This window comes from Bacteroides timonensis, assembly GCF_000513195.1.
GTDB lineage: Bacteria > Bacteroidota > Bacteroidia > Bacteroidales > Bacteroidaceae > Bacteroides > Bacteroides timonensis.
Window position 1 is genome coordinate 1 of sequence record NZ_CBVI010000087.1, and the last position, 57,671, is coordinate 57,671.

Here is a 57,671-nt window from a genome sequence, read left to right on the forward strand (position 1 = left end):
CTTATGAACGGGCGATTTCTCTTCAATCATATATTTTTCTTGTTGCAATGCAAATTCTTGGCAGAAATCATCTGCCAAACAATATATTTCTGTAACTTTAGCCTCTGAGAACATAGCGGTAATTGTTTTAAATGTTATAATTTGACACTATAAATTTAATACTTTTATCGCTATTCTCCTAATAATCAGACTAATATTTTACTATCTTATATCGAACTCACGTTATTTAAAGATTGAACATTAGTTTTATTCCTTCTTCCAGAGTATGTGGTTGGTATCCCAGTTCTCTGCGTGCTTTTTCAATGCTTAATCCGCTGAAACGGGGACGGGGAGTTGTTTCTCCCATTTGCTTGGTAGTGACTGGCAGAATTAATGAATAATCCAGATTCAACGTATCTGCTACACGATAAGCAATATCGGCTATAGTCAGACATTCCGAGCCACAGATGTGATAAATGCCATTATTGGGATGATTTATCAGTTTCTCTATTCCTTGAGAAACATCGCCTACATAGGTTGGCGTGCGCCACTGGTCGGAAACCACCCGTATTTCTTCATTATTTCTTAAACGATTGGCTACCAATTGCAGAATATTCCCGTGTTGCCCCGGCAGGGCGGCACCATAGACCACTACCACACGTGCGATGGCATAATTGCTACAGAGCTCAGCTACCCGTTTTTCACCTTTCAGTTTGGTTGCCCCATAATAGTTGACGGGATCAGGAGTATCTTCTTCTGTATAAAGCTGCCCTGTATCTCCATTAAATACAAAGTCAGTAGATAGATGTATAAAGCGTGCAGCGGATGCTTCGCATCGGAATGCCAATTGTCCCACAGCATTGACATTGATACTGTCTGCCTCCTCACGGTGTGCTTCGCAATAATCAGGAACGGATAATGCGGACGTGTTGATCACTATATTCGGGCGTACTTCCCGGAACAATGCGCTTTGTTCCCCCATCTGGCAGATGTCTGCACTGATGAAACGATAATTCCCGGAATCGGGAGCAATGTCGTCATGCAGAGAACAACCTGTTACTATATACTCGTCATTGCGTGACAAATCATTCAATATCCGGCGTCCTGTGAAGCCATTGGCACCTATTACCAATACTTTTTTCTTCATATTCATATTATTTCAGTATATAATCCCTTGACTGTAGTCTTTTTTAGTAAGGTCCATTCCTTCCTTGTTGTACTTCGATTCTAATTCCGAATGATCCGTTTGCCGACTTCAGTTCGAAAGCGCCTTTGAAGTTATTCCGTTCCCACGGCAGGGCAGAAGGATTAGGGACTTTCCGTCCGTCCTTGTCATACTCTCCATAAGTATTGATGCGCATTCCATTCTTCAGCCGGAAACTTCCCATTTGCAGGTTTTGGGGAGATGATCCGAAACCTGTCAGTCCAAAAGGGTTCATACTGTATATGGTGGAGCTACCTAAACTAAATAAGTGTGAGTAGCCTTGTGAGTAGGTCACATTCGGGTCCAAGCGAAACAGAAAACTATAATCTTTGCTGGCATCGGGAATGTCTAAAGTCATTTTGGGCATTTGGGGAGCTGCCATTTTCATCAGGTTCATATCCAAAAGGAATCCATCAAAATTCTTTGTTGCCGGCATATTCATACTGCGAACACTGTCAGCGGGTACTTCATTCTGGGCATTTACCCTGAAAGAAAGAAGACAGAAAAGTATGATTAGTCCTGTATATTTCATCACTTAATGGTCTTTATTTAATGGCGAATATAAGAAATAAGTATGAATTATGGAAATATATAGCATTTATTAAAATAAAACTTGTATATTATATGCTGATATTTGAGTATTGTTGTTATCTTTGGAGCGTAAATAATTGAATTGGTTTTATAAGCAATCTATTTGTTCCTCTCTAACCGGTAAATGAACGGGCTGTATCTCATGTGGAAATGCAGCCCGTTTTTCTATTTCTTTTTTCTATTGAGATGAATCACTGGACTAAATATCGGTACTGTTTCCCACTTCATCTTCGAAGCATTGTACACTCGTTCCACGCCTCCTTGTATTTCCAGATAATCATTGACTTTCATTTCTAGAACAGCACCGTAGTGGCTTTGTGGATACATTGGACTCATATATCCGTTCAGTGAGTTCTGTTTGCCGAAACCCGAATATTGCCCGAAGAAGCGGATGCGCATGAAATCATTAATGCGATAGGCGGCGGAAGCATCCAATCCGATGTCGAATTGAGCACCGTGCATACGCGATGGCATGGTGTATTTGGCTGTATACATACCCCCTGTTAGTTCCCAACGTTCGTTGGGACGATATATAAAATCGGCACCTGCCTGGATAATTGTTCCCATTGTAGGGTAAGTATTGTAGGTACTGAATGTGCTCAATATACTATTGGGTGAAAGCTGAAAAGCACCGTAATGCTCGTAATCCATCACGAAAGGATCGTAACTGCTGACCATCTTTCCCATTCTAATATCCATCCACGGAAAGTTGGGATAATAAGTCGGAAGAATGATGCGTAAGTCTGTGCTATCCATGCTGAGAGAAGTCTTTACCGACATGTCCCGATTGGGAGCGGCAGCTGTTCCGGGGGGAGGAGACAACGGTTCTTTTCCCATTTCCGTGGGAAAACGATTCAATAATGTGCTGTCCTTTGTTTGCTCGTTTTGTGCGGCAATGCGAAAGGAAACAGTGAGAAGGAACAGAATGATGAATAGTTTTTTCATAAATCGTTATGCGTTAACGGAAGTTTCAGTTGATGATAAGTTTGTATCCGATCCCTCGGACATTGACAATGCGGATACGTTCGTCTTTACAAAGTTTATGTCGTAATTTAGTGATGAACACGTGCAGGCTGCGCGAATTGAAGAAACTGTCGTCCCCCCAAAGATCGAGCAGGATATTCCGGGTATTCACTACCTGATTACGGTTTTCGCACAGGCGTTTCAGGATTTCGGCCTCGCGGTGGGAGAGTTCCTGCTCTATTCCGGTATGGGACAATATCTGTGTGACAGAGTTGAAATGGTAATCGCCTATCTCGAAACAGGTTTCTTTCTTCTTCGGTTCTTCTTTGAATGTAAATGCTTTGCCCGCCAGCGCTTTAATGCGTACAATAAGTTCCTGCATGCCGAAAGGCTTTTTCAGATAGTCGTTGGCCCCGAGTTCAAAGCCTTCTACCACATCATTGATGGAAGAACGGGCAGTGAGAAAAAGTACCGGAGTTCGTTTGTCGGTTTGACGGATGTGGCGTACCATTTCAAAACCATCCATACGGGGCATCATAACATCTGCTACCAGTACATCAGGGCGTAAGTCGAAGAACATACGCAGACCTTCCTCGCCATCGGCAGCAGTATGGATGATGAAGTTCTGGCCTTCCAGCGTATCTTTGATAATCATGGCGAGGGTTTGTTCATCCTCAACCAGCAGTACCTTGATTTTGTCCATATCTTGATTCATTTTCATAATAAGCAATGTTATTCAGATTCTTATTGTAAAAGTACTTCCTTTTCCCGCTTCACTTCGTACGGTTACAATGCCACCGTGCTTTTCTACCATTGTCTTTACATAGAAAAGCCCCAGTCCGTAGCCTTTGGTATTGTGGATATTTCCTGTCGGAACCCGATAGAATTTGTCGAAAATGTGAGCCTGTTTATCCGTAGGGATACCAATACCGTGGTCTGTAACTGAGATTTCCACTTGTTCCGTTTCCTTTTTCCGGCAACAGATCATTATGTCTGCTTTATCCGGAGAGTATTTGATGGCATTATCTATCAGGTTACTCAGAATATTACTAAAGTGTGTACGGTCGGCAATGATTGTCAGGTCTTCCGGTGTAATGTCGAGATTGATTTCTACAGGCTTGCCCGCTTTCAGCTTATGCTGTTCGATGAGTGCCGGGAACAGATCGTGCAAGCTGAGCGTCTCCGGATGCAGACGGAAGGTTTTACGGCGTTCCATACTCATGGAGAGAATTTGTTCCACCAGTCCGCTTAATCGCTGTAACTGTTCCTGGCAGATACCCAGATACTTATCCCGTTGTTGCTTGTCTTCTGCCAGATTAAAATTAAGCAAAGCGTCGTTGGCGGCATACGCCACGGCAATAGGTGTTTTGAGCTCGTGGGTGATGTTGTTGGTAAAGTCGCTCTTCATCTCTTCCAGTGTTTTCTGCCGCAAAATGGTGCGGATAAGAAACCAGAAGGAGAAACCCAATATAATAAGGATAACGAATGATGTGGTAAGAATGCCGCTCATCTGCCGCAATACAATCTTATAAATAGGTTCTATAGTGAGGCGGTAACTTTGATTGGAGTGAATGTCGAAAGCATAATTATATTGTTTTGCTTTTTCACTGGGTATGTATCCGGGAGTCCCGACAATGGCGAGCGTATCAGTGTAAACCAGCGTTGAGTCCAGATCGGTACCGGAATGAAGGCGCTCCAATCGGTAGGGAAGTTTAAGCCCCCGTTCTTGCAGATAGGTATTCAGCAGACTGTCATAAACGGCTATATCAGGTTCTATAAAAATGTCCAGTCCCGAGTGCATTCCACGCTGGATGAAAGTGGCAAGTTCCACCATACTGCTTTGGTCACGCAGCATCATGTCTATTCCACCTTCGGCTCTTAAAGAAGCCCGAGGTTCATCCTCATTAAGCACTGTATCTTCCAGGACCTCTTTTACTGAATCTCTTTCTGCCCAGACTGAAATATTTGTGCCTTCCTGTCCCCGTGTGAAAAGGATATCTCTTGTCGAGTCATTTGGGTAACTCACTGAGACGCTGTCATACTTCATAGGGATACCGTCTTTTAAAAGTGAACGGCTTCCGGCACTATCTGTTTGGTTAACAGTTGTACTGCTGCGGACAAATGATTTTCCGGAATCGGAATTGTATCCTGCTGAAACCTCTACGGAACCGTGGGCTTTATTTTCTTTTTGCATCTCCTTTACACGAAGCATCATTTCATTATAATCGCTCATGCGCATGGCTTCCACGATGCTTTGTTCCAGTTCGTGCTTCATTGTTTTGTATAGCCCCGTGATCCAGTATGCCTGGTAAATGAAGATACCCAGCAGAGAAATTATAACTAATATAGCAATAGGTTTGAATGGCAGTTTCATGTAGCTCTTGTATTGTTATGCATACAAAGATAGGAAAGATAACCGGTACATGTATGGACGGTAAGACTAAATAACACTTCTGATAACACTAGATAAGACTACGTAAGTTCCGGATAACACAAAGTCCGGAAGATTTCACCGTACTTTGCAGCGCAAGAGATTAAGGGATGATTCGCTTTGTATGAGGCATTTTAGGCAAAAGCTATAAGGATAATCCTGTTCACTCCCTTGCATGATTGGGTGTCAACCAAGGTCAACCGGCCTGTCAACCAAGGCTAACGGATCTGTCAACCAAGGTTGATCGACCTGTCAACCAAGGTTGACACCCAGTCATCTCTAAGTCTGAACACATTTATGTCGTATCTAAAACAAATGAAGATGAAGTCTTATTACTATCTTTCCCTGATGCTATGTGCATTGAGTGCAGGAGTTTCCGCTCAGGAAATAACAAAGAGTACGGATGTAGAGAGCGAACGGACGCTCAGTGCGGACAGTATTATGACACAAGACAAGCAGCTGGACAGTCTTTACCAATCTCTTCCTGAAGTAATGATTACCGGACAACGTCCCATCGTGAAAGCGGAGCAAGGTAAACTGGTGTACGATCTTCCGCGTCTTATCGGTAATCTGCCCGTAGATAATGCTTATGACGCTGTGAAGGAACTGCCGGGCGTAACCGAGATGAATGGCGGGCTGATGTTGGCAGGGCAGGGGGTAACTGTAATATTGGATGGCAAAGTTACCACCATGAGTACCGAACAGCTTTATTCTTTATTGAAAAGCATCCCGTCCAGTCGCATTGAGAAGGCGGAAGTGATGTACAATGCTCCGGCACGCTATCAGGTGCGGGGTGCACTTATCAATATCACATTGAAACAAAGCACCGGAGGCCCGTCTTCCTGGCAGGGAGAGCTTTATGGCAAATATAATCAGAAACATTGCGAGGGCTTCAACGAACGTGCCAGCCTGATCTATAACGGAAATAAATTCTCAGCGGATTTTCTTTACTCACACAACCACGGACGGGGATATTCTTTAACCGATAAAGAAGCTATGCACTCTCTGGCGGACGGTTCGGTTCATCACATCACAACCGATGAGATGGGCCGGAGCCGTTCACATACCCATAGTTTCCGGGTAGGGGCGGATTACAATATTGCCAAGGACCATCAGCTGAGTTTTGTTTATAATGGAAGTTATTCGACTTACCACAGCCTGATGGATATTTACGGTACGCAGCAGTCCAACACCCGTAGCAACAGCACCGATTGGCTGCACAACGGACGTCTGGATTACCGTGCGCCTTTCGGATTGAAAGCCGGTGCTGAACTGACTTATTACCGTTCTCCGTCCGATCAGTTATTGCATAGCAGCATGCAAGGCGAAGAACTGGCCTTTTATACCGAAGACTGTCAGCGCATCAATCGCTGGAAATTCTTCCTTGCCCAGGAGCATAAGCTGGGTCGTGGATGGGGATTGAATTATGGTGCCGTTTATACTACCAGTATCGACCATAGTTATCAATACTATTATGATACGGAGAAGGATGCGGGAACAAAGGCAGGTGTGAGCACAGGTATTCCCGATAATATGCAATCCCGCCGTCGTGAACAAACTTTGAACTTCTATGCGGGTTTCAATAAAAGTTTCGGTGATAAACTTTCTCTGGATGCTTCGCTTGCCGTGGAACATTACAAGACGCCGGTATGGAATCAGTGGGACTGGTATCCTACCATTAATCTGAGTTATATGCCTGCCCCCGGCTATGTTTGGCAATTGGCTTTGAGCAGCGATAAGGACTATCCTGATTATTGGGCAGTGCAGGACGCTATCTCTTATCTGGGCGGTGGATATTCTGAAATACATGGGAACCCGTTCCTGAAACCAGCTCAGGAATATCAACTTCAACTGACACATATTTTGAAGAGTAAATATATCTTTAGTGCATGGTTTACCCATACGAAAGATTACTCTACCCAGACTCTTTATCAATCTTCTGAACGTCTGGTGGAAATCTATAAACATTTGAATTTTAATTACCAACAACAGGCAGGAGTACAGGCTTCTATACCTTTTGATATAAAGCAATGGTTGAATTCTCGTTTAACTTTGATTGGTGTATGGCATCATGAGAAGGATGATGATTTCTGGGATATTCCTTTTAATCGGAATATTTGTTATGGTATTGCCGTACTGACAAATACTTTCACTCTTTCTAAGAAGCCTGATCTGAAGCTGACACTGACGGGAATGGCTCGTAGTAAAGCGACTCAGGGAATTTATGATTTACCGTCTTCAGGGTATGTAAATGCTGCTTTGCGGTATGGTTTTGCCAAAGGAAAGGCTATTCTGAATCTTTATTGCAATGATATCTTTGAGACGGGACAGATAAAACCACGTATCCGCTTTGGTACGCAGAACGTGACGAATGATTATGCTTGTTTCAGGGAAATCGGGGTGTCGTTTACGTATAAGTTCGGAGGATATAGGGAGAAGAAGAGGGAGGAGGTGGATACGTCGAGGTTTAAGTAATGTTGTGTGTGTGTACTTTTTCTTTCGGCTTGTCCCGAAAGAAAAAGATACCAAAAAGAAAGGGACCCCGGCTACGTCTCCGGTGCTACTCCGGCACTGCGCTAAAATTTCTTATCTTCTTCGAGGAGTTCCTGGCTAAATTGTTCCACAGCAAGAGGGGTAGAGAGTTCTATCAGATTTTCTTCGGGATCGCGCAGGTACACGCTACGCATACCCCAATCGGGCATATCCGTAGGTTCATTGATAAACGTTACACCCTTGGCTTTTAGGGCAACAAAGGTTTCGTCTACATTATCTACACAGAATGCGAGCATTGATTTTTCACGCATCGCAACAGGCTGTTGCTTATCTTCATTGCCTACTGAAGGTGTCATTGAATCGGAAGCAAAAAGGGCAAGGCCTTCTATTCCGTCGGCCACTTTAAAATAGGCGTATCCGCTAGTTTCATCTCCCCAAGCGGATTCTAATCCGAGTTGTTCTGTATAGAATTTGAAGCATTTGGCGAAGTCTTTTACTAATAATCTTACGTTGCTGAATCTCATTGTTTACTGATTAATGATTTGTAATCTGTTACTTATAATCAAGATGCAAATATAACCAAATCTATTATCATTCTATAATGATTCTATTGGATAGCGTTTCAAAAATCCGTATTTACCTCAACCCCGATCAGAAAAAACAATCAATTCCATCCCACCATACGCCGCATGGTCCCCCGGCCTCACTGTAGGGGCGTCAAGCGCAGGTCGTATTTTCAGCGTTAAGAAGGGCAGGCTGTTTGAGCGTAGCGAGTTCCTGCCCTTTAGCTGGAAATGCTACCGAAGTAGCCCCGGAAGTGCAGCCTTGAAAAGCCCGTTTTAGTGAGAGCAGCCGCAAGCTTGCTTGAGGATGCCGAACGTAAGGGCTTTCTGTAATTTTTCTTTTGGTATCTTTTCTTTTGTCTTGAGACAAAAGAAAAGTACTCTCACTCCCACCAGCATAATACACATTAAAAAAATCAGAATCTTTTGCCCCTTCCTCCTCTATATTTCTTAATTTTGTCGGAACAAAATGAAGTATCAACCTTCCGCACACTTAATCTCAAAATGACACTGCGGAACCTAAATTATCGTATTATGATTAACAGATTCGTCTTGAACGAAGTATCCTACTTCGGACCGGGTGCCCGCGAAGTGCTCCCACAGGAAATTAAACGTCTCGGCTTGAAAAAAGCCTTTGTATCTACCGACAAAGATCTGATTAAATTTGGTGTAGCCGACAAGGTGCTTTCCGTACTGGATAAGGCAGGTATACCCTATGTTGTATTCAGCGATATTAAACCAAATCCTACGGTTAGTAATGTAAATGCAGGTGTGAAAGCGTTTGCAGAATCCGGTGCCGATTTTATTCTGGCTATTGGTGGTGGTTCTTCCATCGATACATCAAAAGCTATCGGCATTATCACTAATAATCCGGAATTCAGTGATGTGGTTTCTCTGGAAGGAGTGGCGCCGACTCAGAAGAAATCCGTACCTATCATTGCTCTGCCTACTACAGCGGGAACGGCTGCCGAGGTAACCATTAACTACGTGATTACCGACGAAGTGAATGAAAAGAAGATGGTATGTGTAGATCCGAATGATATTCCTGCCATCGCCATTGTAGATGCCGAATTGATGTACACTTTGCCTAAAGGGCTGACCGCTTCTACGGGATTGGATGCATTGACACATGCTATTGAAGGTCTGATTACTAAGGGAGCTTGGGAAATGAGCGATATGTTTGAAATTAAAGCTATCGAAATGATTACCCGTTATCTGGAAACGGCTGTGTTTGAGCCGACGAATGCAGAGGCGCGTAATGGTATGGCGGTAGCGCAATATATTGCAGGTATGGCTTTCTCTAATGTAGGTTTGGGCGTTGTTCACGGCATGGCACATCCGTTGGGTGCTATTTTCGATATACCTCATGGTGTGGCTAATGCGTTGTTGCTGCCTATCATTATGGAGTTCAATGCTCCTGCTGCGCTTGATAAGTATGTGGAAATTGCTAAGGCGATGACAGTATATAAAGAAGGAATGAGCCAGGAAGAGGCTGCACGTGCTGCCGTAGATGCGGTGAGAGCACTGTCAGTAAGAGTAGGTATTCCGCAACACCTTTCTGAATTGGGTATCAAGGAAAGCGATCTCGATAAGCTGGCTACGGCTGCTATTGCCGATGTTTGTACACCGGGTAATCCTCGCGAGGTGACGAAGGAGATTATTCTGGATTTATACAAAAAAGCGTTGTAATAAGTGATTAGGGGTTAGTGATAAGTGATTAGTGCTGCGCTATAATGCCGCAAGGAGACTAATCGCTTATTACTAATCCCTAATCAATTTTCAAACTATTATATTACTGTAAATTACGAAATAGTCGTAATTCACTTGCTAATCTCGGTGGAATCATATAGTTTTGTGGGCAGATATATAATTTTATAACCAAACAATACATATATGAGAAAAGGGATTGCGATGTTATTCTTATCAGCAAGTGTTTGGACAGCACAAGCTCAAGGGACTTTTACAATAGAAGGACAGGTAAAGAATGTAGAAGACGGAACTTTAGTCACCTTGTTTCGTTTAGATGGAAATGTGGGCAACAGTATCGGTGTTGATACGATTCGTAACGGACATTTTCGTTTCCAGGCAGAAACATTGGGAAATGAAACCGAAATAGTGGACATGATGGGAAGAAGTGACAAGTTTCCTTCTATGAGCTTAAGGCTTTGGGTTCGTCCGGGAGATAATATACAGATAAGCGGTGAAAACACACTGATACGAACTTGGGATGTGAAAAGCACTGTTCCGGAACAAGTGGCTAATCAGGCTTTTATAAACGACTCACGCGAATTGTGGAATGAATATCAGCGCAATGCTTTATTGCAGCGTGCATACCGCCGGAAGTATGCAGAGAGTGCGGTGGACGAAGAAAGACAGATGATACGTGCACAAGTTGACAGTTTGCGGAAGGTAGAGGATAAGATTAGTATCTGTATTGATGCCAACACTATAAAACGCATGAAGCAGATTCCTGTTGACGATATTTGGCTGGAGCAGTTGAGAAAGTTGGCAATGTCGGCTAAGTATACTGAAAATTATCCCTATAAAGAAGAAGTGATTGCTCTGTATGAAGGACTGGCCGATGAGAAAAAACAAACCTCTTGGGCAATGGATACATATACATATCTCTTTCCTCCCCAAGTAGTGGAAGTGGGTGATGAAATGGCAGATGCTGATTTGTACGACCTGGAGGGAAATGTACACCACTTGGCTGATTTTAAAGGTAAATATATCATGTTGGATTTCTGGAGTCGTGGTTGCGGTCCGTGTCTTATGGCTCTACCCGAAATGAAGGAAGTGGCTGAGATGTACAAAGATCGCTTGACGATAGTAAGTCTGAGCATTGATACCAAGAAGGGGTGGGAAGCAGCTTCTAAAACCCATGAAATGACTTGGCAGAATCTGAGTGACTTGAAAGGAAGTAATGGATTATATGCCAAATACGGAGTACGTGGAATTCCAAATTATGTCCTTATTTCACCTGAAGGACGCATTGTGGAAAAATGGTTCGGATACGGGAAACAGAGCCTGAAACGAAAACTCCGCCGCCTGCTGAATGCAAACGAATATGTGATGAGTTTAGGGGAAGAGAATGGACATAAAGTGGTGAACTTCCCGACGGTGAAGAAAAGCAATAACGATATTCCTGAAATCCGCCAGGTAGTGTTGACGGATACTGCTACGATCTTGCGGATTCGTGCCTATTATATACCCAAATATTGGATACAAATTATGAAGAATATCCAGTTAGTAGCGGACAATGGAACTGTATGTCCGGTTCTTCGTTCGGAAGGTATTCCTTTAGGGGAGAAATTCTATATGCCGGAAAGTGGAGAGGCCGATTATACTCTTTATTTCGCTCCACTGCCTGACGGAACGCGTTCTTTCAATATGGTCGAACCGGGAGACTCGAATTCAGACCGTGTCGAAGGTATTGCTTTGACACTTGAATAAGATAACAGAGGCTTTCTTTCCCTAAAATCTTGCTATCTGCACTCTTTTTCGTACTTTTGTAGCTTTCAAAAAGAAAGTTTTATTTAAAGAAGTTCTCTGTATGAAATCAGACATTGAAATAGCCCGCAGCATAGAGCTGAAGAAGATTAAGCAGGTAGCCGAGAATGTAGGTATTCCACGTGAAGAAGTAGAAAACTACGGACGGTATATTGCTAAGATCCCTACACATCTGATTGATGAAGAAAAAGTGAAGAAAAGTAACCTGATTTTGGTAACTGCTATTACTGCTACCAAAGCAGGTATTGGTAAGACTACGGTTTCCATCGGTCTGGCATTGGGGTTGAATAAGATCGGCAAGAAAGCCATCGTCGCTTTGCGTGAACCTTCGTTAGGACCTTGTTTCGGCATGAAGGGTGGAGCGGCAGGTGGCGGTTATGCCCAGGTGCTTCCTATGGAAAAGATAAATCTGCACTTTACAGGAGATTTTCATGCCATTACTTCGGCGCATAATATGATATCTGCATTGCTCGACAATTATCTTTATCAGCATCAGGCGGACGGATTCGGGTTGAAAGAAATCATCTGGCAGCGCGTGCTCGATGTGAACGACCGCTCTTTGCGTAGCATTGTCACCGGTTTAGGTCCCAGTACGAACGGTATTACCGAAGAATCCGGCTTTGATATTACCCCTGCATCCGAAATTATGGCTATTCTTTGTCTGGCAAAGGACATAGACGACCTGAAACGACGGATTGAGAATATCATCCTTGGTTTCCGTTTTGATGGTTGCCCGTTCACTGTGAAAGAGTTAGGAGTAGCAGGAGCCATCACTGTCCTGCTGAAAGATGCTATCAATCCGAACTTAGTTCAGACAACCGAAGGATCGGCAGCTTTTGTTCATGGTGGTCCCTTCGCAAATATTGCGCATGGTTGTAACTCTATTCTTGCAACGAAAATGGCAATGACTTTCGGAGATTATGTTGTAACGGAAGCCGGTTTCGGTGCCGATCTTGGTGCGGAGAAATTTTATAATATCAAATGTCGCAAAAGTGGATTGCAACCTAAACTGACAGTGATTGTGGCTACTGCACAAGGTTTGAAGATGCATGGAGGTGTCAGTCTGGATCGTATTAAAGAACCCAATATGGAAGGATTGCAACAAGGCTTCGGTAATCTCGATAAACATATACGCAATCTACGTTCATTCGGTCAGACAGTGCTGGTTGCCTTCAATCGTTTTGCCAGTGATACGGACGAGGAGGTAGAAGCAATCCGCCGGCATTGCGAAGAGAAGTTAGGTGTAGGGTTCGCTGTCAATAATGCCTTTGCAGAAGGAGGAGAGGGAGCTGTGGAGCTCGCTAATCTAGTAGTGGATACTATTGAGAAGAAACCTTCTGAACCCTTGAACTTCAGTTATAGTGAAAATGACAGTGTAGAACAAAAGATAGAGAAGATAGCTTGCAATCTTTACGGTGCCAGTGTGGTAACTTACAGTATCCATTCACGTAAAATTATCAAATTGATAGAGAAGATGGGCATTGGTCATTATCCCGTTTGCATTGCCAAAACACAATATTCTTTCTCTGCCGATCCAAAAATATACGGTGCGGTGAACAACTTTGAATTTCATATCAAGGATATTGTAATCAATAACGGTGCGGAAATGATTGTTGCCATCGCCGGAGAAATTCTGCGTATGCCGGGGCTTCCCAAAGAGCCACAAGCTATGCACATTGACATTGTAGATGGAAATATAGAAGGATTGAGCTAACCATCGGAAAGTATAAATATAGAAATAGGGGATGCCGGTATTTACTTGCATCCCCTTTCCATTTATTTCAAATCATTCAACATGGCTTTCGGGTCTTTGGCCAACTGTTTCCAGTCGTAGTTTCTCAATAGTCCCAGAAGTGTAGCAATCACAATAACAATACGTGCTGCCCAAAGAACGATAATAACAGCCAGTGCAATAAGACCGAACTTCATGGCGTAGATAATCATGCTATCATCATCACGGGTTTTACTTCCATCGCTCCATTTAGTTATGGTGGTGGTCACATATAAAGCGCCGGCAGCACCCACTAAAGCTCCTGCAATGCCGAATAATATCTTTTTGAGACCGGTAGCCATTTTGTCTTCACGGCGACGTTTAGTAATCATATATCCACGTGGACGGCAGGCAAAAATATAAAGTACGATCCAGATAAAACACCAGATCGCTTCCCATCTTTCACGCCATACTCCGGCATCGGCGCGATCTACCAGGTGCTTTTTATAAGTTTCCACATTATATGCTTTCAGTTCTTTTATTTCTTCAGTGGCATTTTCCATATATTTTTCATAAAGACTGCGTGTTTCTTCAGAAATGGTATCTACTGCCAACTTTTGGCTATAACTATCAATGTAACTTTGTTGCCGGGTGATAGCTTCGCTGAGTTCAGTCTGCACTTGCTCATCAGTCAGAGCCTGTCTCTTTGCTACATAATCCTGTTCGCTTCCGGCCTGATAGAAATAATAACATCCCATAATGGCTACACAGATGATGATCCACCATGCGAATGTCCAATGCCGCTGTTTGGACCATTCCAGCACTTCGCGCGTATCAGCCATTACCTCCATTAGTTCGGTATCCGACGGGTCATCAATGGCTGCTTCCGCTTGTGTCAGCAGATCTTCCATGTCCCTTGTTTCTTGGGCTGTTCGAGGATAATAATCTTCATCCGGCTGTCCATGATATCCGGCTGTTTCCCATGCTTGGAACAATAGTTCTTCCGCTTTTTTGTTTCTTTCGTCTTCAGTATTTACATTGCTGTATGTGGTGTTCATACCACCCTGCATGTGTTTCTTGTTTGCTGAACTCATAGTATTGCAGAATTAAATAGTTTGGGAATTGTTGTTTGCTTGTACCTGTCTCAACTGTTCACGCATTTCGGCGTCTTTTTTGTCCCGGTGACCTTTGTAAGCTTTAAACCCGAAGGTCAGTACATTCCATACACCTTTAAAAAGAGCGATAACAATTTTCAGCATAATCTTACCTGTAGCTACTCCAATGTTTTCTGACATAGTAATTAAAGTTTTAAAGTGAATAATAAATGTAGTTTCCAAAAATAGGGAAATGCAAGCAGGAGTATCCTTTCAATACAACAAAAATAGTGTCAATGCGTAAAAAAAAGAGGTCCGTAGCCTTTATCACAAAGGCTACGGACCATTTTACAATTTAACTATATATTTAATCATTCATATATATACATTTTTTCTCAAAAATGTATATACCTTGTCGGCCGGAAAAACTAAACCGGCTGACTCGTAAAAACAAATTTCTTAATATGCGAACAGCGGATATTTCTCCATTGTCTTATTCACGCGTGCGCGAACTTCGGCAATAACCGCTTCGTTTTCTACATTGGACAGAACCGTTTCAATCATTTCTGCAATTTCCAGCATCAGATCTTCTTTGGCGCCACGAGTAGTGATGGCAGGAGTACCCAAACGGATACCGGAAGTCTGGAATGCAGAACGGCTATCGAACGGAACCATATTCTTGTTTACAGTGATATCGGCAGATACCAATGCTTTTTCAGCAATTTTACCTGTGAGATCAGGATATTTGCTACGCAGGTCGACCAGCATAGAGTGATTATCCGTACCACCGGAAACGATTGTAAAGCCACGGTCGATTAATGCTTGTGCCAGTACGGCCGCATTTTTCTTCACCTGGGCAGCATATTCTTTGAATTCGGGTTGCAGAATTTCACCGAATGCAACAGCCTTTGATGCAATGACGTGTTCCAACGGACCACCTTGGATACCCGGGAATACGGCTGAGTCGATCAACTGAGACATCATCTTGATTTCACCCTTCGGTGTTGTTTTGCCCCAAGGATTAGGGAAGTCTTTGCCAATCAGGATGATACCACCGCGGGGACCACGCAAAGTCTTATGTGTGGTAGAAGTAACGATATGAGCATACTTCACAGGGTTTTCCAGCAATCCGGCTGCAATCAGTCCGGCAGGGTGAGCCATATCGATCATCAGGATAGCACCTACTTTGTCTGCGATTTCGCGCATACGCTTGTAGTCCCATTCGCGGGAATATGCTGAACCACCACCGATGATCATCTTTGGTTTTTCGCGCAAGGCAACTTCTTCCATCTGGTCATAGTCCACACGACCGGTTTCCTTATTCAGATTATATTCACAGGGAGTATAGATGATACCAGAAGTATTTACTAAAGAACCGTGTGAGAGGTGACCGCCGTGAGCCAGATTCAATCCCATGAATTTGTCACCCGGATTCAATACAGCAAGGAATACAGCTGCATTAGCCTGTGCGCCTGAGTGGGGTTGCACGTTAGCCCATTCTGCACCAAAGATTTCCTTTATGCGGTCGATAGCAATTTGTTCGCTCTGGTCTACTACTTCGCAACCTCCGTAGTAACGTTTGCCGGGATAACCTTCTGCATACTTGTTAGTGAGACAGGAGCCCATTGCCTCCATTACTTGGTCACTTACAAAATTCTCTGATGCAATCAGTTCAATACCTTTGAGCTGACGTTGATGTTCTTTTTCGATGATATCGAAAATTAAATCGTCTCTTTTCATTTTGCTTACTTAGATAAGTTTGATAAATCTGTGTTCTCTTATTAAGCGCACAAATTTACGGTAAAAAAATGAATAAACTGTCAGAAAAGACAGAAATTTACTTTCTAAAAGAATACTCCAAAGGAAAAGCTAAGAACATTGTCTCGCCGGTGGAAACGTATTTCGTCGGCGGGTGGATCACCTTCGGCGACGCCGTCATCATAAGTTACTTTGCGGGATATATTATGTACTCCTATGTCATAGCGGAAATCGAAGAAAATGCGGGAGATAGTAACGGCTACTCCAAGGGTGAAGCTGAGGTTCAGCGGACGCAGCCTTTCTTTGATTCCCTGCTGGTCGAAATTCTCAAAAGTAACTTCGCTCTTTTTATTCCAGATATAACGAAATTTAGGACCTCCGAATACAGCCAGACTATAGGGACCCTCCTTAATAACATTATATCCGTAGATCACAGGAATGTCTACACTATGGATTTCAGAAGTTATAGATGCCATTTCCAAAGGAGCATCCTCTGCGGCAGGTTTTTCGAAAGTAATATTGCAGCGGTTGATATTGTAGGATATTTCCGGTTGCAGGAAATGACGTTCAAAGTTGATACGCATAAAGACAGAGCCGAAATAGCCTATCTTGTAGTTATTCTGCACCTCGTCTATGGTGATTCCGTTTAATGTAAGATTAGATACAAGAAAGAGGGAAGAGGTGAATCCACCTTTAATACCGAAGTTCACCGGACGATCATGGTGATGCTTCTTCAGTGGTTCTTCAACCGCTGTACCGGGCACAAGATGAGATTGCCCCCACGTTGTAGCGGGGAAAAACAAAAGGCACAGGATAAATATTTTCAAAACTTTGTTCATCACTTATCACTAACCATTAATCACTATCTTTTCTTTTCGACAGACCAGCCAAATTTACCGATCTTTTCACCCAATTCATAGTATCCTCCATGTACGTAAACCAGTGGATTAGCTTCCGCCAGCTCCAGTTTTCTGGTTTCCGGGTTTAGGTTCCGGTCGTCGGCACGCACGTTTACCACATCGGCAATAAACATATCATGCGAGCCAAGTGACATGATTTCCTTTACACGGCATTCTATACACAAAGGGGATTCTTCAATAAGAGGGGCATTGACCACAGTACTTTTTCCCGGTGTCAGATGCATTTCTTCAAACTTATTGTAGTCTTTCCCAGAACGTACACCACACCAATCCGTTGCACGCGCCATATCTTTGGTCGTGAGATTAATGACAAACTCCATATTCCGTTTTAGAATTTCATAGGAGTGGCGTTCGGGACGTACTGAAATATAGCACATGGGCGGGTTCGTACAAATCGTTCCCGTCCATGCAATTGTCAATATATTATATTCTTCCGGAGTGCTTCCGCAGCTTACCAATACGGCAGGAAGCGGGTAAATCATTGTTCCGGGCTTCCAGTCTTGTTTCATGACTAAAGAGTTATAAGTTACGAGCTACAAGCTACAAGTGCCTTTCGGATGGTTGCTACAAACTATAACTATAAAGCTAGTATTGCGTAGCTACTTGTAGCTCGTAGCTTTTGTAGCTTGTAACTCTTATATTATTTCAATTTCGTTCCTGTTTTGTTCTTTCTCGCAATAATGGCATCGGATCACACAATTCTCCTTATCCACTACATGGAATAACGTCGCCATGGGCTCGTTGTTCGTGATACATTTGGGGTTAGCACACTTTACAATGCCGCGAAGTTCTTCAGGAAGGCTAACTTCACGTTTTTCCACCACTTCATAATCCCGGATAATATTCAGTTTCACATTAGGTGCTACCACGGCGATACGATTAATTTCGTCATCGCAGAAAAATTTATCCGCAATTTTAATAATACCTTTAGTACCCAGCTTTCCGCTTTTGAGATTAAAGCCAATGGTGATATTGTTATTCATGTGTTCAAGTCCCAGCAAAGAGACTACAGTGAATAGATTTTCAGAGGGGATATGGTCGATAACTGTACCGTTTTCTAATGCGGCAACCTGTAATTCTTGTTTTTTTTCGCTCATAGTTTTCTGATGTAACTTCAATTGTAAACTTGTCAAATCATTCTTTCACATCATCCAGTGTGATGCCTAATACATCGCAGAGAATAGCCTCACGGGCATACAGACCATTTTGTGCCTGCTGGAAGTAGTAAGCTTTCGGATTATCGTCTACGTCATAAGCGATTTCATTGACGCGGGGCAGGGGATGCAGAATGCACAAATTGGGACGGGTATGTTCCAGCATCTTGTTGCGCAGAATGTAAACGTTCTTCACCCGTTCGTACTCCATGAGGTCAGTGAAGCGTTCACGCTGCACACGAGTCATGTAGAGGATGTCGGCATCTGCTATGGTTTCTTCCGTAAAGTCTGTATGTTCCACGTATTTGATGCCATGATTGCGGCAGTAAATTTTGTATTCTTCGGGCATTCTCAATTCATCAGGAGCTATGAAGTGGAAAGTCGGGTTGAAGTGGCGCATTGCCATCAGCAGTGAGTGTACGGTGCGGCCATATTTGAGGTCACCAACGAGGAAAATATTCAGGTTCTCCAGTGTACCCTGGGTCTTGTAGATGGAGTAGAGGTCGAGCATCGTTTGTGAAGGATGCTGGTTGGCTCCGTCTCCGGCATTGACGATAGGCACAGTGGTTACTTCGCTGGCATAGCGGGCGGCTCCTTCCAGATGATGCCGCATCACGATGATATCGGCGTAGTTGCTCACCATTTTGATGGTATCTTTTAGGGTTTCGCCTTTCGAAGAACTCGTTGCTTTGGGGTCACTAAACCCGATTACACGGGCTCCCAAGCGGTTGGCTGCTGTTTCAAAACTGAGTCTTGTGCGGGTAGACGGCTCGAAAAAGAGGGTGGCAACCACTTTCCCTTCCAGCAGCCTACGGTTGGGACGGGCTTCAAACTGCTTCGCCATCTCGATCATGTAGAGGATTTTCTCCTTGCTATGCTCGGCAATGGTGACTAAACTTCTGTTTTCCATATCGTTCGTTATTTTGTTTCTTTTCGAGAGTTCAAAGGTACGGAAAAGATGCGGAGTACGGAAGAAAGACGGGAGAAAATAACGAAAAAAAATAATGCCATGGGTAAAGTTCGTTCATCCGGCGAGATGAATGCCGGAATTTATTTAAAATAATCTGCTGCAGCGGCAGTGTTTTTTCTTTTTCTTTTTCTGCTGTTGTTATTATATATATAAAAGAATATTAAGAAAAAAGTGCTATTTATTAGGCGAAAATGCTGAAAAATAGCGATTTGCCATTTTCAGGGAAACGCCGTTGCTATAGCAAAAAATGCGTTTTTTGGTTCAAAAGTAGCATAGCAAAGGCCTTTCCCTATGCAAAAAACGTGTTAAAAAAGAGTTAATTTCTTACTTTCCCCCGGCGGAAAATGCCGCATTTCACCGTTTCAAACGCCACACCTCATCGCCGCAAATGCCACACTTTATCACCCGAAATGCCACACCTCATCACTCGAAATGCCACACTTGGCGCTTGCTGAAGTGTGGCGTTTTGCCCGTCAAGGTGTGGCATTTCCGATGATAAAGTGTGGTGTTTTAAGAGTTTTCTATAGAATTTATAAGGGTGTTCCAATATAATTCCGTACCTTTGCCTTGTTATTTTTACAGGTAATCTATTTTATTGATTTAGTGAATTTACAGTAATAAACATGATAAAGAACATCATAAAAATCCTTTGGATATTCTTAGCCGTCATAGTATTGGCTTGTGTCACTGTTTTCTTCTCCATTGCAAAAGGTTGGATAGGCTATATGCCTCCTGTCGAAGATCTGGAAAACCCCAATTATAAGTTTGCTACACAAATTTTCTCAGAAGACGGGAAAGTGCTCGGAACTTATTCATTTAGTAAAGAGAATCGTGTGTATGTAGGCTATAATGATCTGTCTCCCAATATTATCAACGCATTGATTGCAACGGAAGATGTGCGTTTTGCCGAACATTCCGGAATTGATGCCATCGCATTGTTCCGCGCTATCGTGAAGCGTGGTTTGCTGTTCCAGAAGAATGCGGGTGGAGGTAGTACGATTACACAACAATTATCCAAACAACTTTATTCGCCCAGTGCGGACAATGTAGTGGAACGTTTGTTTCAGAAACCCATAGAGTGGGTGATTGCCGTGAAATTGGAACGTTATTATACCAAGGAAGAGATACTTACGATGTATCTTAATAAATTTGACTTCCTGAACAATGCGGTCGGAATTAAGACTGCGGCCAACACTTACTTTGGTTGTGAGCCGAAAGACTTGAAAATGGAAGAAGCCGCCACATTGGTTGGTATGTGCAAGAATCCATCTTATTTTAATCCAGTACGATATAATGAACGTTCACGCGGGCGTCGTAACGTGGTGCTTGATCAGATGCGTAAAGCCGGATATATCACAGCGGAAGAATGTGACTCTTTGCAGGCCCTTCCGCTTGTTCTGAAATATACTCGCGTTGACCATAATGAAGGAATGGCAACTTACTTCCGCGAATATCTGCGTGGTGTATTGAATGCAAAGAAACCTGTAAAGGGAGATTATCGTGGTTGGCAGATGCAAAAATTCTATGAAGATTCTCTTGACTGGGAAAATAATCCTCTGTTTGGTTGGTGTGAAAAGAATACTAAGAAAGATGGCTCTAAATATAATCTTTATACAGACGGTTTGAAAATTTATACCACTATTGACTCCCGTATGCAGCAATATGCAGAAGAGGCGGTAGAAGAGCACCTGAAAGAATTGCAAGGCTATTTCTTCAAAGAAAAGAAAGGACGTAAAAAAGCGCCTTACAGTAATAGAATTACGCAGGAGCAGGTAGATGAAATTCTTACCCGCACCATGAAACAGTCCGACCGTTATCGTATCATGAAGAAAGCCGGGGCATCGGATGCCCAAATAGAAAAAGCTTTCAATACACCTGAAGAAATGTCGGTATTTACCTGGAATGGTGAAAAGGATACAATCATGACACCTATGGATTCTATCCGCTATTACAAACACTTCCTCCGTGCAGGTTTTATGTCTATGAATCCGCATAATGGGCATGTGAAAGCATATGTCGGAGGGCCTAATCATCATTATTTTAAATATGATATGGCAATGGTAGGTCGCCGTCAGGTGGGGTCCACCATTAAGCCTTATGTCTACACATTAGCTATGGAGAATGGCTATTCTCCTTGTGATGAAGCGCGTCATGTGGAATATACTTTAATTGATGAAAACGGCAAACCGTGGACGCCCCGTAATGCCAATACTAAACGTTATGGAGAAATGGTGACTGTTAAGTGGGGATTGGCTAACTCTGACAACTGGATCACAGCGTATCTGATGAGTAAGCTCAACCCATATTCTCTGAAGCGTTTGATTGAAAGCTTTGGTGTGCGTAATCGTGAAATTGTGCCGTCAGTTTCTTTGTGTCTTGGTCCTTGCGAAATTTCGGTAGGAGAAATGGTCAGTGCTTATACTGCATTCCCCAATAAAGGTATCCGTGTAGCTCCACTGTTTGTAACTCGCATTGAAGATAATGACGGAAATGTATTAGCTACGTTCTCTCCGGAAATGGAAGAAGTTATCAGTGTTTCCAGTGCTTATAAGATGTTGGTTATGCTTCGTGCCGTTATTAATGAGGGAACAGGTGGACGTGTTCGTCGTTTGGGTGTGAAAGCTGATATGGGTGGTAAGACCGGAACAACTAACTATAATGCGGATGGTTGGTTTATGGGCTTTACTCCTTCACTGGTATCCGGATGCTGGGTTGGTGGAGAAGAGCGCGATATTCATTTCGATACTATGCTGCATGGGCAAGGTGCTTCTATGGCATTGCCTATCTGGTCTAAATATATGGTAAAAGTGCTTGGAGACAAGACACTGGGATATGATGAAAATGAGACATTCCAACTTCCTGAAGGTTTCGATCCTTGTAAGGATAATGGGGACGTTAATTTTGAATCGGCATCAGAAACTGGTTTGGATGACTTCTTTGATTAAAGTTCAAGTGTCGGTCTAAATTCTTGATTTCGAAAGTGGTTTATACAATCAGCATCGGTAGTAACCAGCAACAGAAAGAGAATCTTTCGTTGGCGCGGAAGCGGTTGAAAGAACTGTTTCCTGGTATTCGTTTTTCTACGGAAGAAGAGACTAAACCGCTTTATTTCCGGCGTTCATCTTTATTTTCCAATCAGGTGGCACGTTTTATTTCTAGTAACGATGCGGCGGAAATAACTTCTTGTTTGAAAGCTATTGAACGGGAAGCGGGGCGGATGCCTGAAGAGAAAAAGCAAGAAATAGTCCGGCTGGATCTGGACTTATTATCATGTGATGATACAGTCTATAAACCCGACGATTTAAAAAGGGACTATATTTGCCGGGGATTGAAAGAGATAGAGTAATTTTAAATGGGTACGCGTATCTATTAAATCGTAAATATAAACATGTTGAAGTTTTTAGGAATCATTCCCGCCCGTTATGCATCCACGCGTTTTCCTGCAAAACCGTTGGCCATGCTGGGAGGTAAAACTGTAATACAGCGAGTATATGAACAAGTGGCAGGTATTCTGGACGATGCTTATGTGGCCACAGATGATGAACGGATCGAAGAAGCTGTAAAGGCTTTCGGAGGTAAAGTAGTGATGACTTCTGTGAATCATAAAAGCGGCACGGATCGTTGCTATGAAGCATATACTAAAATAGGGGGAGACTTTGATGTCGTAGTCAATATTCAGGGTGACGAACCTTTTATTCAACCCTCCCAACTGGAAACTGTAAAAGCTTGCTTCGACGATATTACGACCCAGATTGCTACACTGGTGAAACCTTTTACTCCTGAGAATGGATTTGAAGCTTTGGAGAATATCAATTCTCCGAAAGTAGTGCTGAATAAGAATATGAATGCACTCTATTTCAGCCGCTCCATTATTCCTTATCAGAGAAATGCGGAAAAACAAGATTGGCTGAAAAACCATACTTATTATAAGCATATAGGATTATATGCTTATCGTGCTGAAGTTTTAAAAGAGATTACTTCGTTGCCGCAATCTTCGCTGGAACTGGCAGAATCGCTGGAACAACTTCGTTGGCTGGAGAATGGCTATACCATTAAAGCCGGTATTACCGAAGTAGAGACCATCGGCATTGATACTCCTCAGGATTTGGAAAAGGCTGAAGAATTTTTGAAAATATGTTAGACAGAACTATCCAGCCCCTTATTTGTGAGCCGGAACAACTGGCAGTGCCATCTCCTGAATGTCGGGTGATGAAAAATGGCATACTTTTATATATACTCAATGCCGGGGATAATGAAGTAGTCCGAATCGACCTGTTGATAGAAGGTGGACGCTGGCAACAGAACCAACGCTTGCAGGCTTTGTTTACCAACCGGATGCTGCGCGAAGGTACCCGGCGTTATTCGGCCGCGGCCATTGCCGAAAAGTTGGATTACTATGGTGCCTGGTTGGAACTTTCCAGCTCGTCCGAGTATGCTTATATCACCCTTTATTCTTTAAATAAATATCTGCCGGAAACTTTAGATGTTTTTGAATCTATCGTAAAAGAACCTCTTTTCCCTGAAAAAGAGTTGGGAGTGATTATAGACAGCAATATCCAACAATTTCTTGTAAACAGCTCCAAGGTGGATTTTCTGGCCCATCGCACTTTGATAAATGCCGTATATGGCGATACGCATCCGTGCGGGCAATTAGTGCAGAAGGAAGATTATCATTTGATTAACCCTTCTGTCTTGCAATCTTTTTACGACCGATATTATCATTCTGGAAATTGCAGTATCTATCTTGCTGGGAAGGTCAGCGAAGACACTATCCGTCGTATTGAAACTCTTTTTGGAAGTGAACCTTTCGGTAAAGATTTCCGGAAGCCGGAAAAACCGTCCTATGTTCCGGTAACTTCTTCTGAGAAACGTATTTTTACCGAGCGTGCCGATGCAATGCAAAGTGCTGTTCGCATGGGAATGCTTTCTTTGGACCGACGTCATCCTGACTATTTGAAAGTCCGCGTTCTGGTTACCTTGTTCGGAGGGTATTTCGGTAGCCGTTTGATGTCTAATATTCGTGAAGATAAAGGATATACGTATGGTATATCTGCCGGCATCATGCCTTATCCCGATAGTGGCCTGTTGGTTGTCAATGCAGAGACTGCCAATGAATTTGTAGAACCGCTTGTCAAAGAAGTTTATCATGAAATAGACCGCCTGCAAAATGACCTCGTATCTGCCGAAGAACTTGCCATGGTGAAAAACTATATGTTGGGCGATATGTGTCGCAGCTATGAGTCTGCCTTCTCACTGGCGGACGCTTGGATCTTTATTCATACTTCCGGCCTCCCCGATTCGTATGTGAGGGATGCCGTAGAAGCAGTGAAGACAATTACTCCTGTCGAGATACGCGAACTTGCCTCACGCTATTTGTGCAAAGAGACATTAAAAGAAATCGTATCCGGCAAAAAAATGTCATAAAAAAGGTGTGATACACCTTCCTTTTAGCAGATTAATTGTATCTTTGTACAAATACTATATAGGGCGTGTAACAAGTTGCTGCGTTTACACGTCTTTTTATTAAAATCGCTAATTTATAATTTTCAATGAAATATCTATATACTGCACTCATTCTGGTATTCATGTCCCAAGGCGGGGCGACGGCCCAGGAAAAGAAATCCGGTTTCTTCGACAAAGTAAAAACAACTTTCTCTTCTGAAATAAAGATAGGAACTCATACCTTCAAAGATGGTTCCGTATATACGGGTGAAATGAAAGGACGTAAACCCAACGGAAAGGGTAAGACGGTTTTCAAGAATGGCAATGTCTACGAAGGTGAATATGTAAAAGGAAAGCGTGAAGGATATGGTACTTATACATTTCCTGACGGCGAAAAGTACGAAGGACAATGGTTTCAGGATCAGCAACATGGTAAGGGCATCTACTATTTCATGAACAACAACCGCTATGATGGTATGTGGTTTCAGGACTATCAGCAAGGCAAAGGTACAATGTACTATTACACCGGTGACATTTACGAAGGAGACTGGGTAAATGATAAACGTGAAGGTCAAGGTACATATACCTGGAAAAACGGTTCCAAATATGAAGGTTCCTGGAAAAATGATAAAAAAGAGGGTGAGGGTACTTTTGTCTGGAATGACGGCTGTAAATATGAAGGTGACTGGAAGAACGATGTGCGTGATGGAAAAGGGACTTTCGAATATGCCAACGGAGATAAATATGTAGGCGACTGGAAAGATGATATGCAACATGGAAAAGGTATTTACTTCTTCCACACCGGCGATCGCTATGAAGGTGCGTATGTGCAGGGCGAACGTACCGGAGCCGGCATTTATTATCACGCCAACGGCAATAAGTATGTGGGAAACTTTAAGGACGGCATGCAACATGGAAAAGGTGTATTCACCTGGGCAAATGGTGCAGTCTATGACGGCGACTGGAAAGACAACCAACGTGACGGCCGCGGAACCTATAAATGGAATGTAGGTGATTCCTACGAAGGTGAATGGAAAAACAACCAGTTCAATGGTCAGGGAACTTTGATAATGACAGATGGAACTAAATATAAAGGTGGTTTTGTGAATGGTATGGAAGAAGGTAACGGTATACAGGAGGATAAAAACGGTAATCGTTACGAAGGCTTCTTTAAGCAAGGCAAAAAACACGGTCCTTTTGTTGAAACGGATAAAAACGGAAAAGTAATAAAAAAAGGCACGTACAAAATGGGAAGACTGGAGTAGAATGATTGAGATTTGAAACTTTAAATAAAAACAAAGGCTACGCAATATTAAACTGCGTAGCCTTTGTTTTTATATCCAATTCTCTATTAGATAATATACTGTGAACTGATAGACTCATTATTCACCACTCTCTTAATGGTTTCTGCAAACATATCAGCAATACTGAGTTGTTTCACTTTCGCGCATTTCTTAGAGTAGGGGATACTATCGGTAAATACGATTTCGGTCAGACTGGATTCCTGTACACGGAAAGACGCCGGGTCGGACATTACACAGTGACTTGCAATAGCGCGTACTGATTTAGCACCGGCATCCAACATAATGTTAGCTGCTTTGGTGATAGTACCGGCCGTATCTACGATGTCATCTACCAATACTACATTCTTATCGGTTACATCACCGATAATTTGCATGGATGCAACTTCGTTTGCTTTCTCACGTGATTTGTTGCACAATACCAAGGGAACTCCCAAATACTTTGAGAATGTGCTGGCACGTTTGGAACCACCCACATCCGGCGTAGCGATTACAAGATCTTTCAATTTCAAGGACTCAATATAGGGGAGGAACACTGCCGAAGCATACAAGTGATCTACCGGAATGTTGAAGAAACCTTGGATTTGATCAGCATGGAGATCCATCGTAATCAAACGATCGATACCTGCTACTGAAAGTAAATCGGCTACTAACTTTGCGCCGATAGAAACGCGAGGTTTGTCTTTTCTGTCCTGTCGTGCCCAACCGAAATATGGAATGACTGCAACAACGCTTTTAGCAGACGCTCTTTTTGCAGCGTCGATCATCAGCAGAAGTTCCATTAAATTGTCGGAATTAGGGAAGGTGGATTGAACCAGGAATACATGTGCGCCACGAATTGACTCTTCATAGGAAACAGCAAACTCACCATCAGCAAAGTGGGTGATGTTCATCTTTCCCAGAGGGCAATCAAGGCTTGCGCAGATTTTCTCTGCAAGGTATCTCGAGTTAGTTCCGGAGAATACCATTACGGGTGCTTTTTCGCTCATTTTGTAATAGATGTTACCTATTTGTTTAATACGGCTGCAAAGTTATGAATTTCCCGCTACATTCTACAAGACTTATTGTAGAAAAATCTTTTTTCTTTCCCGAATTTATTTGTAGCTTTGCTAAGTGAAACGGTTTCCTCATATACGATTGGTGGGCTTACTGTGTTTTTGCATAGTAATGATTTCTTGTGTGGGTACTGCTCCCACCAAGGAAGTACATCTTATCGATTCGCTCAACCAAGTGGCTTATTCTTATCGTTATAAAGACCTGGATTCTTCTTGTTATGCTGCCACACAAGCTTATGGAAAAGTAAATCTGTATAGTCAGGGGAAAGCGGAAGCATCCAATAATCTGGGCTTTTGCGCTTTTATGCGCATGGATTTTGAGAAAGCGGAAAAGTTTCATAAAGATGTGTATAGTCTCACGAAAAATGAACTGGAACTGCTGGTTGCCGATATCGGATTGATGAAAATCTATCAGCGGACGGCCATGAACAAAGAATTTTATGACTATCGGAACAGTGCCCTCCATCGCATGAAACGAATAGATGAAGATAACAAGCTTTTCGTAGATAAGCACGAGCGGTTGAGACTGAACTATGCACGCTCCGAATTTTATATTGTTTCCGCAGTTTATTACTACTATCTGCAACAACGTCCGGAAGCGGTGGCTTCCATCAACGAAATATATCCGCAGGAAGAACTTGCGGCAGATACAAACCAGTTACTGTATTATCATTATATAAAAGGATCGGCAGCACTTTGTGATGGTGAAACGGCGGATGAACGTCGTTTGCGTGAATTCGACGAACTGTATACAACTTGGAAAATGGCATCCCGCGGAGGATACTTGTATTTTGAAGGTAATGGAGTGCAGGGGCTTGCTAACCTGATGGCATCTCCCGATAATTATGACTTTTTCCAGGTCAGGCGTTCTCATGCGTTGAAACAGTTTGATGTTCCTGTTGATTCTTTGTTGCCCATGCGTTTAGGACAATTGGCTTTGAAGAAATTCAAGCAATATAATGATGTGTATCAGATTGCCGGTGCCTATGTTTCTATTGGTAAATATCTGAATGCGCATGATAACTACACCGAAGCATTGGATACATTGACGCTTGCCTTGGAGTGTGTGAACAGCCATCATCGCCGTTTTTATGATTGCCACGATAGCTTGGACTGGTTGAAAACCTATGATATACGGGATACCATTTCTTCAGAAAAAGCATGGATAGAGCGTAAGTTAAGAACCGTTCCGGAATGGATTTCACGTATTCGCGAACAACTGAGTGTTACGTATGCCGGACTGGAAATGAAGCAACACTCCGATTATAATCGCAATATTTATCTGGATATTCTGGAAGATACCCGTCAGGATAAGGAGTTGGAAAGCCGTTATCAGGCTTTGGAAAGTGAAGCCCGGCAACTCAATATTTTACTCTTCTTTGTGATTGTCGGTTTTATACTGGTGGTTTTATTCTTTTGGATATTCAATAAGCGGTCTAAAGAACGTAATCATGTCCATTTGCACCGTTTGAGGCAGATGTTGGACATTTGCCAGAAAATAACCGCTTCTATTCCCACGGACGCGCAGACGGAAGAAGAAATTGTAGATGCCATTCTTTCTGCTGTGCAGACAGATATAGAGGAACTTTTCATTGTAAAAGACATCCGGATAGAAGATGGGCAGTTGGTATTACCCAAACGTCTTACGAAGGATGAGAAGGCAATACTACATGTGATTGCTCCTTATATTACATGGGCGCTTGATAATGGAATGACTTCCATTTCGCTGGGTGACGAACGTCGTCGGTTGGAGAAAGAACGGTATGTGTACGAACTGCATATAGCTGGAAATAAACGTCAGAATCTTATAAAGAAAGCGTGTATGGCCATTGTGAACGGTATTCATCCGTACATAGACCGTATTATTAATGAAGTGCATAAACTGACGGAAAAGGGTTTTATCCATGACGAATACATCAAAGCTGAGAAGTATCAATATATGGACGAATTGGTGACAACCATCAATGAATACAATGATATCCTTGCTTTATGGATTAAAATGAAACAGGGTAGCCTGAGCTTGAATATAGAAACGTTCGGATTGAACGAGCTTTTCGATCTGATACGGAAAGGAAGCCGTGCCTTCGAAATGAAACAGCAACAACTGGAAGTGACGCCAACGGATACCTATGTGAAAGCTGACAAGGCGTTGACGCTGTTTATGATAAACACGCTTGCAGAAAATGCCCGTAAATATACTCCAAAGGGAGGCAAGGTAAAAGTCTATGCAAATTCGACAGAAGAATATGTGGAAATCTCAGTAGAGGATACCGGTTATGGCCTTTCAGAAGAAGATGTGACGCATATTGTCGGTGAGAAATTGTATAATTCGCAGGAAATAGGTATACTGGATGCTGCCGATCGGGAAGAACTACTGAAAAACAAAGGGAGCGGCTTCGGCCTGATGAATTGTAAAGGTATCATTGAGAAATACCGGAAGACGAACGAAGTATTCAGAGTCTGTTTGTTCAATGTAGAAAGTAGTTTAGGAAAGGGCAGCCGTTTTTATTTCCGCCTGCCTACAGGAGTGCGTAAAACTTTGATGGTATTTCTGTGCATATTCTTTTCTATAGGCATGAGTTCGTGCAATAAAGCAGTGGAGGAAGCGGTGATGCAACCGGATGAAATCTATGCGCAAACGGCTCAGGATTCTTTGTCATTAACTGCGGAAAATGAGTTTGAAGCTCTGTTGAATGAGGCGTCTGACTATGCCAATGATGCATATTATAGTAATGTGGAAGGAAATTTTGAACAGGCTTTGGAATATGTAGATTCTGCCATGTCTTGTCTGAATGCGCATTATAAAAGGTATGCCCAGTATCCGCAGCGCTACATGTCATTGAGAGGAGAAGGGGAGCCGGGGGAATTATCCTGGTGGAATGAGCTTTTCAATTCTGACTTTCATGTCATTCTGGATATCCGGAATGAGGCGGCTGTCGCTTTTCTGGCTTTGAAACAATGGGATGCGTACAGTTATAATAATGCCGCCTATACCACCATGTACAAATTATTGGGTGAAGACCAGTCTTTGGAAGAATATTGTCGTCAACTGGAACGTTCTACCAATAATAAGATGGTGGGTGTTATCTTGTTTATCGGACTTATAGCTATGTTGCTTTTAGGATATTACATTCTGTATATTCGTAAACGTCTTGTAAACCGTTGGAATCTGGAACAGGTTTTGGAAATCAATAGACAGATATTTGCTGCCTCCCTGATACAAGTTCCCGAAACAGAAGAGGCATTGCAACGGGAAGAAGATACCCTGAAAGCTATTCCTCAACGTATCGTTGACGAAGGTTTCGATGCCGTAAATGAGTTGCTAAGTATTGATCGGTTAGGAATCGCCGTTTATAATGAAACGACACATCAACTGGAATATGCGTCAAATTCTATAGAAAATGAGTTGTCCTCTGCGGGAGATAATGGATCATCTGCGGCAGAAGATGAACTTTGGAAGGAAGTAGTTCAGCGTTGTTTTGAACAGCATACTCAACTGTCCGCACCAGGATTTGAAGCTTTGCCTTTGGTGGTGGATGCTGCGGGTGATTCGCGTTGTGTGGGTGTGTTATATCTTGAACGGCAGGAGAGCGTCGATCAGGAGACGGCTCATTTATTGTTGGAATTGATTGCGCGGTATATAGCGATTGTGGTCTTCAATGCAGTTGTGAAACTGGCAACAAAATACCGCGACATTGAAGCAGCGCATGAAGAAGCACACCGGGCGTCATGGGAGGACGGTATGTTGCATGTGCAGAATATGGTGCTTGATAATTGTCTTTCCACCATCAAGCACGAGACAATTTATTATCCGAATAAGGTCAAGCAACTCATTGGTAAACTCCGTTCAGGTATTCTCTCAGAAACGGAAGAGAAAGAGACGGTTTCAGCTATCAGCGAATTGATAGAATATTATAAAGGTATATTTACCATATTGAGTTCGTGTGCATCGCGCCAGTTGGAAGAAGTTACATTCCGTCGAGGGATAATTTCCGTACCGGAGTTGTTTGTTTTGGCAGAAAAATATTTTCGTAAAGCGAATAGGGGAAAAGGGTTTGTTGTATCTTTCTCTACGAAAGCTATTGATGAAAGAGTGGTCGGAGATTTTATCCAACTTCGTTTCTTATTGGAGAATCTGATAGATGAAGCTTTGTCTGTTCCTCTGGATGGAAAAATACATTTGGCGGCAGCAGTAGACGGAGAATATATTCGTTTCCTTTTCACTGATATGCGAAGGACGAAAACCCGTGAGGAATTAAATCAACTTTTCTATCCAAACCTGGAACGTATGACGGCAACAGGAGAAAAAGGAGAGTTGCGAGGTACGGAGTATCTCGTCTGCAAGCAGATTATTCGCGACCATGACGAGTTTGCCGGAAAACGTGGCTGTCGCATCAATGCTGAACCGGCTGAGAATGGTGGATTTACAGTTTATTTCACGATACCGAGAAGAAAATAAAATTAAAGAATATGGAAGACAAGAAATTCAAAGTAATTATTGTAGAAGACGTCAAGCTTGAACTGAAAGGAACGGAAGAAATCTTCCGCCATGAAATACCCAACGCAGAAGTTATCGGTACGGCTATGACCGAAAGCGAATTCTGGACATTGATAGAAGCTGGAGTTCCTGATTTGGTCTTGCTGGATTTAGGATTGGGTGGTTCTACTACTATTGGTGTGGATATCTGCCAGAATATATTTAAGCGTTATCCGGGAGTACACGTACTCATATTTACGGGAGAAATTCTGAATGAAAAGCTTTGGGTGGATGTTCTGAATGCGGGTGCTGACGGTATTATTTTGAAAACAGGTGAGCTGCTTACGAAAACAGATGTACAGGCAGTAATGGATGGAAAGAAGCTGGTTTTTAATTATCCTATTCTAGAAAAAATTGTAGACCGTTTCAAGCAATCTGTTGCGAATGATGCCAAACGTCAGGAAGCGGTTATCAGTTATGATATTGATGAGTATGACGAACGTTTCCTACGCCATCTGGCATTGGGGTATACCAAAGATATGATTGCTAACTTGAAAGGTATGCCTTTTGGAGTTAAATCTCTGGAAAAGCGTCAGAATGATTTGGTAAACCGTCTGTTTCCACAAGGAGAGCGGGTAGGAGTGAATGCAACCCGTCTGGTTGTGCGTGCTTTGGAACTCCGTATTCTTGATATAGATAATCTGGAAGCAGATGATGAATAACAAATGGCGTTTACCGCATCCGGCAACAATGTTTCTCTTGTTGACGCTGGCTGTCATTGTCCTATCATGGATATTTGACATTTACGGCCTGAGCGTGTTTCAACCGCAAACAGGGGAGGAGATACGGGTACAAAGTTTGCTTAGTCCGGAAGGTGTTCGTTGGCTGTTGCGGCATGTGGTTACTAATTTCACGGGGTTTGCTCCGCTGGGCTTAGTAATTGTGGCTATGTTTGGTATCGGGGTGGCACAACATTCAGGTTTTATAGATGCTTGTATCCGCGGTGGGGCACGTTGTAAGCACAATCCATGGCGTATGGTGATACTGGTTATTTTCTTGGGATTACTTTCCAATGTAGTAGGGGATGCCGGATACATTATTCTTTTACCGATTGCAGCAACTTTGTTCCATTCGGTCGGGCTGCATCCGGTTGCAGGTATTATTACGGCATACGTTTCTGTTTCGTGTGGGTATAGCGCTAACCTGATGCTAAGTACTTTGGATCCTATGCTTGCTGCCAGTACCCAAGAAGCCGCGGATATGGCAAATGTGTCACCTGGAAATACAGGGCCGTTATGCAATTACTATTTCTTGTTTGCATCTACTTTCTTGCTGGCTTTTATTATTTATCAGGTAACCCGCCGTAATCTTCTTCCGGCTTTAGGGGAATATGCCGGTCATATTCGTTTCAATGGTTATAAGCAATTATCCCGCAAAGAACGTCGTGCTATGATAGGTGCAGTATCTATCGGGGTGATTTATACAACCGTGATTCTTTGGGCTACTTTCTCTTCATGGGGTATTTTGCGTAGTGTGAATGGTGGTCTGATCCGTTCTCCTTTTATAGAGGGCATTCTGTTTTTGCTTTCTTTTGGTATCGGGCTTATGGGGATGGTTTATGGCTTTGCTTCCGGCCGTTATCGTACAGATGGAGATGTGATTGAGGGGCTTACTCAACCTATGAAACTGTTGGGTGTTTACTTTGTTATCGCTTTCTTTGCTGCTCAGATGTTTGCGTGTTTCGAGTATTCTCATTTGGATAAATGTATAGCCATTATGGGAGCAGACATGCTTTCGTCTATTCATCTTGGGAGTTTGTGGATACTCATTCTATTTATTCTCTTTACAGCACTTGTGAACCTTATTATGGTCTCTGCCACTGCCAAGTGGACTTTCATGTCCTTCATCTTTGTTCCGTTCTTTGCCAATATGGGAATTTCTCCGGATATGGTGCAATGTGCTTTTCGTATTGGCGACAGTGCCACTAATGCTATCACTCCTTTCATGTTCTACATGCCTCTTATCCTTACTTACATGCAGCAATATGATAAGCAAGCGACCTATGGTTCATTACTGAAATATACATGGAGATACTCTCTCTATATATTATTAGCCTGGACTTTGTTATTTATTTTATGGTATGTAACAGGTTTACCATTAGGATTATAACATCTAATCGGATATAAAAGCATCTATTTACAAAATATTTTCTGCGTAAAATCTTTGCAAATTTCACAGAAAAGCGTACCTTTGCACCGCAATTAAGGATGGTTCCGTAGCTCAGCTGGATAGAGCAACGCCCTTCTAAGGCGTGGGTCAAGCGTTCGAATCGCTTCGGAATCACTTTGAAGACTGGTTATAATATATTGATAATCAGTCTTTTCTTTTCTCCCTCCTCAGCCTAATGGCTATAAAAAAAAGATACGATTTCCCACCGGAAAGTCACCAACAGTGGAAAAACAGTGTCTTTAAAAACTTATAGTTTTATGGCAACATTATCATTAACTATTTTATCAGCCAAGCCTACTAAGGATGGAAAGTACCCTGTCTTTGTCCGTATCTCGGTCAAAAATGATAAGGAGTATATCAAAACAGAGTATCAACTTGACGATACCTGCCAGTGGTATGAAGGAAAAGTCGTTGCACGTCCGGATGCGACGATGGTAAATAAACGCTTACTGTATGAACTGAAGAAATATAAAGACCGGCTTCAGTACATAGATAATTCTGAGTATTATACAGCCAAACAACTAAAAGCAATTCTGACGCAACAGGATAAAGCTGTGCCCGATGTTCGCACCTTCAATGAGTTCATGCGCCAACGAATTAAGGAAAAACAGGAAGAAGGTAAAGATAGCCATGCGAAGATGTTAAAAGAAACTCTGAGAGTGTTCGAGGCGGCAGAGGGGGATGTTCCGATGATATTGATGAATCATATTACTATAGAACATTTTGACCGATGGATGAAACTGCATGGCCACACGGATGGTGGTCGACAAATACGATTGAGCCAAATAAAGGCGCGCGTTAATGAAGCCATAAAGTTAGGATTACTCCGCTGTGAGAAGCATCCATTTGTTTACACCAAAATACCGACTCCGGAACCGCGAGAACTTGATGTTCCCGTCGAGGTCATCAGGAAGATAATCAGTGCAGATGTATCACGCAGCCGACAGCTTGTTTTAGCTAAAGATATGTTTCTATTGAGCTTCTTTCTCGGGGGCATGAACTTTGCCGACCTTATACAAACAGACTTTTCAGAAGAGGCAATTAGTTATGTTCGCCAGAAGAGTAGTGAACATAAGAAAAAGAATCGTCAGATAACTATTAGCATTTGCCCGGAGGCTAATGCTATTTTAGATAAGTATATCAAGAATGGTTATCTTAAATTTGATTATAAATACTCATCAGGAAACTTGCAACGCTACATTAATAAGTGTCTCAAGTTACTTGCCAAGGAGCTAAATTTCAAAGGCACTCTTACTTATTACTCCGCTCGCAAGACCTTCGCCCAATTTGCGGCAGAGATAGGTATTCCTTACCCTATCATCGAATACTGTCTCGGGCATTCCATCAAAACAGGAATCACCATCAATTCTTATGTCCGGGTAAAACAGTACCAGGCTGATGCGGCAATACGCCGGGTAATAGACTACGTAAACGACCCAGAAGTATTCAAGCCATATATTGAGATGAGAAATCAGATGCAAATGATGGCGATGATGTAGTATATAATAAGGTATAAAAGAAAAATAATCACTTAAAAGCTTGCATAATAACCAAATGATTATTACCTTTGCGATGTCAAATAACAAAAGTAACAATATGAGTAATGAACAAATTAAAAAGGACTTGCTAATACAGAGGGCATTCCTTAAAAAAGAGCTAGACCAGCTAAGGTTTATTTCAGAAGTGACCGGGACGAACCAAGAAAAGGAGATAGATAAAAGATTAGACCGGATACTTACAATAGACAAAATCTTAGCAGAGTTAGAAAAAAAGAAGTAAAAACAAGCCATCCTACGGGGATGGCATAAAATTATAAACTTATGACACTAAAAGAAGAATTACTAACTCTAAAGCCATTATTGGGCACAGATTCACCGGAGTTCTACGATAAAGTGAGAGATATAGCATCACGGTACAACTCAGAAGAAGACAAAAAAGTTATTGCTGACTTTGTGTCTGAACGTCTACAGAACATTGATAAGGAGTTGAATGTTATTGAAGAAAATGCAATAAAACTGCAATTGCAAGAAGTTGCGGAGATCGTTTCCCTTAGCTATTTGGCAAAGAAATACTTTAATAAGAGCCGGGCATGGCTTTATCAAAGATTAAATGGGAATATAGTAAACGGGAGACCTGCCCGTTTTACAAACGAAGAATTGCAAACATTCAATAATGCTTTGCAAGACATTTCTAAAAAAATAGGCTCACTTAATATCTCGTATTGATATTTTGTTATTTGACACTATCCCCGTAGTTGAGCCACTACGGGGATTTTCATTTAAAGAAAAAGCCGAGGCAGATATTCACCACATGAACAAGTTATAACTAACACCTACACCTGCATACCAGCCACATGGATAACCATAACCGACTTGCAAGCCCAATCCCAAACGTTTCCGCTTTGCAGGAACCGGTATCTTTATCTCTCTTAATCGGCTATACACATTGATGCTATCCAGTCTGACATTATAACCTGATACCCAGAGATGGTATAAACTATCTTTATACACTTTAGACGTAATCGGTATTTCTACCTGAACAGAATCAACCGAAGCGGCACATGTATCACCTTTAGGATCACATGTATCTTTCTTTATAGGTAATTTTACCGTTTCATACCTTATCACTACGCTCTCTCTTGGTACAGGATAGTAAAAAGGAATAGTCTCCACATACTCAGTAGTATCGGGCCTCATATCCACAGACAAAGGTTCGTGCGGACGGAACCAGGTCGCCACACAAGCCACAGCCAGCAATATGACTAATATCCAAGGCAGCTTTTTCATAGTTTCATCCTTTAAAGTAAACCACTTTACCTTTCTTCCCGTCATTCCTCATATCCAGATGCACCCAAGTGACATCCTGTTCCAGTCGGATAGGATAAGGCAAAAGAACCTGATTAACTTTTATCCAGTTCCTGACATCCAACGCAGTCATACCCTTCACATCAAAATCAACTGCTGTACCTTGACTATGGGCTGACATATAGACCTTTTCAAGTCTCGTCTTCTCGGCCACGAGACTACATACATTACAGCGAAGTCCCCGCTGGGTGAGATTACCACCAATCTGCCAATTATTGACATGAATAGGCTTACCTAATTTCTCCCGGATAGCAAGTAATGTCTCCAGCAATCGATCATCGAAGAACTGCCAAGCATTATCACTAAACTTATTATACACGTGTTTGCATACAAGTTCCTGAATATCGAAATAGTCTTTAATCATTTTGTTTCCTCCTTATTGATTATATTAGTCACATCTTCTTTATCAACGCTGAATACCTTTTTGCAGAATAGACCTATAGCAGCTGCCAAGTTGAAGTTATATCCTTTTGGTTTTAGTATGTTACTAATGATTGAGCATCCTTCAATAAAACAGACAAACAGACAGGCATAGGTGTCAATGTGCATTGATCCACCGGCAGCCTTATTCACCATTACCACCATCACAACAAAAGAAAAATAAGTAACCATCTTTCCCATAGTTGCCCGACACGCTCGACTAAATCGCACATGATCACCCATTAATTTACTTTTTCTCACTCCTGTTACCAAGTCACAGGCTATCACACACGCCATAGTAATCAGCCAGGGAATCATCATTTGCAAACTGTCAATAACAAAGCTACCGGCTATAGATGCAAATGCTCCAGATGTAATTTGATGAATTGCTTTCTCTTCCATTTTATCTAATTTAAAGTTCATTAGATTTTTCCCGCCCGGTCAGCAAGGATCGGGCGGGAATTTTCATCTTATACAAACATTGCCTCTACTTTGGCTTTAATTTCATCCATCGTTCCAGCCATCTGAACATTTACACTCAGATAACCAGAGCTAATATTGGCACTACCTATCACCTCGTTATTCTCACAAATGTTATAACTAACGTTTGTCACCTCTTCACTTACTGACTCACCGTTATAATTACGGTTTACACTCTCACTAACTTTTTCTAATTTCATAATCTTTTATTTTTTAGGATTAATAATGTTTTCCAGCAGCGGGCAAACGGCTTCCTGAACAAATGCCAGAAATCCCTCACGCACATACTTTACAATAATACCAGCGTTTGCGGCATCCACATCAACCTCACCGTTCTTGTAGATTTCCCTCGCAAGTTCCAGTTCGCCAATATCGGCAGTCTTACCATAAATGGTATTACCTAGCTCTTTGCTGACATCAAGGGTACTATTATTCCCCTCAATGTCCTTCACTTGAATGTTCCTAAAATCAATTTTCATTCTATAATTTTTAATTTAAAATTTATTTCGTCCGATAATTGCTATATTGAAAGCTGCATCAATTTCGCCATTATTGGTGTCTAAAATTCGAACATTAAAATAATTAACATAATTATCTACAACCATCCCGAAAGCCCATCTTTCACCGCTGGTTGCCCAAGGCGTACAGGTTATTAGGGCATAATATTGCGTATGGTTAAGATTATGATTTATACGATATCTCCCTACCCCTGTTCTTGTACTGGAAACCGTACAGCCATTTCCCCAATAATTTTCCACACCACCACCTGCGCTTATTCGTCCTGCCCACAATACACCCGGAGCATTCCAAACTTCACCGGGACGCTGCCCGAAGGTGTGACTACCATAACTTTCAACAGCTGTTCCTCCTGTCTGAGCTATCATACTCAAGCATGTACCTGATACATTTTGAGTATATATACCGATACCTGTGACGCCATCAGCCCGAATACCTAACAATTCAGTAGCACTATCGTTAATTCTTAAAAAACGTGTTCCACTCGGTTCTACAAGTATTTTAGCAGACGCAGCACTTTTTATAGAAAGAGAATTATCTTCTACATTCCAACCACCAATTGTTGCGCCATTAGTGACATTCAGCTTTCCTGTTGTTATCTCAGTAGCTGCAATTTTGGTAGCTAATAAAGTAGAAGTTACGATATCGTCAGCTTTAATAAGACTTGTGCGGATAAATCCACCGTCGATAATAGTTTGTTTTGCAGTGGCTTTATTTACCATGTCGGTATAACTTGTATATCCAAGTTTGACCGCTACATCATTACGAGCATTAGTTAGTGCGTTATTGGCTTTAGTTGTTGCGTCTGTAGCAGCGGCTGAGATAGCTGCACTTTTTGCATTGTTTGCCTTTGTTGTTGCATCCGTTGCGGCAGTAGAAACGGCGGCAGTCTTTGCATTGTTAGCCTTCGTTGTAGCATCGGTAGCCGCCGTACTAATAGCCTCGCTTTTTGCTGTAGCTACTTGCGCCGGGGTCGCCTTACCGTTAATAGTGCTTTGCGCAGCACTGTCCAAAGAAGAAAAGGTAACTTTCCCAGCTAATGATAATTCCTTTCCAAAAATAGAAATGCCTCCGGCTGTTATTGTCATGCCGGATTTAATTTCCTCGCGTGATGGCGTATCGTCAACGTCTGTAACATCAAATACCGTAGCATAAGCCACATACCAAGTAACAGGCGCGGCAGCGGTCGGTGCGGCACCGCCAGTTAACGCAAAGTAATTTAAAGTACTAAATGTGCCGGAAGCACCACAAGTGACTTTACAAGCATATTCTTGCCATTTGCCAGCACCAGCCGTTGAGGTCAGCCATTTTGTCGCTCCACCTGTTCCGTAACTATTGTGGTAAACATTCAAATTACGTCCGGTCGGAATATTAGCGATAATACGCACAACAAACACAGCATTAGCGCGGGATTTATTACCGAAAAGAAAACCACCTATACGCTTATCTGTTGCGGTGTAGAATTGCGTGGCAACGAATTTCATTGCCTTTGCATCCGGGTTAGGACACCCGGTAACTGCAACATAACTACGGGTTACCCCAGTACCTAGATAAACGGTTGTACCGTTGTAGCTTCCACCCTTAAAGATCGGGTCACGATATAACATCTTACCTTTAGACATTGCAGTAGCCAATTCAGCCGCATTAGTAGCCTGCGTTGTCTTTGTCGTAACCTCAGTTACCTTTAAAGTAATCTGATCGGCTTTGGCATTTATTTCACTCTGTTTGGTCGTAACAGAGGTTAACGAGGTAGCAGCCGAAGTTGCTGAGCTAGCGGCAGCGGTAGCACTGTTTGCGGCAGCGGTCGCCTTTGTTCCGGCAGTCGTCGCAGAGTTTGCGGCGGCAGTAGCCTTTGTTCCGGCGTTTGTCTCGCTTGTTTTAGCATTGGCTGCGGATGTAGCCGCTTGTGTTGCTTTCGTTGTAACCTCCGTTACTTTAGTGGTAATACTACTAGCCGTCTGATTTATGCTACTTTCTTTCTGGGTGATCGTAGTCAGCTTAGCGGCGGCGGTATCAGCTGAACTTTTGGCGTTTGTAGCCGAAGTTGCAGCAGCGGTTGCGCTATTAGCAGCGGCGGTTGCTTTTGTCCCGGCATTCGTTTCACTTGTTTTCGCATTGGTGGCAGACGTAGCGGCAGCGGTTGCTTTCGTCGTGGCGGTAGTTGCCGCAGTTGTTGCCTCTGTGACCTTCTTGTTTACTTCCGTCACTTTCGTTGCAATTTGCCCAGCTGTCTGAGTTATACTACTTTCCTTTGTCGTCACCTCTTCCAGTATAGTTTCAGCACTTTCAGCGGCTTTTTGAGCATTCGTTGCAGAAGTAGCCGCGGCAGTGGCAGAGCCAGCAGCAGCGGTAGCCTTTTGCCCCGCGGTCGTTGCGCTACCGGATGCGGCGGTAGCGGATGAAGCAGCAGCGTTGGCTTTCGTCGTTGCGGTTGATGCTGAACCGGATGCAGATGTAGCGGAAGAAGCTGCGGCAGTAGCTTTCGTTGTTGCAGTACTGGCAGAGGTAGACGCAGATGTTTCGCTCTTCTTTGCATTGGTTGCCGCGGTAGTAGCTTCTGTTACCTTTGTACTAATAACACCTTCACGGATTTCAAACTGTGTTTCTACATTGGTAATGCGGGTGTTAATAGCATCCTTATTGGGTACAGGTGCAGTAACAACCGTAAGTATATCCACAGTCTGACTACTTACAGTATATGCAGCGGTTTGCAGCGATATACTAACACCTGTTGCGCCTTCCACCGTTACACGATATTTAGAGCCACCGCGTACATAGACATACTCGCGACTGGTGTTCGTCATTTGCCCGATATTACCAACAGGAACAACATTAGCATGATTATACGTGTAATCTAAAACTGTTCTTTTAACCCCAATAGTACCCCAGCCGCTTGCATTTGTAGTCCATTTGCATATAACAGAAAAACCATTTGTGTGCGTACTCCAAGCGGGCTTGCCATAGCTCGTATTTAAAGTTCTGTCAACTGTTATAGTGTACATTGGGATACTTGTAGCAAGCACCATCGTAACCGGATAATATTTACTAGCATCCAACGCCGTAGCGTCTACCCAAACCTCAGTACGCTTCGCAGCATTAGCGGCAATCGTTTCAGTCTGAGACTTAACAGTTAATTTAATGGCATCAGGTGTTATCTTAGCCTCTGCTGCGGAAACCCTTGTTCCTAACGCTGTTACATCAGTTTTAGCCGCCTTTAATGCTATCTGGTCGGTGTGTTGCTTTATCGTTGTTTCGGCAGAGCCTACACGAGTGCCAAGTGCATTAAAGTCAGTCTTAGCCACCTTTAGCGCGATACTGTTGTTTAGTTGGGTTATACTACTGGAATGCTCTGTCTTCGTAGTATATTTACCCGCCGCGTCTGTAATAGCCGCTTGTTTTGCATTATTGGCTTTGGTCGTTGCATCGGTTGCAACATCTTCCGGTGCAGGTGTCCAGTCAGTAGCTTTATTTCCCTTTTCCAACTTCATGTTATCAAACCATACAGTTGTGATCTTATCAAACCAAAAGAGAAATACACTATAAGTATCACTATTATAAACGCCCTTTAGCTTTAAAGAATAACGCTTCTTGGTCGTACCGATCAATGCAGTACCGCCACTCTGAACAGTACCATAACCAAAACGGGCACTAATTGTAGTTTCTGCCAGTGCATAAGCATCGAAGCTAAAAACATAATCTTCACTTTCATTATGAAATAGTTGTTTTACGATTGTATAAAGGCTAGAACTTCCTACAGCTTTCCCTACTACTTTCAACATCCCATTATCTAACGACAACGTATAGGTATTAGCATTTCCCGAATAATAATACGTACTGTTCAGTGTTTTAAAGTCACTTCCCGTAAGCAAATTACGCCCACCAACCTGTACAGCGTTTGCTGCATTGCCCGCTATAGTTTCAGTCTGGCTTTTAACCGTCAACTTAATAGCGTCCGGCGTTATCTTAGCTTCGGCGGCTGACATGCGTGTGCCCAATGCGGTTACATCCGTTTTAGCTGCTTTCAGTGCTATCTGATCAGTATGCTGTTTAATAGTCGTTTCAGCCGAAGAAACGCGCGTACCCAATGCGTTAAAATCAGTCTTAGCAACTTTCAGTTCAATGCTATTGCTTAACTGCGTGATACTACTTGTATGCTCTGTTTTGGTAGTGTATTTCGCGGCGGCATCAGAGATATAATCTATCTCCGCGTCGGTTACATCGAATATCGTAGCATAACAGATATGCCATTCCAAAGGTGCGGCGGAAGTCGGTGTACTACCTCCTGAAAGATAAAAGTAACCTGTATTGGAGAATGTACCGGATGCGCCGCATACAATTTTATAGGCGTATTCTTCCCATTTGCCAGTCCCTGCATAGGCAGTAAGCCACTTATGCGAAGCCCCTGTACCAAGAGCATTTGTTGCAAACTTTAAGGTGTATCCCGTAGGAATATTAGCAATAAGACGAACGATTAACACCCGATTGGCTTTCGCAGTTGCTCCCCAGTAAAAGCCACCCCGATCAGGTGAGGCAGTTCCTGTTGTCTTCACTTTAAGACAGTAACCGGAACTATTAGGATTACCGGAAATACCGGAGACACGCGTAACGGTTACATTGCCGTTGCCGGAATTATTATAAACAGAACAACTATTTGAACCGGATTTAAACGACGGGTCGCGATAAATCATCTTACCTTTAGACATTGCCAACGCCAACTCCGCACTATTGGCGGCGGCAGTAGCTTTTGTTCCGGCTGTACTAGCAGAGTTCGCGGCATTAGTGGCAGACGTTGCCGCTTGCGAGGCTTTGGTATTGACTTCTGTAACCTTAGTGGTAATACTACTGGCTGTCTGATTTATGCTACTTTCTTTCTGAGTGATCGTAGTCAACTTAGCCGCCGCACTGTCAGCAGAGTTTTTAGCATTCGTTGCAGAGCCAGCGGCAGCTGTAGCACTATTAGCCGCAGCAGTGGCTTTAGTCCCGGCTGTAGTAGCAGATGTAGCGGCGTTAGTGGCAGACGTTGCCGCCTCTGTAGCCTTTTTAGTTACTTCCGTTACTTTTGTCGAAATCTGGCTAGCGGTCTGATTGATGCTACTTTCCTTCTCTGTAATGGTAGTCAACTTGGCAGCAGCACTATCGGCAGAACTTTTAGCGTTCGTGGCAGAGCCAGCAGCGGCTGTAGCACTGTTAGCTGCGGCAGTAGCTTTTGTTCCGGCATTCGTTTCACTTGTTTTCGCATTGGTGGCAGACGTAGCGGCAGCGGTTGCTTTCGTCGTGGCGGTAGTTGCCGCGGTTGTTGCCTCTGTGACCTTCTTGTTTACCTCTGTCACTTTCGTAGCAATTTGCCCAGCTGTCTGAGTTATGCTACTTTCTTTGGTAGTCACTTCTTCCAGTACGGTTTCAGCACTTTCAGCGGCTTTTTGTGCAGCGGTAGCACTGTTTGCCGCAGCGGTAGCTTTTTGCCCCGCAGTTGTTGCGCTACCGGATGCGGCGGTAGCGGATGAAGCCGCAGCATTCGCTTTTGTTGTTGCTGTACTGGCTGAACTAGATGCACTCGTAGCGGAAGAAGCTGCGGCAGTAGCCTTTGTTGTCGCAGTAGATGCACTACCAGACGCAGCCGTCTCACTCTTCTTTGCATTGGTTGCTGCGGTAGTAGCCTCTGTTACCTTTGAACTGATAACACCCTCACGAATTTCAAACTGTGTTTCTACATTGGTAATACGTGTATCAACATCTTCCGGCGCAGGCGTCCAATCAGTAGCTTTATTGCCTAATTCCAGTTTAACATTGTCAAGATAAAGAGTAGTAGCAATACTAAACACAAATCCCAACAGACGGGAATTTTCGTTTGTATTGTTCTTGAATACGACACTATATCTTTTTTTCTCTGTACCAATTTGAACTGCACCGCCATACGTTGGATATGTATAATAATTAGCTCTAAAGTACAATGTACACGCTTTCAAAGCATAAGCATCAAACGATATAGTGTAATCACCAGCTACATTGAACGAATAAGGCGCAACGTACCAAGCAGTATTCCAAGAATTATTTAACTCCGCGGATGTCCTACCTTGCAACCCGACAATTTTTAATTCAGAGTTTTCAATAGATAAGGTGTAATTCTTATCTTGGGAACCCAGCCATTTAGATAAGGAGTTTTCAGAAAAATCAGAATTGGCAAGTAAATTACGCCCACCTACTTGAACGGAAGCAATGCTATCATTGATAAACTCCTCTACCTTCTTGCCCGATTTAAGAACAAAGGTACCTTTCAAATAAACATTTATTCCATAAAAGCCAATGCCGGATAAGACTCCAAATACCGCATCGGTTATGCCGCTCAGATTACCGGTGCGCGTTATTAATTTACCTGTGAGGGAAAAAGAGTTGATAGCATCATAATCGTCTCGATAAGGTGCCGTGTCGCCAACGGTACAATCAATCTGCGCTTTCTGACGGGCGGCAACGGTTCGGTTGCCAAGTACCGCTATATCGTCACCTGCTGCCGGAGTTGCGCTGCTTACTTCACAATCAGTTTTCGACAGATTGAAATATCCTTCACCAGCAGACGTGACAAGCCGCCAGTAACGCTTTATAGACTTCCCTGTAAATGTCTGACAAAGCACTTGATCACCCTGCACGAAATCGTCCGTGCTGTCATGCTCGCATTTCCAATAAGTCCCGCCGTCGGTAACCTTCACCAACTTTCCACCGGCTGCCGAACGAATAATCATACCACCCTGATGAACAATTTTTTGAACGACCAGTTCGAAAACGGAAAAGATCTTGCGAACAACTAAGTTATCAATCTCCATATTCCAGTCACCACCAAGGGTTTTATATATCTTCATACCCTCACCGGAGAATCCGGAAACGAAACTTTCAGATGATACGTAGTCCTTTACAACCGTACCCATTAGTGTAGCTACATGAGAAACACTTAGATCATACATGTCGGCAAGCGATTGAACCAGGAGGTTGAGAGTCGTAATTTTCTGCGAAATCGTAGCATTCTTACCGGATATGTTTTCTTTCGCGGTAACATTCTTACCGGATACAGTATTAGAGGCAGTGATATTTTCGCCCGCTACACTTTCGGATGCTAACACATTCTTCCCTGAAACGGTTTCAATGGCATCAAGCATATTCGCCGATACTGTACCTATTGCATCCACATTCTGAGCAGAAACAGTTTCAGAAGCTGATATATTTTGCCCTGAGATACTCTCAGAAGCCGTAACATTTTTACTTGAAACAGTTTCCGTAACATCTACACTTTGAGCAGATACACCGCCAGATGCTTCAATTATATCGGTCTGTATTCCATTTTCTACATATAATCCGCCTAGCAGCTTCAGCAGATGCTTTGTCTCATCCGGTCCTGTCTTAGATAAGAAGTACTTCTTCAGTTCCTCAATATCTATAGTTTTATCCTTCAGCCCTTCATTCAAAAATGCGAGCACTGCCGCTACATGACGGTTGGAGACACTGTTCTTAAGTATCGCTTTGTCTATATAGTCAATTAGCTGGTCAATTACTTCCTGTTGCTGTGTCATATCAGTTAAATTCGGGTGTGAATTGTTCGGTATGTATGCGCGGGGATCCGAAATCATCATCCAGGAGTGATCCGGTATGATGGTGTTCTGACTCTGCAAAACGCAATGTTAACTTGATGCTTTCCGGAGTGGTGGCACGTGCGGCGGATGCCAGGTTATCAGCCGTAGTGATAACCTTGATATTGCGGCCATCCAGTCCCAGGATCTTGATATCATCTGACGATAGCATATCTATAAGATATACGAGTTCTTCCGGTGATCGATATCCGGAGTCTACTTTTAATGTGTCGGTACCGGATTGGCGTTCACGGGCTTCTACATAATCATCCACCAATTCATCATATACGAAGTATGTTTCTTCGTCCGCTGCCTTGTGCTCGATGGAACCGATACCGGTGACCTCGATACGTTCGTAGGCTCCGTAGGAGTTCAGGAATTGAAGCAGATAACGTTCCCGCGAGACAGTTCCCGGAGTGATCACAATCGTACAGGCTTTTGTCTCTCCGGAATAAATATCAAAGACGGATGCCAGGACATGACTCGTTTCAAACAGATTCTTCCGGAGGCGGTACAAGTTGAGTGCGACAGGATCTCCGGTTGTGCCGGGTAGGGGAGTGGCAATCCCTGCAGCTACAACTTTCAGTTCTGCATCAGGGTAGATAAAGGGGATTGGCAACAGTTCCGTTTCTCGGATAGTGAAAAGGCGCCCGGTTCCGCGGGTAGTCTGGAAAAAGTTTCCTTTTGAGTTGAGCAGCTTCCAGGTGAAGATATTACTGTTTTCATCATTCAGCCGGCGAAGTGTCCGTTTACTGACTCCGCCGATCAGAGCTTTTAATGTCAGCGTCACTTCTCCACCTTCAGTATTAGTGACTGTGATGGTGATATCTTTAGCGCTACCGGTGGCACTGATCAGCACGTCAACAGATTCATTATATAAAGTAGCCGGTTGCACGATGGCGGCAAGTATATCTTGTATGAAGATGGAGAAATCCCCCTCACCGCTGCCGGTATAAACAATATTATTTCCTTCCTTGATAACATAAGTGGCCAAAGAGGTGGTATTGACAGACAACTTGATAGGGTTCCCGGTCAGTGCCATGGTTGCAGGGTATATATTAGCGGTTAGACTCATAACGGGGTATAGGTTGATAAGACAATATTTCCGGATACGGATACCGTACAGCTACAATAAGTAATCAGGAACACATCACGTTCCGGGGTCGGTGTTGTGATGAACGCGAACAGGTCGTCGGCCATGGCGATATTGTTTCCCGAATACCGGCGATAAGCAGTCAGTAACACATCCGTATTACTGACCTGCATGGCTGTTATGTTTTTGCTGTTAATCATGGTGCAAAGATGAGAACTGAAGGCGGAGACTAAAAGGACAACTTAAATATGGTCTGCCTTGATCCATAGATTGTATTTGAATTCAAAATGTACACCTCCGTACTCCTTTTCTTCATAGATGGGGATCCCCTGGCTGGTGTAGTTTTTGACCACTCTGATTTTATAATATAGGTCGAAACTGTAGTTTACCTGCTTGATGAAATGAGTTCGTGTATTATCGTAATCGTCTTTGGTCGGTACGGTGAAAGGTATCTCAACATCGGAGGTTTCGTCGCTGACTTCATTCTTTCGGTTGACACCGATCCAGGTTGCTGGTGGTTTGACTGCAGTCTGCCATTGCCGTATCTGCTCGCCGCAAACAGAATTATATACTGATTCCCGGTTATTAAAGAGGACCCATTTATAAAGCTGCGCTATAGTATGAATGCCTTGTTCCTTATCAAGATCATAAGGCTTGAGTAATTTGATAGTCCGTAAATTTACGGTAGCCGGCAAACTGAAATGCAGCGGTAGCTGATACCTCTGTGTATCGACTAAAAGCCGTTGGCCATCAAAAGCGACAGGGGTACTGAAATCAGCATTCAAGAGCTGCTTGTGTTCCAGGTGTAATTTGGCTTCAATAGTGTGGTTAGCATGTCTCAGAATCGCATCGTAGCCTTTCCAGAAGCGGTTGAATAATCCGTTTTCTCCGACGAATGTCATCGAGATATCATAGGTGTGTCCGTTCTTGTCAACAACCTGGCCGTTGGGTCCATAACATCGGGGACTACCACAGGGGCGTGCTGTTGGCAGGGAGAAGCAAAAACAGAGTGGAGATGTGTTTTCTGACTTCTCCGAGAGGTTTACATCAGAGCTTGAGATATTGGTATACCGGTGGATCTTGTTGAATAGATAGGCAGGGCATTCATAGTTGTTATCCGGATCCTCCCACTTAATAGGTAGGCATTCGTCTACGGATGAGATATCTTCGTAGTCTATGTTAGACTCCTTATCCCAGGGAAAGAAGTCTAATGATACTACTTCAAGCTTCTGTGTGCGAAGGTTACGCACGCAATAAGTACCATCCCTGTTGGTATAGCTCAGATATCCGTCCTTCCGGTCTCCGACAATATGCCCGTATGGTTTGAGGAACTTATCAAGGGAGTCGGCTGCAGGAGAAGCGACTAACAGCGGATATGGGCCACTGATCGAAGTTGCTGCAGACAATTTCAATTGTTTGGGGGTATTGTAATTCATGATAGGTTCGGCAGCCTTTAGTTTAGACCAGTCTTGTGAAGCCGGAGAAGTGATAATGTCCTTGATGAACCTGAGCCGTACAGTCTTTGTCTTTCCATTGACGAAATAGACCATTCCAAAGCGGCAGTAAAGCGCCTGCAGGAATTCGTTTATCGTGCAATCCGGCATGAGGTCCGAATAGTCGATAAACCCTTTGACACAACAGTCTGCAGCATTGTTAAGTACAACCAGACGTGCGAGCTGCGGGTGTGTGGTGAATGGGTTCTCTGTGACACGATATCCAAAAGTGCTGAAGATATAATCAAGCAGCCAGGACACTTTCAGAAAAGGAGTGATCCCGTAACCGATGGGTACTGAAGTGGCGACAGCTTCACTGTTCATCAGATAAGTTTCTGTCCGGGCGGCACCGTTTAATTTGTATTTTTCACCTTCTTTGATGATAGAGTTTAGGTATTCCGGATAATAAACGTCTGCATCATTTTCTTTGGTTCCCGGTATGGCTACGCAGATCTGGAAGACATGGAACGGAGTATCTGTCTTTCGGTCATTCATAATATCATCGAGGTAGGCGATAACGTCTTCAACTCCATTTTCCGGACTATACTTCGGTAGCCCTTCAAAAGATCGCAGGGTTACGGAGTTCCAGATATTGTAGATTTCGGACTCGTCAAAGCCGATATTCGAGACAATGCCGGTACTATGCGAGGCTTGCGTGATATTCATTTTTCCGATCCGGTGGTAGATGCCATCGGACACGGTGACCCGTGCGTCTTCAACCGGTGCCTGATCAGTGTCCAGACGGTTGATATGATTAATCAGGCGAAGGTTATTTTTTGATGTCGGTATTGTGGTGGCGATGGATTGCGATCCCTGGTCATTGAATACAGGTGAAGTATCTTCGATTTCAATATTGAAATCAGAAGGCAGGTCGAAAGTTCCAGATTGAGTAGTGATCTTTACTGACATGGCTATTTGTTTTGTTTGGTAAATGCTTTTTTTGATTTTCGGTCCAGTTCTTCAGCGTCTCGCAGATCCCGGAGTACAACGTAGGCTTTCAGATGTTTCAAAGTGGCAATAAGTGAGCGCAGCTCTGCGATCAGTTGGTTGATCTTACCTTCATCTTGAGAGGTTGTTTCCGGGGTAGGTGAGGAGATAGCATTGTAGGATCCTGTCTCTACCGGTGTGTAGTTTCCAGCAGCTCGTTGCGGTACCCGACCGCTCCGCGCATCTTGGATCGCATCGATTACCAGCGGATAATTAACATGCTTCTGCAGACGGGCGAGATCTTCCGCATTGATAATAAGTTCGTCTCCACGCTCTGAAATCAGAGCCGTCCGGTGCACAATACCGGTAGGAGCCGGACCGATATAAGGCACATCCCGATAGGTTTTTCCATCTTCTTCACCGATAACGTCATAGTTACCGGATGCCCACTGTCTAACGGTCACGTTGGCGGTTGGACTCTTGTTTTCGGTATCAGAAGCGGAACTGGAACTTTTCTTTCCACCGATCAGGGCTTTCAATCCGGCACGAGCTGCAGCTATCGTTCCGCCGATAACAGCAGCTAGGGCCGCACCGGTTGCGATACCTAAGAAACCTTTGCTACCTATTTCACGGGCTTGGGCTTCTGCGATGGTGGTGATACCGATACCGGTTAATCGTATCAGTTCTGCGTCGATCATGGTGGTTAGTACATCAAAGACGATATCGACCATAGAGTCACCGAAGTTTGCCAAGGCGTTTTCCTGTCCGGCAATGACGTTGCCTATTGCTTCTCCGAAACTGTTGGCATACTGCATCATGGCGGTGTGCTGTTGTTTACCGCTATTCAGTTGTTTTTTTGCAAGATCTGCAGCGATCTTTGCTTCTCTGTCGGCTGCCTTTTTCCGTTCGCTAAGTTCTTCCTGGATACATTTCATTTTGAAGTCTAAAAGTTGCTCTTCGATGCTTTTCCTGGCATCGGCATCCATTCCGGCAATCTCAAGAGAACGTTGCAGGTGCATGATGGCCAGTTGTTCTTTTGCATCTTCGTAATCCTTTTCAGTCTTCAGGTTTTCGTCACTTTGGGAGATGAAGAGTTCTTTCAGATCACGTTGCTGTTTTTCATAAAGCGCCTGTTCCTCTTCGATGGCCAGATCAACAGCTTTTTTACGCTCCTGGATCTGTATATCTCCGAGTTGCTTTTCAGCGTCGGCAGCTTCCGAAGTTCCTTTACCAGCGATATTGATAATTCGTTTGAAATGTTCTTTTTTCAGATCCAGCATTTTGGTTTCATACTGTTTCTCGGTTTTCAGTTCTTTGCTGTGTCCTTCCGCATATATTTTCTTGATATCTGCCTGTTGTTTATCATAGAGTATCTTTTCTTTTTCCAGAGCGGCTTTGCGGGCTTTTTCTGCTTTCTTTTCGTCTGGATCTGTTTTCGGTTTGGCGGTAGGGGTTATTACGACTTCTGGTAAGACATTAACGGGATCTAGTTTCTTTTTCTGGGGGGTACCGATAAACGGGTTCATCTCTTTTTTTGTATTGTTAACCCGTTTGACCATCTCTTCTATTTTCTCTACATAATCTTCTATTTCATCTTCGAGGTCATTTACTGGCAAATAGCGACCTTTAAAGTTTTTGGTTCTTAAAACCTCCATAATAGAGGCAGTAGTTTCTTTTACTGAATGACCGCTTTCTATATATTTATCGACTGTAGTAGTGAGTCCCTGTAACAAAGGATTTAGTTCTGATTCTGGTAACTCCTTTGCCAGTATCTCGCGTATGTCATTCATCTGCTTTATTCTTCCTTCAAGAGTATCGCTATGTATAAAATCGATCTTTTCCTGAAGGGCTTTTTGAGCAAAGTTTTGACTCATGGCTTTATTGATATCCCGGTATGCCTGTTCAATATCTTTCAGAGTACTGTATTCGTTCAACAGATTAGGGAGATACTGCCCGTATTTAGTATTGATTTCCTCGATGAGTTCTTTGCGACGTTGGGTTTTATCGGCTGCTGACTTGGTAGTATCAATTAATACTCTCAAGTGTCGGCGCTCTTCCTCACTTTGTTCCAAAAATGATTTAACAGCTTCCTTGGCGTCATTCGTACGGGTAGCAAACTTGTAGATAGCCATACCCGCACCGACAACTAAAGAGGCTATTAATCCGAACAGGTTGCCTTTCATGGCAGTGTTCAAGGCTTTAAAGGCAGCAACGGCCAATTTTATATTTCCTGTTAGGGCATATTTTGCCATGGATAAAGCCAGTGTTCCGGCTAATAGAGCTTTTTGGCGGATAATTGTCAACTGATCCGTTGCCAAACTTGCCAGTTTCGCTTCCCGGAGTTTGTTTTCATAAAATGCCGCTAACTTATTAGCGGTGTAGTATGTCGCAATGAGAGTAGTCAGAACCGAAATCGTTCCCATATTCCGGGTGATGAAGTCTACCAGTTTGATAAACTTGCTTCCCCAACTCACAACACCGTTGATAGACTGGACAATAGCCGGGTTCAACTTCTCCATCAAGGCAATACCCATTTCATTCATCTTATTTTTAGCCTGGTCAAGTTTGGCTGCTGCTGTCGCTGATTTAATGGCTGCTTGGTCAACGGCAACAGTCGTACCGGTGACGGCTTCGGTGTAGTATTTCACCTTTTCGGCCTCGTTGATCAGCACACTGGCAACATTATAACCTTCCTCGCCGAACTGTTTTTTTATCTGCGCGGCAGAGAGCTGCTTTTGTTGTAGGTTGTTGAGTGCTGTTTCCAATCCTACTATTTTGGGATTGGTTTCGTCAGCCCCGGTTTGCAGAGTCAAGAAGAACTTTTTCAGCCCGGTACCGGCAATCTCATCTTTGATGCCTTTTTCGGCCAATGTCTCAATGGTACCGACTAATTGCTCTATGGGGATATTGGCGGAAGAAGCGGCAACACCGGACTTTGTGACAGCTTCAGTAACGGATTCAACACCGGCGGCGCCAAACTTGGAACCGGCGGCCATAACATTAGCATATCTTCCCGCTTGGTCTGCACCATCTCCGTATTGGTTGAGTGATAAGGTTACAGCGTCAACGGCATCTTTCAAGGTCATTCCGGATGCGGATGCCAGGATAAGCGTTTGTTTAGTCACTTCTGCCAGTGCTTCTTTGTCTTCTAACAGCTCCGGTTTGGCGGAACCTACCAATTTATAAGCATCCAGTATCTCAGTTGCAGACTGCCGGATCCGGATGCCGCTTTCGTCCATAGCGGTAGATAATCTTTTCGCTTCCTGTTCCAGCCAGTTGACGCTGGCGTCATCCAGCCCGGTCAAAGCCTTTACGTCGGCTTTGGCTTCTTCACGCTGGTTGCGCTTTTCCCGGAGTTGGTTTAGTTTGAGGGTTACGCCGGTAATGGCGGCAATACCTGCCGTTACGACAGCGGCATATTTATTAAAGATGCCGATAGCTTTGCCGAAGGTCGTTCCTTGACATCCGACCTCTACACGCATCGCACTTTGCGCCCGGGTGAGTGCCTCAGTCACCCGGCGGTTTTGTTCCAGGGCGGCAGTGTACTGTGTTGTGCCCGGCACTGCATCACGTAGCTGTTTGCGGACTTGTGATTGTACGGCAATCAGTTCGTTATAAGTGGCTCCAGAAAGATTATTCAGTACCCGTTCCGTTTCTTCAACTTTGGCTCGGTAGTTCTGCAGGGTTCGGTTTTTGGCTTCCAGTTCTTTCTTTAATTTCCTGCTTTTGCTTTCGTAATTAGCTTCGCTTTTGCTGAGGTTGGCGAGCTTTTCCTCTAACTTCTGAATAGCTGCTTCAACGGTGGCAGCTCCTTGAGCTGCAGGGGTGCCGTCGATATAGATTTTAATGCTGCGGTTTAGGTCATTTGCCATAGGTTAGGTCATTTATCAATGAAAATTCGAGTTGCATCAATTAACATGGTATCAAAATATCTTAATACGATATCGGAGAGCTCGGGAAGACGGTTCTTGATAACCGGATCAAACCATTCAAAAGCGTTGCGGCTACCAGTGCCTAACTTTCCTTTAGATACAGGATTTGTGTGACGGACAATTCCAGTATCAATTTCGATACCGTTGATTTTTTTTAGTTTAGTCCATTTTGAACCGATAAGGCCCCCATAACCTTTTCCGGCACCTTTGTGGATATATATTCCGTGGCGAGGAAAAGAAAAACCAAGCCGATTGATAATGCCATAGTCATCAGTATAAGCTTTTGGGATTAATTCGCGGGCAACACGCATACTTCTGGAAATGACTCCTGCACGGAGTTGCATAGAAACGGAGTTTTGCCAAGCGATAACTGCATTATTATATTCAGTAACCCGCTTAGCATCTTGAGCCATGGAATAGCGCTCTATTTCCGAAAATGTTTCAATCCGTATTAATCTGGAAGTATTTTTCCCAAGTAATTTCTCTTGCTTTTTTACTGCTGCATTATATCTTTTAGCTTCATTGTAAGCATCATATGCATTTTTTATTTGTCCCATAGCTGCTATTTATTCCAGAAAGTTTCGTCAATTAAAAAGTCTTCAGCTTCATGTAGGGTGAAAGTGAGCATACAGCCGTAGAAGTTATCACCTATCGGGCCGATACCGTTGATTTGCGTATTGCGGTCGATGGCATAAGAGAACTGCGGATCCTGGAATAATACGTTCCGGATTTGTTTGCATACAGGGCGGCATTCTTCAAAAGCGGCAGTGATGGTTTGAGGTCGGTCGGAAATTGTGTTCTTGGCGACGATGAAACTATACTGCAGGGTATCGTTTAAGCCGTCGCCTCCATTGTCCCGGGAATCCGATTCGTAGCCATTGACAGCGATCAGGATCATACCGGTTACACTGGATAACTTATCATCCAGGTTATACAGGTCTTCCAGTCCGAAGGCTTCAAAGAAACGGGGCTTTTCGGGTGTGTGACCGATAGACTTCAGCCGGATGGCGAGCTGTTCGCCGTATGAAAAGTGATTGTAGATGTCCATAACAACACAAGGGTTTTAGGTTATGGACACAAAAATAGCCCGCACGGGGCGGGCTATAAAGGACAAATATTTAGCGGATTATTAGTCCGGCATTATCATGACCAGGAACAAGATAACAACGACTATACTCCAAACCATTTTCCAAAAAAATGATTTGGTGGTTTTGATCACACCGATACCGATGGTGACGATCCCGGATAAAGCTAATATAGTTATCATCATGTTTCCTCCTTTTCTTCAGGCAGCAAGATACGAATTAATTCGGATAATCTGGCCGCTGCGAGTTGTTTTTCATCCATGGGGGTCGTTGGATCCAGTAGGGTGCTAATAAGTCGGAGAGCTTCTTTGCGATTCATACTGCACCTCCTTCCGGGATAAAGGTTGAAATCATGTCTTGCATACATAATAATTCTTGTGCAAGTTTGAGACGTTCTTCAGCGTTGCCGTAGCATTCACCGTTAACGACACAGTACAGAGCTTTGCGTAGGGTGGTGTTCCATAATTCTGCGCCACCGGTTTGCAGCCCGTTGACACACTCGACGACTTCCGGAGTGAGGGTTATGTTATTCGCCATGTTCGCCTCCTTTCTTGTTTTGGCGTACTTTGTAAAGGCAATAGGCGGTAACCAGGAAGCACGGCGGGAAGACAAATCCGGTGCAGATAGAGAAGATAACCGCAACATACCAGCGGTCAATGTCGGTTTTCACTTCGCAGTCGGTTAGACTGCGGAAATAACGCTCTTGGAGCGTGTTTACGTTCTGCGTGGAGCGGAACGAGGGCACGAAAGATTCAGTGCCGGGGAGTTGATTTTTCATTTTTCACGTGTTTAGCGATTATAGTACAGAGACGGCTGCACATTCCCCGTCGCTAAACACGTGAAATCACTCCGAGGAGCAAAAACACAAGGAAGGCAGCCGCTATATTTTTCATACACTTTAATTAGTATGAAACAAAAATGGCATAAAAAAGCCCGCAAATTTATTGTGAGCAAAATCCGTTGCTCTCGGTTTGTGATTAATATCACGTGTTTAGCACTGCAAAGATGGGGATAATAATTGTAATAACCAAGAAAGCTAAAAAGAATCATATCGGATATGATATTATATTTGTTTCACGGAATCACGTTCATCCGGATGGGAAGTTTTATGCCCGTTGTGAAACATAACTAAAAGAAAAAACGAAGCACAGTAGCTCCGTTTTTTCTTTATTATAATAGCTTCTCCATGTCCTCTTTATATTTAATGAGACGCTTTTCGGCATTGTTTGCTACACCTTTTTTGTCCATACGAATAGCCTTCTCGTAAGATTTAATAGAATTACGAATATTGTCTTTTAGCCTTCGTAATGCTACTGCATCTTTTTCAGAATTAGGCTTAACTGTATCTGTTCGATTATATAGTTCTTCCATCCAAATAGGAATCTCTACAGGTGTCTGCAACTTTTTAGCTTTTGCTTCTTGATCCGCTATTTCTTTTAAACGCGCATCTTCCTCACGTCTAAGTTCTTCATTAGTTGGAGTATAGTATATACGCAGTGTCACAAACAATGCATCAGAGAATTCCGAAGTATAATCTCTACCAGAGTCTATAATATATACTTTCTTGATGAGATTTCTGTTGATGAGCTTTGTCACTTCTTCTGAGTCATATGCAGGAACATAGCCTAATCTTTTACGGTCATAGACAACCTTTACAGCAAAACGGTCATAAGGATTATCGGGCTCTTTTATTAAACTAATATCACATAGTATATCTAAACTGTTTATAGTGTCTTTAGCTAATTGAGTCCGATAATGAATTCCTGCTATATTAAACTCAATGCTTCTATACTCATTATATTCACCATTATTGATTTTATCATATTCACGTTTTATGTCTTCCTCATGTTGTAGTTTCCAATTATTGTAGGCTACTTCTGCTTTTGACTCTTTCTCTATAGACTCCTCCAGTTCTTGTTCAACTTTGCCCAAATTCTTACGTCCAGCAAACATGATAATTATAATAAAAATCACAATTGCAATTAATAATATTCCCATGACAATAGCTTCTTAAATGCTAAAATGTATATGCCAATCCGCCACCGATTCCGTTAGAGAATAAACGTAAACTTCGTCCGGCTTTCATCTTGTAGTTGATAGAAACTAACTCACAGCATATTGCAGCTACTGCGCATACACCAGCACCAACATAGCATGCTGTTCTTGTACTATTTTTCTTCATTTTGAAGTATGGTTCTTCTTTAATTATCTCTACTTTATCATCAAGAAAAGATGCTGCTATAGCTAATCCGGTTCCTACTCCGGCAAGCCCTATCGCCGCATACTGATACTTTGCCGACTTTTCAAGATAAATACCAGCTTCTTTGACTACATTCGATCTTCTTCTACTCTCTGTTACACTTTGACTACTTTGGGCCTTTTCTTTGTTAGCCCATTTCTCCAACTCTTTGTTTTGTGCAGATACAAAGATAGTTACGGCGAATAATAACGCCATTGTAATAGTGATTTTCTTCATGTTCATTATTTGTATTAGTAAAATCGTTGCAATGTCGAAATAAAATAAGGCATGAATAACCTTTTAAGATTTAATACGACTTATAATATTACTAACATCGTTAAAGTCTTCATTACATATTTTATTGAGATCCATTATTTTATACAAGGCTTTTCCTATACAACTTAATTCAATATTACCAATTTCCTCTCCAAGATCAATTCTTCCAGTTGCTATTGTTATATCTAAACGTACGAGATCTTTAACAGCATGATATATTTCCATACCTTTCATGTCGGTATTTCGGTTAATTTTATTTTTCCAACCATATGCAGGCAAAGAGGTATGATTATATATATATTTAATTAAGCATAAGTGGGTATAGGATAATTGGGATATAGTCCGTTGTAAGTGTAATGCATTTGAATAATCAACTTCTGGGCAGAATGCCAAATTTCCAAAGAAATATCCGTAAAATTCAGTTTTCTTTTGTTCTGTATCATTAATAGCATTCTTGAATATTGCCTCAATAATATCATCTGCTTTTGAATAATTGGTATCTGATCTTAAAAATAGATTATCATTTCTTAGTGGTATACCACGTTGAACATTTTCATTTATTTTGCTTACTGCGGCTTTATATGATATTCCTAATCGTTCCACTTCTCTTTTGGTTAGATTTTTATGGAACATATCAGGTATGATTACATCAAATGCCTTTGTAAATAATGGTTGTACTACTGCTGCCAACATTGTACCTTCAGGACTACCGTTAGATGCTAGAACAATTCCTGCAGATGCTAAAGCACTCATTATTTCGCTTTTAATCATTGTGATATCTTTTTAGGGGTTACTTGAAAACATTTAGTATTTCGTTTGCTTCGGTATATTTGAATTGAGTTTCACCGATTTCTTTTAAATAGGGTTCAAATGCCTTGTTTAATT

General features: G+C 42.9%; 48 protein-coding genes, 1 tRNA gene and 1 pseudogene (1 of these 50 running past the window's edge). 16 read left to right on the forward strand and 34 right to left on the reverse strand.

The genetic code is table 11. The features are described from left to right. The 6 genes and pseudogenes from BN161_RS30595 to BN161_RS15755 form a co-directional block, all read right to left on the reverse strand. A pseudogene (locus BN161_RS30595) lies at positions 1–114 on the reverse strand (IS982 family transposase); the annotation flags it as partial. 112 nt (positions 115–226) lie between these two features. Then, the gene (locus BN161_RS15735; RefSeq protein ID WP_022209280.1) at positions 227–1,126 is read right to left on the reverse strand and encodes an SDR family oxidoreductase; all 900 of its coding nucleotides are present in this window, start codon (positions 1,124–1,126) and stop codon (positions 227–229) included. Positions 1,127–1,169: 43 nt separating this feature from the next. Then, complete coding sequence (locus BN161_RS15740) at positions 1,170–1,715, reverse strand: hypothetical protein (protein ID WP_044267918.1); 546 nt, start codon at positions 1,713–1,715, stop codon at positions 1,170–1,172. A 224-nt stretch (positions 1,716–1,939) separates the two neighbouring features. After that, positions 1,940–2,719, reverse strand: a complete 780-nt coding sequence (locus BN161_RS15745; protein ID WP_044267920.1) for a hypothetical protein — start codon at positions 2,717–2,719, stop codon at positions 1,940–1,942. A 25-nt stretch (positions 2,720–2,744) separates the two neighbouring features. Further along, on the reverse strand, positions 2,745–3,440 hold the full coding sequence (locus tag BN161_RS15750) for a response regulator transcription factor (protein WP_044268001.1): 696 nt from the start codon (positions 3,438–3,440) through the stop codon (positions 2,745–2,747). Positions 3,441–3,473: 33 nt separating this feature from the next. Next, complete coding sequence (locus tag BN161_RS15755; RefSeq protein ID WP_044267922.1) at positions 3,474–5,111, reverse strand: sensor histidine kinase; 1,638 nt, start codon at positions 5,109–5,111, stop codon at positions 3,474–3,476. A 378-nt stretch (positions 5,112–5,489) separates the two neighbouring features. Between BN161_RS15755 and BN161_RS15760 the strand changes: the two genes are divergently transcribed. After that, positions 5,490–7,643 carry an outer membrane beta-barrel family protein gene (locus BN161_RS15760; protein ID WP_044268004.1) on the forward strand — a complete coding sequence of 718 codons (2,154 nt, stop codon included), beginning with the start codon at positions 5,490–5,492 and terminating at the stop codon, positions 7,641–7,643. 101 nt (positions 7,644–7,744) lie between these two features. Here BN161_RS15760 and BN161_RS15765 read toward each other — a convergent pair whose 3' ends face one another. Together BN161_RS15765 and BN161_RS30140 are read right to left on the reverse strand one after the other, a co-directional pair. Further along, complete coding sequence (locus BN161_RS15765; RefSeq protein ID WP_044267924.1) at positions 7,745–8,185, reverse strand: VOC family protein; 441 nt, start codon at positions 8,183–8,185, stop codon at positions 7,745–7,747. A gap of 193 nt (positions 8,186–8,378) precedes the next feature. Continuing rightward, positions 8,379–8,705, reverse strand: a complete 327-nt coding sequence (locus tag BN161_RS30140; RefSeq protein ID WP_209441906.1) for a hypothetical protein — start codon at positions 8,703–8,705, stop codon at positions 8,379–8,381. Positions 8,706–8,758: 53 nt separating this feature from the next. On the opposite strand from BN161_RS30140, the gene fucO reads away from it, so the two are divergent. The 3 genes from fucO to BN161_RS15785 all read left to right on the forward strand — a co-directional run bounded on the left by fucO (position 8,759) and on the right by BN161_RS15785 (position 13,448). Then, the gene (gene fucO / locus BN161_RS15775; RefSeq protein WP_007214009.1) at positions 8,759–9,913 is read left to right on the forward strand and encodes a lactaldehyde reductase; all 1,155 of its coding nucleotides are present in this window, start codon (positions 8,759–8,761) and stop codon (positions 9,911–9,913) included. 204 nt (positions 9,914–10,117) lie between these two features. Next, on the forward strand, positions 10,118–11,677 hold the full coding sequence (locus BN161_RS15780) for a TlpA disulfide reductase family protein (RefSeq protein ID WP_044267927.1): 1,560 nt from the start codon (positions 10,118–10,120) through the stop codon (positions 11,675–11,677). A 100-nt stretch (positions 11,678–11,777) separates the two neighbouring features. Beyond that, positions 11,778–13,448 carry a formate--tetrahydrofolate ligase gene (locus tag BN161_RS15785; protein ID WP_007214018.1) on the forward strand — a complete coding sequence of 557 codons (1,671 nt, stop codon included), beginning with the start codon at positions 11,778–11,780 and terminating at the stop codon, positions 13,446–13,448. A 62-nt stretch (positions 13,449–13,510) separates the two neighbouring features. Here BN161_RS15785 and BN161_RS15790 read toward each other — a convergent pair whose 3' ends face one another. The 7 genes from BN161_RS15790 to pyrB form a co-directional block, all read right to left on the reverse strand. After that, on the reverse strand, positions 13,511–14,539 hold the full coding sequence (locus BN161_RS15790) for a hypothetical protein (RefSeq protein ID WP_044267933.1): 1,029 nt from the start codon (positions 14,537–14,539) through the stop codon (positions 13,511–13,513). Between the two features lie 12 nt (positions 14,540–14,551). Then, positions 14,552–14,740 carry a hypothetical protein gene (locus BN161_RS15795; protein WP_029328575.1) on the reverse strand — a complete coding sequence of 63 codons (189 nt, stop codon included), beginning with the start codon at positions 14,738–14,740 and terminating at the stop codon, positions 14,552–14,554. A gap of 258 nt (positions 14,741–14,998) precedes the next feature. After that, complete coding sequence (glyA, locus tag BN161_RS15800) at positions 14,999–16,279, reverse strand: serine hydroxymethyltransferase (protein ID WP_044267937.1); 1,281 nt, start codon at positions 16,277–16,279, stop codon at positions 14,999–15,001. Positions 16,280–16,383: 104 nt separating this feature from the next. After that, positions 16,384–17,136, reverse strand: coding sequence for a porin family protein (locus tag BN161_RS15805; protein ID WP_044267940.1), 753 nt, complete (start codon positions 17,134–17,136; stop codon positions 16,384–16,386). A gap of 23 nt (positions 17,137–17,159) precedes the next feature. Continuing rightward, positions 17,160–17,726, reverse strand: a complete 567-nt coding sequence (locus BN161_RS15810; RefSeq protein ID WP_044267943.1) for a flavin reductase family protein — start codon at positions 17,724–17,726, stop codon at positions 17,160–17,162. A 126-nt stretch (positions 17,727–17,852) separates the two neighbouring features. Then, positions 17,853–18,314, reverse strand: coding sequence for an aspartate carbamoyltransferase regulatory subunit (pyrI, locus tag BN161_RS15815; protein ID WP_007214025.1), 462 nt, complete (start codon positions 18,312–18,314; stop codon positions 17,853–17,855). A gap of 37 nt (positions 18,315–18,351) precedes the next feature. Continuing rightward, positions 18,352–19,281: an aspartate carbamoyltransferase gene (pyrB, locus tag BN161_RS15820; protein ID WP_044267946.1), complete on the reverse strand. Its 930-nt coding sequence runs from the start codon at positions 19,279–19,281 to the stop codon at positions 18,352–18,354. A gap of 683 nt (positions 19,282–19,964) precedes the next feature. On the opposite strand from pyrB, the gene BN161_RS15825 reads away from it, so the two are divergent. The 5 genes from BN161_RS15825 (at position 19,965) to BN161_RS15845 (ending at position 26,048) form a co-directional block, all read left to right on the forward strand. Then, on the forward strand, positions 19,965–22,286 hold the full coding sequence (locus BN161_RS15825; RefSeq protein ID WP_044267948.1) for a transglycosylase domain-containing protein: 2,322 nt from the start codon (positions 19,965–19,967) through the stop codon (positions 22,284–22,286). A 35-nt stretch (positions 22,287–22,321) separates the two neighbouring features. Beyond that, the gene (locus tag BN161_RS15830; protein WP_044268010.1) at positions 22,322–22,687 is read left to right on the forward strand and encodes a 2-amino-4-hydroxy-6-hydroxymethyldihydropteridine diphosphokinase; all 366 of its coding nucleotides are present in this window, start codon (positions 22,322–22,324) and stop codon (positions 22,685–22,687) included. A 45-nt stretch (positions 22,688–22,732) separates the two neighbouring features. Next, positions 22,733–23,482 (forward strand): 3-deoxy-manno-octulosonate cytidylyltransferase, encoded by a 750-nt coding sequence (gene kdsB, locus BN161_RS15835; protein ID WP_029427955.1) that lies wholly within the window; start codon positions 22,733–22,735, stop codon positions 23,480–23,482. Beyond that, the gene (locus tag BN161_RS15840; RefSeq protein ID WP_044267950.1) at positions 23,476–24,765 is read left to right on the forward strand and encodes a M16 family metallopeptidase; all 1,290 of its coding nucleotides are present in this window, start codon (positions 23,476–23,478) and stop codon (positions 24,763–24,765) included. Before kdsB ends, BN161_RS15840 begins: the two co-directional genes overlap by 7 nt. A gap of 125 nt (positions 24,766–24,890) precedes the next feature. Then, positions 24,891–26,048 (forward strand): MORN repeat-containing protein, encoded by a 1,158-nt coding sequence (locus tag BN161_RS15845; protein WP_044267953.1) that lies wholly within the window; start codon positions 24,891–24,893, stop codon positions 26,046–26,048. Between the two features lie 86 nt (positions 26,049–26,134). On the opposite strand, the gene BN161_RS15850 is transcribed toward BN161_RS15845, so the two are convergent. After that, positions 26,135–27,073, reverse strand: a complete 939-nt coding sequence (locus tag BN161_RS15850) for a ribose-phosphate pyrophosphokinase (RefSeq protein ID WP_007214035.1) — start codon at positions 27,071–27,073, stop codon at positions 26,135–26,137. 178 nt (positions 27,074–27,251) lie between these two features. Between BN161_RS15850 and BN161_RS15855 the strand changes: the two genes are divergently transcribed. The 7 genes from BN161_RS15855 to BN161_RS15885 all read left to right on the forward strand — a co-directional run bounded on the left by BN161_RS15855 (position 27,252) and on the right by BN161_RS15885 (position 36,070). Beyond that, complete coding sequence (locus BN161_RS15855) at positions 27,252–31,598, forward strand: ATP-binding protein (protein ID WP_081743727.1); 4,347 nt, start codon at positions 27,252–27,254, stop codon at positions 31,596–31,598. Positions 31,599–31,609: 11 nt separating this feature from the next. After that, a complete protein-coding gene (locus BN161_RS15860) occupies positions 31,610–32,338 on the forward strand; it encodes a DUF5932 domain-containing protein (protein WP_044267959.1) in 729 nt (242 codons plus the stop codon). Continuing rightward, the gene (locus BN161_RS15865) at positions 32,331–33,785 is read left to right on the forward strand and encodes an AbgT family transporter (RefSeq protein WP_125910851.1); all 1,455 of its coding nucleotides are present in this window, start codon (positions 32,331–32,333) and stop codon (positions 33,783–33,785) included. The genes BN161_RS15860 and BN161_RS15865 overlap by 8 nt, the downstream gene beginning before the upstream one ends. 100 nt (positions 33,786–33,885) lie before the next feature. Further along, a tRNA-Arg gene (locus BN161_RS15870) sits at positions 33,886–33,959 on the forward strand. Between the two features lie 143 nt (positions 33,960–34,102). Further along, positions 34,103–35,344: a phage integrase SAM-like domain-containing protein gene (locus BN161_RS15875; RefSeq protein WP_044267964.1), complete on the forward strand. Its 1,242-nt coding sequence runs from the start codon at positions 34,103–34,105 to the stop codon at positions 35,342–35,344. A 97-nt stretch (positions 35,345–35,441) separates the two neighbouring features. Beyond that, a complete protein-coding gene (locus tag BN161_RS15880; protein WP_025832662.1) occupies positions 35,442–35,624 on the forward strand; it encodes a hypothetical protein in 183 nt (60 codons plus the stop codon). Positions 35,625–35,665: 41 nt separating this feature from the next. Continuing rightward, on the forward strand, positions 35,666–36,070 hold the full coding sequence (locus BN161_RS15885; protein WP_044267967.1) for a DUF5053 domain-containing protein: 405 nt from the start codon (positions 35,666–35,668) through the stop codon (positions 36,068–36,070). Between the two features lie 78 nt (positions 36,071–36,148). Here BN161_RS15885 and BN161_RS15890 read toward each other — a convergent pair whose 3' ends face one another. From BN161_RS15890 to BN161_RS15980, 18 genes are all read right to left on the reverse strand, one after another. Then, complete coding sequence (locus BN161_RS15890) at positions 36,149–36,631, reverse strand: DUF6808 domain-containing protein (protein WP_044267969.1); 483 nt, start codon at positions 36,629–36,631, stop codon at positions 36,149–36,151. Between the two features lie 4 nt (positions 36,632–36,635). Next, entirely contained in the window at positions 36,636–37,073 is a 438-nt protein-coding gene (locus BN161_RS15895) for a hypothetical protein (protein WP_044267971.1), read from the reverse strand. Further along, the gene (locus tag BN161_RS15900) at positions 37,070–37,552 is read right to left on the reverse strand and encodes a phage holin family protein (RefSeq protein ID WP_244436518.1); all 483 of its coding nucleotides are present in this window, start codon (positions 37,550–37,552) and stop codon (positions 37,070–37,072) included. The genes BN161_RS15895 and BN161_RS15900 overlap by 4 nt, the downstream gene beginning before the upstream one ends. 47 nt (positions 37,553–37,599) lie before the next feature. Next, positions 37,600–37,809, reverse strand: coding sequence for a hypothetical protein (locus BN161_RS15905; protein ID WP_044267972.1), 210 nt, complete (start codon positions 37,807–37,809; stop codon positions 37,600–37,602). Between the two features lie 6 nt (positions 37,810–37,815). Beyond that, positions 37,816–38,088, reverse strand: a complete 273-nt coding sequence (locus BN161_RS15910; RefSeq protein ID WP_044267973.1) for a hypothetical protein — start codon at positions 38,086–38,088, stop codon at positions 37,816–37,818. Between the two features lie 15 nt (positions 38,089–38,103). Beyond that, a complete protein-coding gene (locus BN161_RS30145; RefSeq protein WP_052356308.1) occupies positions 38,104–45,684 on the reverse strand; it encodes a hypothetical protein in 7,581 nt (2,526 codons plus the stop codon). Between the two features lies 1 nt (position 45,685). Beyond that, positions 45,686–46,816, reverse strand: coding sequence for a hypothetical protein (locus BN161_RS15925; protein ID WP_044267974.1), 1,131 nt, complete (start codon positions 46,814–46,816; stop codon positions 45,686–45,688). After that, on the reverse strand, positions 46,813–47,034 hold the full coding sequence (locus tag BN161_RS15930) for a hypothetical protein (protein WP_044267977.1): 222 nt from the start codon (positions 47,032–47,034) through the stop codon (positions 46,813–46,815). The genes BN161_RS15925 and BN161_RS15930 overlap by 4 nt, the downstream gene beginning before the upstream one ends. A gap of 42 nt (positions 47,035–47,076) precedes the next feature. Next, the gene (locus tag BN161_RS15935) at positions 47,077–49,236 is read right to left on the reverse strand and encodes a hypothetical protein (protein ID WP_044267979.1); all 2,160 of its coding nucleotides are present in this window, start codon (positions 49,234–49,236) and stop codon (positions 47,077–47,079) included. A 2-nt stretch (positions 49,237–49,238) separates the two neighbouring features. After that, entirely contained in the window at positions 49,239–53,126 is a 3,888-nt protein-coding gene (locus tag BN161_RS15940) for a phage tail tape measure protein (RefSeq protein ID WP_044267980.1), read from the reverse strand. Positions 53,127–53,134: 8 nt separating this feature from the next. Continuing rightward, positions 53,135–53,743 (reverse strand): hypothetical protein, encoded by a 609-nt coding sequence (locus BN161_RS15945; protein ID WP_044267981.1) that lies wholly within the window; start codon positions 53,741–53,743, stop codon positions 53,135–53,137. A 5-nt stretch (positions 53,744–53,748) separates the two neighbouring features. Further along, the gene (locus BN161_RS15950; protein WP_044267983.1) at positions 53,749–54,234 is read right to left on the reverse strand and encodes a hypothetical protein; all 486 of its coding nucleotides are present in this window, start codon (positions 54,232–54,234) and stop codon (positions 53,749–53,751) included. Between the two features lie 352 nt (positions 54,235–54,586). Further along, positions 54,587–54,808, reverse strand: coding sequence for a hypothetical protein (locus BN161_RS15955; RefSeq protein WP_044267985.1), 222 nt, complete (start codon positions 54,806–54,808; stop codon positions 54,587–54,589). Next, entirely contained in the window at positions 54,798–55,049 is a 252-nt protein-coding gene (locus BN161_RS15960; protein ID WP_044267987.1) for a hypothetical protein, read from the reverse strand. Before BN161_RS15960 ends, BN161_RS15955 begins: the two co-directional genes overlap by 11 nt. A gap of 392 nt (positions 55,050–55,441) precedes the next feature. Beyond that, complete coding sequence (locus BN161_RS28155) at positions 55,442–56,269, reverse strand: HIRAN domain-containing protein (protein WP_052356309.1); 828 nt, start codon at positions 56,267–56,269, stop codon at positions 55,442–55,444. A gap of 19 nt (positions 56,270–56,288) precedes the next feature. Further along, complete coding sequence (locus tag BN161_RS15970; protein ID WP_125910850.1) at positions 56,289–56,747, reverse strand: hypothetical protein; 459 nt, start codon at positions 56,745–56,747, stop codon at positions 56,289–56,291. Between the two features lie 63 nt (positions 56,748–56,810). After that, positions 56,811–57,557 carry a hypothetical protein gene (locus BN161_RS15975; RefSeq protein ID WP_044267991.1) on the reverse strand — a complete coding sequence of 249 codons (747 nt, stop codon included), beginning with the start codon at positions 57,555–57,557 and terminating at the stop codon, positions 56,811–56,813. A gap of 19 nt (positions 57,558–57,576) precedes the next feature. After that, positions 57,577–57,671 carry the final stretch of a hypothetical protein gene (locus BN161_RS15980; RefSeq protein WP_044267993.1) on the reverse strand. Its footprint extends 436 nt past the window's final position, so only the last 95 of its 531 coding nucleotides appear in the window; its start codon lies beyond the right edge, outside the window; it ends in the stop codon at positions 57,577–57,579.

Bases quoted from the DNA above. Each gene is read 5' to 3' on its own strand.
- BN161_RS15735 (WP_022209280.1), bottom strand. From the start codon at position 1,126: ATGAAGAAAAAAGTATTGGTAATAGGTGCCAATGGCTTCACAGGACGC.
- BN161_RS15740 (WP_044267918.1), bottom strand. From the start codon at position 1,715: ATGAAATATACAGGACTAATCATACTTTTCTGTCTTCTTTCTTTCAGG.
- BN161_RS15745 (WP_044267920.1), bottom strand. From the start codon at position 2,719: ATGAAAAAACTATTCATCATTCTGTTCCTTCTCACTGTTTCCTTTCGC.
- BN161_RS15750 (WP_044268001.1), bottom strand. From the start codon at position 3,440: ATGGACAAAATCAAGGTACTGCTGGTTGAGGATGAACAAACCCTCGCC.
- BN161_RS15755 (WP_044267922.1), bottom strand. From the start codon at position 5,111: ATGAAACTGCCATTCAAACCTATTGCTATATTAGTTATAATTTCTCTG.
- BN161_RS15760 (WP_044268004.1), top strand. From the start codon at position 5,490: ATGAAGTCTTATTACTATCTTTCCCTGATGCTATGTGCATTGAGTGCA.
- BN161_RS15765 (WP_044267924.1), bottom strand. From the start codon at position 8,185: ATGAGATTCAGCAACGTAAGATTATTAGTAAAAGACTTCGCCAAATGC.
- fucO (WP_007214009.1), top strand. From the start codon at position 8,759: ATGATTAACAGATTCGTCTTGAACGAAGTATCCTACTTCGGACCGGGT.
- BN161_RS15780 (WP_044267927.1), top strand. From the start codon at position 10,118: ATGAGAAAAGGGATTGCGATGTTATTCTTATCAGCAAGTGTTTGGACA.
- BN161_RS15785 (WP_007214018.1), top strand. From the start codon at position 11,778: ATGAAATCAGACATTGAAATAGCCCGCAGCATAGAGCTGAAGAAGATT.
- BN161_RS15790 (WP_044267933.1), bottom strand. From the start codon at position 14,539: ATGAGTTCAGCAAACAAGAAACACATGCAGGGTGGTATGAACACCACA.
- BN161_RS15795 (WP_029328575.1), bottom strand. From the start codon at position 14,740: ATGTCAGAAAACATTGGAGTAGCTACAGGTAAGATTATGCTGAAAATT.
- glyA (WP_044267937.1), bottom strand. From the start codon at position 16,279: ATGAAAAGAGACGATTTAATTTTCGATATCATCGAAAAAGAACATCAA.
- BN161_RS15805 (WP_044267940.1), bottom strand. From the start codon at position 17,136: ATGAACAAAGTTTTGAAAATATTTATCCTGTGCCTTTTGTTTTTCCCC.
- BN161_RS15810 (WP_044267943.1), bottom strand. From the start codon at position 17,726: ATGAAACAAGACTGGAAGCCCGGAACAATGATTTACCCGCTTCCTGCC.
- pyrI (WP_007214025.1), bottom strand. From the start codon at position 18,314: ATGAGCGAAAAAAAACAAGAATTACAGGTTGCCGCATTAGAAAACGGT.
- pyrB (WP_044267946.1), bottom strand. From the start codon at position 19,281: ATGGAAAACAGAAGTTTAGTCACCATTGCCGAGCATAGCAAGGAGAAA.
- BN161_RS15825 (WP_044267948.1), top strand. From the start codon at position 19,965: ATGATAAAGAACATCATAAAAATCCTTTGGATATTCTTAGCCGTCATA.
- BN161_RS15840 (WP_044267950.1), top strand. From the start codon at position 23,476: ATGTTAGACAGAACTATCCAGCCCCTTATTTGTGAGCCGGAACAACTG.
- BN161_RS15845 (WP_044267953.1), top strand. From the start codon at position 24,891: ATGAAATATCTATATACTGCACTCATTCTGGTATTCATGTCCCAAGGC.
- BN161_RS15850 (WP_007214035.1), bottom strand. From the start codon at position 27,073: ATGAGCGAAAAAGCACCCGTAATGGTATTCTCCGGAACTAACTCGAGA.
- BN161_RS15855 (WP_081743727.1), top strand. From the start codon at position 27,252: ATGATTTCTTGTGTGGGTACTGCTCCCACCAAGGAAGTACATCTTATC.
- BN161_RS15860 (WP_044267959.1), top strand. From the start codon at position 31,610: ATGGAAGACAAGAAATTCAAAGTAATTATTGTAGAAGACGTCAAGCTT.
- BN161_RS15865 (WP_125910851.1), top strand. From the start codon at position 32,331: ATGAATAACAAATGGCGTTTACCGCATCCGGCAACAATGTTTCTCTTG.
- BN161_RS15875 (WP_044267964.1), top strand. From the start codon at position 34,103: ATGGCAACATTATCATTAACTATTTTATCAGCCAAGCCTACTAAGGAT.
- BN161_RS15880 (WP_025832662.1), top strand. From the start codon at position 35,442: ATGAGTAATGAACAAATTAAAAAGGACTTGCTAATACAGAGGGCATTC.
- BN161_RS15885 (WP_044267967.1), top strand. From the start codon at position 35,666: ATGACACTAAAAGAAGAATTACTAACTCTAAAGCCATTATTGGGCACA.
- BN161_RS15890 (WP_044267969.1), bottom strand. From the start codon at position 36,631: ATGAAAAAGCTGCCTTGGATATTAGTCATATTGCTGGCTGTGGCTTGT.
- BN161_RS15895 (WP_044267971.1), bottom strand. From the start codon at position 37,073: ATGATTAAAGACTATTTCGATATTCAGGAACTTGTATGCAAACACGTG.
- BN161_RS15900 (WP_244436518.1), bottom strand. From the start codon at position 37,552: ATGAACTTTAAATTAGATAAAATGGAAGAGAAAGCAATTCATCAAATT.
- BN161_RS15905 (WP_044267972.1), bottom strand. From the start codon at position 37,809: ATGAAATTAGAAAAAGTTAGTGAGAGTGTAAACCGTAATTATAACGGT.
- BN161_RS15910 (WP_044267973.1), bottom strand. From the start codon at position 38,088: ATGAAAATTGATTTTAGGAACATTCAAGTGAAGGACATTGAGGGGAAT.
- BN161_RS30145 (WP_052356308.1), bottom strand. From the start codon at position 45,684: ATGACACAGCAACAGGAAGTAATTGACCAGCTAATTGACTATATAGAC.
- BN161_RS15925 (WP_044267974.1), bottom strand. From the start codon at position 46,816: ATGAGTCTAACCGCTAATATATACCCTGCAACCATGGCACTGACCGGG.
- BN161_RS15930 (WP_044267977.1), bottom strand. From the start codon at position 47,034: ATGATTAACAGCAAAAACATAACAGCCATGCAGGTCAGTAATACGGAT.
- BN161_RS15935 (WP_044267979.1), bottom strand. From the start codon at position 49,236: ATGTCAGTAAAGATCACTACTCAATCTGGAACTTTCGACCTGCCTTCT.
- BN161_RS15940 (WP_044267980.1), bottom strand. From the start codon at position 53,126: ATGGCAAATGACCTAAACCGCAGCATTAAAATCTATATCGACGGCACC.
- BN161_RS15945 (WP_044267981.1), bottom strand. From the start codon at position 53,743: ATGGGACAAATAAAAAATGCATATGATGCTTACAATGAAGCTAAAAGA.
- BN161_RS15950 (WP_044267983.1), bottom strand. From the start codon at position 54,234: ATGGACATCTACAATCACTTTTCATACGGCGAACAGCTCGCCATCCGG.
- BN161_RS15955 (WP_044267985.1), bottom strand. From the start codon at position 54,808: ATGGCGAATAACATAACCCTCACTCCGGAAGTCGTCGAGTGTGTCAAC.
- BN161_RS15960 (WP_044267987.1), bottom strand. From the start codon at position 55,049: ATGAAAAATCAACTCCCCGGCACTGAATCTTTCGTGCCCTCGTTCCGC.
- BN161_RS28155 (WP_052356309.1), bottom strand. From the start codon at position 56,269: ATGGGAATATTATTAATTGCAATTGTGATTTTTATTATAATTATCATG.
- BN161_RS15970 (WP_125910850.1), bottom strand. From the start codon at position 56,747: ATGAAGAAAATCACTATTACAATGGCGTTATTATTCGCCGTAACTATC.
- BN161_RS15975 (WP_044267991.1), bottom strand. From the start codon at position 57,557: ATGATTAAAAGCGAAATAATGAGTGCTTTAGCATCTGCAGGAATTGTT.